The sequence below is a fragment of the Enterobacter cloacae complex sp. IR5441 genome, from assembly GCF_049238215.1.
GTDB lineage: Bacteria > Pseudomonadota > Gammaproteobacteria > Enterobacterales > Enterobacteriaceae > Enterobacter > Enterobacter hormaechei_C.
The window spans coordinates 1-57671 of sequence record NZ_JBMKIA010000014.1 but is presented as its reverse complement, the minus strand read 5'-3'; the positions used below and the strand labels follow the sequence as shown (position 1 = coordinate 57671).

Genomic DNA, 57671 nt, shown 5'->3' with positions numbered 1-57671 from the left:
TTAGTTGTAGGGATTGCAGGTGGTTTTCGCCCCGTCTCAATGAGCGGGGCGCGATGTTGTTATTGGTACAAATCTAACGCCGACTGCATGGGGGTGACGCCAAAGCGTTTGCCCAGGGCGATCAGCTCTTCCCGGGTGATGGTCTGCTTCATGCCGCCCATGGAATAAACCTTCACCAGCACCTCTGCGGATTTCTCGGCGGTGTCGATCAGGCCGAAGGTTTCATCCAGCGTCGGGCCGCTGCCGAAGACGCCGTGGAATGGCCACAGCACCAGTGAATGTTTCTGCATGTCCGTCGCGGTTGCCTGGCCGATTTCGTCGGTGCCCGGCACCATCCACGGCAGAATGCCGACGCCGTCCGGGAACACCACCAGACACTCGGTGCTGCCTTCCCACAGTTTGCGGGTGAAGAAATCAGAATTGTTTTCCAGCACGTAGGTCAGGGCGATCAGGTTGGTGGCGTGGCAGTGCATGATCACGCGGTCCTTGCCATTGGTCGCCTTGATGCGCTCGCAGTGGGAGAGGAAGTGCGCCGGCAGCTCAGAGGTTGGCACTGCTTCATCGGTCAGACCCCACAGAATGTGGTAGCCCGCGCCGTCGCTATCCACTTTCACTACGCCGAGGTTGGCCTGCGGGTCGAGCTGAACGTTGCGGAAGAACTTCCCGGAACCGGTGACGATAAACGGCGTGTTGGCGAGCAGCGGCATCGGCTGGCTCAGGGCGATATAGCGCGGCTTCTGGTGGAAATCGGCTGCGAACGGTTCGATATCCGCATCGTCCAGGCGCAGCGTCAGGTTGCCGCCGTTGCGCTCGTCCCAGCCCTTCAGCCAGGCGTCGGAGGTGGCTTTGATCATGCCCTGGACGAACCAGGAGGTGGTGATGGTCTGCATACTGTGTTTCCTTTGAAAATGCCGGGTGGCGCGTTGCTTACCCGGCCTACTTTTACCTGTAGGCCCGGCAAGCAACGCGCCGCCGGGCAATGTTTTTTACTGACGAGCGGCAAGAACGTCTTTCTCATATGCCCGCACGTTGTCCAGCCACTGGCTGCCCGCAGGCGCATCGTGACGCTGGCAGTACATCTCCCACACTGCCTGCCACGGCAGGGATTTCTGCTCTTCCAGCAGCGCCAGGCGCGCGGTGTAGTCGCCGTTTTCTTCCAGCTGTTTCAGGGCGGCGACAGGCTCCAGCAGCGCGCGCAGCAGGGCTTTCTTCATGTTGCGGGTGCCGATAACCCACGCCGCGATGCGGTTGATGGAAGCGTCGAAGAAGTCGAGGCCAATGTGTACGCGGTCGAACAGATCGTGGCGGATGATTTCGCTGGCAATCGCCTGGGTTTCGTCATCCAGTAGCACCACGTGGTCGCTGTCCCAGCGCACCGGGCGGCTGACGTGCAGCAGCAGGCGCGGCACGTAGAGCATGGCAGCGGAGATTTTGTCGGAGATCACCTCGGTTGGGTGGAAGTGACCGGCATCCAGGCACAGCGCGGTCTGGCGGCTGGTGGCGTACCCCATGTAGAACTCGTTCGAGCCGACGGTGTAGCTCTCGGCGCCAATGCCGAACAGCTTGCTCTCCACGGCGTCGATGTGGTGCGCCGGGTCCAGCTTCTCGCTGATGGCCTCATCCAGCGCGGCCAGCAGGCGCTGGCGCGGGGCCAGACGGTCGACGGTGATGTCCTTCATACCGTCCGGGATCCAGATGTTCATCACCGACGGTGTGCCAAGCTGCTCGCCGAAATACGCAGAAACGCGGCGGCTGGCTTTGACATGGTCGATCCAGAACTGGCGGATTTCGTCGTTGGCGTGCGCAAGGGTAAAGCCGTCCGCGCTCAGCGGGTGCGAGAAGCAGGAGGGGTTAAAGTCCAGGCCCAGCTTGTTGGCTTTCGCCCACGCCACCCAGTTCGTAAAGTGCTCCGGTTTGATTTCATTACGCGCCACCGGCTCGTCGGATTCGAGATAAATGGCGTGCAGATTCAGGCGCTTTGGCCCGGGGATCAGGCTCAGCGCCAGCTCCAGATCCGCACGCAGTTCGGTGGCGTTGCGCGCTTTGCCCGGATAGTTACCCGTGGCCTGAATCCCCCCCGTCAGGGAACCGCCCGGGTTCTCGAAGCCAGCAACGTCATCACCCTGCCAGCAGTGCATGGAGACGGGCAGACGGTCGAGCTGGCGCAGCGCCTCTTCGACATCCACGCCGACGGCGGCGAAACGCTGTTTAGCCAGGTCCCAGGCTTGTTCAAGTTGAGTGGTCATGCGCAAAGCTCCTTAGTCAGTCGTTTTTGCTGAAACTGCGCCCGGTAGCGGGCAATTTCATGGCAGGGATGGGGGGTGAAGGTGGTCAGGCTGTTATTCGCCGTCACCACCGAACGGAAATCGTCGACGTTTGAAAGTTCGTCCAGGGTCATCAGCTGAATGCCGATATTGCCGAGCGTGGAGGCTTCAATCGGACCTGCCACCACGGTAATGCCGCAGGCATCCGCGCAGAGCTGGTTCAGCAGCTGGTTCTGGCAGCCGCCGCCCACGATATGCAGCTGCGTGAACGGTTTGCCGCGAAGGTCAGCCAGCTCGCTCAGGATGTCGGCATAGAGCAGGGCGAGACTGTCAAAAATGCAGCGCGCCAGCTCGGCGGGGCGGGAAGGTACCGGCTGCCCCGCTTCAAAACAGGCGGCCTGGATTTCAGCGCTCATGTGCGCCGGGTTGATAAAGCGGTCGTCGTTCGGGTTAATCAGGAAGGTGCAGGCCTTCAGCGTTTCGGTTTCCGCGATAAGCGCGGGCAGGTCGGTGATGTTCTGCTCTTTCAGCACCCGCTGGAGCAGCCACAGGCCCATGATGTTCTTCAGCACCCGGTAGCGCCCTTCGGCGCCACCTTCGTTAGTGATGTTCGCCGCCAGTGCGGCATCGCTGGTGTAGGGTGTTTTGCTCTCAAAGCCCATCAGCGACCAGGTGCCGGAAGAGAGGTACGCCGCGTCTCTGCCGGCGAGCGGCGAGGCAATGACCGCGCTCGCGGTGTCGTGACTGGCGACGGCGACAACAGGGATTTCATTCCCCTGTGGGCAAAGCCAGTGGCCGATCACATTGCCCGGATGGGTTGGCGCGCCGAACCAGGACGGCGAGGCGCCCGTCCAGGCCAGCAGATGTTCATCCCAGTTATCGGTGTTGATGTTAACCAGCTGCGTGGTGGTGGCGTTGGTGTATTCCCAGTTCATGTTGCCGGTCAGACGGTAGCTTAAGTAGTCCGGGATCAGCAGCGCATGCGCCACCTTTTCGACCAGCTCTGGCTGTTGCTCAACCAGCGCGCGCAGCTGATACAGCGTGTTAAACGGGATAAACTGAATGCCGCTGCGACCATAGATGTTCTCCTTGCCAAGCTGGGCGATGGCGTGCGCCATTAGCCCATCGGTGCGGCTGTCGCGGTAGGAGACGGGCAGGCCGACGCGTTCGCCATGACTGTCCAGCAGTACGTAATCCACACCCCAGGTATCAATGCCGATACTGTCGATGCGAATACCGTCTTCGCAGACGTTGTGAAGTCCGGTGCGGATCTCTGCTTCCAGGGCGTCGATATCCCAGGTAACAAAACCGTCCTGTTTTTGCAGACAATTGGCGAAACGGTGCATTTCGCGAAGCGTAAGGGTGTGCAGGTCGCAGTCCCAGGTGGCGAGCATTACACGGCCGCTGGATGCGCCTAAATCGACAGCCACACAATGGCGAAAAGTCATGGTCGGGTCCTTTCTTAAGTCATTAGCGAGGAGTGTAAGAAAGGGGAGAAATAGCCACCTTCTCGCCACTGACAGCCCAAATCTCGCGCTGGCAAGAAAGCAAAGATGAACGTGAGGGAGTTCACAGTTTCCAGTAATGGCGGGGTTTGCAGGCAGTGTGACGCTGACCGCATTTCCTGATCTTTCCGTCTGTTTCTTGAAAAACCGACAGCTTTTGCGCGGTTTGCTGTCAAAAATTTAAGGTGAGCGTGGAAGGCCTTAATTACTATTTTGAGAACTTTTCTCATTGGTGGGGGCCGTTATGACCGTACTGCACAGCGTCGATTTTTTTCCATCGGGGGCTTCGCCGGTCGCGATTGAGCCACGGCTGCCTCAGGCTGCGTTCCCGGAGCATCATCATGATTTTCATGAAATTGTGATTGTTGAGCACGGAACGGGTATCCACGTGTTTAACGGTCAGCCGTATACCATCAGCGGCGGTACGGTGTGCTTCGTGCGCGATCACGACAGGCACCTGTATGAACATACCGACAACCTTTGCCTGACCAATGTGCTCTATCGTTCTCCGGATGCGTTCCAGTTTCTCTCCGGGCTGAATCAGCTGTTGCCGCAGGAGAAGGACGGTCACTACCCCTCGCACTGGCGGGTGAATCAGTCCACGTTGCAGCAGGTGCGTCAGCTGGTGAGCCAGATGGAGCAGAGCGAGGATGGACAGGAGACGCACGCCATTGCTACCCGCGAGCTGCTGTTTATGCAGCTGCTGGTGCTGCTGCGGCGCAGCAGCCTGGTGGAAGGGCTGGAAAATAACGACGCGCGCCTGAATCAGCTGATGGCCTGGCTGGAAGATCATTTTGCCGAAGATGTCTGCTGGGAAACGCTGGCGGATGACTTTTCGCTCTCGCTGCGCACGCTGCATCGTCAGCTCAAGCAGCATACCGGGCTGACGCCGCAGCGCTACCTCAACCGTCTGCGCCTGATCAAAGCGCGGCACCTTTTACGTCATACCGACGAAAGCGTCACCGATATCGCCTATCGCTGCGGATTCGGCGACAGTAACCACTTTTCGACGCTTTTTCGCCGGGAGTTTAACTGGTCGCCGCGTGATATTCGTCAGGGGAAAGACGCGTTGCTTCAGTAACGCGAGGGCAGTCACCGTTTTTTTGCTGCAAAAAGGCTAATAATGTCCGGTTATTCGCCGTAGAGGTTGTGGTGTGGCTGCTCAGCTCATTCTTCGCAAAGATGATTTTTTTGCCTCCGCGAGTCAGGCCGTCGCGGTGGCCGACCGCTACCCGCAAAACGTCTTTGCCGAGCACACCCACGAGTTTTGCGAGCTGGTGCTGGTATGGCGAGGCAACGGCCTGCACGTCCTCAACGACCGCCCCTACCGCATCACGCGCGGAGACCTGTTCTACATCCGCGCTGAAGACAAACACTCCTACGCCTCGGTTAACGATCTGGTGTTGCAGAACGTCATCTACTGCCCCGACAGACTTAAACTGAATGTCGACTGGGCGGGCAATATCCCCGGTTTTCATGATGCCAGAGGCGAACCGCACTGGCGCTTAAGCAGCAACGGCATGGCTCAGGTGCGCCAGGCGATTTCCCAGCTGGAGCAGGAGAGCCAGAAGAGCGATCCGGTGGCAAACCAGATGTCGGAGCTGCTTTTTGCCCAGCTGGTGATGACCCTGAAGCGGCATCGTTACGCTACGGATAATCCCTCTGCTACCACACAGGAAGCGCTGCTGGATAAGCTCATCACCCGGCTTGCGGGCAGTCTGAACAAGAGTTTCGTGCTGGAAAAATTCTGCGAGCAGGAGCAGTGCAGCGAGCGCGCGCTGCGCCAGCAGTTCCGCACCCAGACGGGGATGACGGTCAACCACTATCTGCGCCAGCTGCGCATCTGCCACGCCCAGTACCTGTTACAGCATACGGAGCTGATGGTGAGTGAAGTGGCGATGCGCTGCGGCTTTGAGGACAGTAACTACTTTTCGGTGGTGTTTAACCGTGAGGTGGGGATGACGCCGGTTCAGTGGCGTCATCGCAGTCGAAAGGCAGCGTAATCAGTTCGCCATGCCGAGGCCGACGATATTGGCCGCAATGATAATCACCACACAGCCCAGGCTCAGCACGCCAACCGGACGACGCCCGGCATTGTTCCACTCTTTCAGCACCAGCCCAACCAGCCCGCCGCACAGCACGTAGAAGCTCATGTGCAGCATCCAGCTCATGTAGTCATACTGCGCCGGAATACTGGCGTGACCCAGGCGTAGAAGAAGAATTGCAGATACCACATCAGACCGCCGAGGGCGGAGAGCAGGACGTTGGTGACGATCAGCGGTTTTGCCAGCGAGAAGTCGGCTTTTACCGACAGGTTCTTCACTTTTGCCAGACGAATGAAGCAGAAGCCGAGGTTTACCAGCGCGCCGCCGCCCATGATCACCACGTAGCTTGGCAGGGCAACGTACAGCGGATCGACGCCCAGCGCCGCAGCGGCGTCGTGCATCGGTTTGGCGGCGTTCATGGCGAACGACATGCCCGCCGAGAATACGCCGCACATCACCGCCAGCAGCAGCCCTTTCTTCAGGTTGAACTCTTCGGCTTTGATGCCCATCTTGCGTTCTTTCAGCTGGCCTGCGCGGGTGACGATGCCCACGCCGATCACCGCCACCAGCACGCCCAGCAGCGTCATTCGCCCGCCCTGAGTGTTGATCAGCACGTCGAAGTGGCCGTTGAGGATTGGCGTCATCAGGGTGCCAACAATCAGCGTAATGCCAATCGCGATGCCAATCCCCATCGACATGCCTAGGTAGCGCATGGTGAGGCCGTAGTTGATATTTCCGATGCCCCACATCGCGCCGAACAGGAATACCGGCAGCAGGGTGGAGGCGTTGAAGGAGGAGAAGTAGCCCCAGAAATCGGGCAGCAGCATGGCGCTGATTGTCCACGGCAAAATCAGCCAGGACACGGTGCCGCCAACGGACCACATGGTTTCCCATGACCAGCCTTTCACCTTTTTAAACGGGGCATAGAAACAGGCTGCACTGGCCGCGCCTATCAAATGCCAGAAAATACCCATCGTAATCGCATGATTCATTTTTACATCCTCATCGTTTTTATAGCCGGAGGCTTCCCGCCGACTTGATGAGTGTAAAAATGAGGCGGTTTGGGAACCTTCAGAAGGTTGCCGCACTTTTGTTCAGGATGGCAATCAGCACGTTAAGCACGTGAGCAGACTCACAATTTTGTCATTTATCAAAAATCTAATAACCTTATAAAAACTACGGCATTGATAATCATTTTCAATATCATTTAATTAACTATAATGAACCAACTGCTTACGCGGCATTAACAGCTGTGCCGCCCGACAATAATGGAGAGGATTATGAGTTATACACTGCCATCCCTGCCGTATGCCTACGACGCACTGGAACCGCATTTCGACAAGCAGACGATGGAAATCCATCACACTAAACACCACCAGACCTATGTGAACAACGCGAATGCTGCGCTGGAAAGCCTGCCAGAGTTCGCTAATCTGCCTGTTGAAGAGCTGATCACCAAACTGGACCAGCTGCCGGCAGACAAGAAAACCGTGCTGCGCAACAACGCGGGCGGTCACGCTAACCACAGCCTGTTCTGGAAAGGCCTGAAAACCGGCACCACCCTTCAGGGCGACCTGAAAGCGGCTATCGAGCGTGACTTCGGTTCCGTTGACAACTTCAAAGCGGAATTCGAAAAAGCCGCTGCAACCCGTTTCGGCTCTGGCTGGGCGTGGCTGGTCCTGAAAGGTGACAAACTGGCGGTCGTTTCTACCGCTAACCAGGACTCCCCGCTGATGGGTGAAGCTATCTCTGGCGCATCCGGCTTCCCAATTCTGGGTCTGGACGTGTGGGAACACGCTTACTACCTGAAGTTCCAGAACCGTCGCCCTGACTACATCAAAGCCTTCTGGGAGGTAGTGAACTGGGACGAAGCAGCAGCGCGTTTCGCCGCTAAAAAATAAGGTTGCATTGACGCCTGTGAGAAGCGAGTCTGATGACTCGCTTTTTTTGTATCTGAAGGAGTGGAGATGCATTACCCGGTGAATGTGTTTACAGGCAAGGTAAGGGAGTACGAAGGCAGCCGCCCGAGCGCCATCGCCAAAGTGCAGGTCGACGGTGAGCTGACGTTGACCGATCTCGGGCTTGCGGGTGACCAGCAGGCTGAAAAGAAAATCCACGGCGGGCCCGATCGCGCGCTGTGCCACTATCCGCGCGAGCACTATCAGCACTGGAAAGCCGAATTTCCTGAACAGGCGGACCTCTTCGTCGCCCCCGCGTTTGGCGAAAATCTCTCAACGGAGGGGCTGACGGAGAAGAACGTCTTTATCGGCGATATTTACCGCTGGGGCGATGCTTTGATTCAGGTTACCCAGCCGCGCTCACCGTGCTTTAAGCTTAATTACCATTTCGGCATTCAGGATATGTCGGCCCAGCTGCAAAACGCGGGTAAAACCGGCTGGCTGTATCGCGTTGTGCAGGCGGGACAGGTTTCGGCGGATGCGCCGCTTGAGCTGGCTTCGCGCTTGAGTGAGGTGTCGGTATACGAGGCCTGCGCAATTGCCTGGCATATGCCGTTTGATGACGAGCAGTATCACCGCCTGCTGTCAGCGGCGGGATTATCCACCAGCTGGACCAGAACGATGCAGAAGCGGCGGTTAAGCGGCAAGATCGAGAGCAGTTCGCGGAGATTGTGGGGGAAAGAGGTTCCGTAGAAAGTAGGCCGGGTAAGGCGAAGCCGCCACCCGGCACATACGGTTACGAACGCTTATACAGCGGCAGCCACAGCGTTAACCTCAGCCCGCCCAGCGGGCTGTCATCGGCTTTCACCCAGCCACGGTGCTGTTGCATGGCGGTTTCAACAATCGCCAGACCTAGCCCCGTACCACCAGATTCACGGTCGCGCGCCTCGTCGGTGCGGTAGAACGGACGGAAAATCTGCTCGCGATCTTCCGGGCTGACGCCGGGACCATCGTCATCGACAATGACCGTAATCCCGTCTTTATCCACCGAAAACGCCACTTCAATCTTCGTGTGCGAATAGCGCAGGGCGTTACGCACGATATTCTCCAGCGCGCTTTCCAGCGTGTTGGGGTTACCGTAGAGCGGCCACGGGCCCGGCGGGAAGTTGACGGTGAACGATTTGCCCATCTGCTCCGCTTCGAACGCCGCGTTGTCCAGCACCTCATGCCAGAGGTGATTGGCTTTCACCGTTTCGCTCACCAGCGCGTTTTTCTGCTGATTGCGAGACATCACCAGCAGATCGTTGATCATGCTGTCCAGGCGATGCGCTTCCGTCTCAATACGCTCCAGCTCTTTACTCTCACCGCTGCGGCGGCGCAGCAGGGCGGTACCCAGCTGTAAGCGCGTGAGCGGCGTCCGCAGCTCGTGGGAGATATCCGACAGCAGGCGTTGCTGCGCGGTCATCATGCGGTCAAGAGCAGAGACCATCTGGTTAAAACTGGTTCCGGCGGCCAGGAACTCCTGCGGCCCGGATTCCAGCTCCGGATGCTGCCTCAGGTTGCCCTGCGCCACTTCGTCCGCCGCATTTTTCAGCTTACGCGCCGGTTTCGCCAGGCTCCACGCCAGCCATAACAGCAGCGGGGAACTGACCAGCATCGTGACAATCAACAGCAAAAGCGGACGGTCAAACAGCAGGTTGATAAAGTCGGACTGGGAACTGCTCGCAGGGCGAATCAGATAGAGCTGGTAATTGTCTTCCCCATCCCGCACCGAGAAAGGACCGACCATCTCTACCCGACCATATTTCTTTTTCTGTGGGTGATCGGCATTATCCGCCTGGCCAATAAAGTTGCGGATAATCTGCATTTCATTGCGATCGGCCCCAATCACGCGGCCTTCACTGGTGACCAGTAAAAGACGTTGTCCGGGGGGCGCCCACTTGTCGATAGCGCGAAACAACCTGCGCCACCACATTAAATCGTTCGGCGGATCGTTTGCCAGCTCCGCTTCCACGTGCTGCTCGATCATCACGCCCTGACGTTGCTCGCTGTCGAGTAGCTCCGTCATCTGGCGTGAGTCGAGTTTTGGCAACATCAAAACGAGCATTAAAACCAATGCCAGCGTCAGCCAGAAGATGGCGAAGATGCGGGCGGTTAAGCTGCCTATCATGAAGCGGAAACCATCAGATAACCGCGACCACGCAGGGTTTTAAACCATGGGTGACCGTCTTTACGCTCCGGCAGCTTACGGCGCAGGTTAGAGATGTGCATGTCGATGGCGCGGTCAAACGGGGTGAGGCGTTTGCCGAGCACTTCCTGGCTTAAGTGTTCACGCGACACCACCTGGCCGAGATGCTGTGCCAGCAGATACAGCAGGGTGAACTCGGTGCCGGTTAGCTCCAGCGTTTCACCGTCGAAGCTCGCTTCCTGGCGGCCCGGGTTCAGGCTCAGGGAGTCCACTTCCAGCGTAGGTGAGCTGTTGTCGGTATTCTGCTGCTGCTCGCTCCAGTGAGAGCGGCGCAGGATCGCGCGAATACGGGCCACCAGTTCACGGTCGTTGAACGGCTTAGGTAAATAGTCATCCGCACCCAGCTCAAGGCCGAGTACGCGGTCAAGCTCGCTGCCGCGTGCGGTCAGCATAATGACGGGGGTCTGGTGTGTCTGGCGAAGCTCTTTCAACGTATCAATACCGTTTTTCTTCGGCATCATGACGTCGAGCAAAAGTAAATCGATGCTGTCGTCAAGGAGACTCAGCGCCTGCTCGCCATCATGGGCAACCAGGACGTTGAAACCTTCCATGTCGAGCAACTCCTTTAAAAGAGATGTGAGCTCTCGGTCATCATCAACTAACAGGATTTTATTCATTGTTTAAATACCTCCGAGGCAGAAATTACGACATCAAGGCTATCTAATCCATGACTTTACGTTGTTTTACACCCCCTGACGCATGTTTGCAGCCTGAATCGTAGACTGTCTCTCGTTGAATCGCGACACGAAAGATTTTGGGAGCAAGTGATGCGCAAAGTTACCGCTGCCGTCATGGCCTCAACGCTGGCCTTCAGTGCGTTTAGCCAGGCTGCTGTAGCTATCATCAGCGATAACGGTTCCTCAGCAGAGGGCGCAACGCAGCACAGCAGCCAAAGCCATATGTTTGACGGCATAAGTTTAACCGAACATCAGCGTCAACAGATGCGAGATCTGATGCAGAGGGCAAGACACGACCAGCCCCCTGTTAATGTTAGCGAAATGGAGACAATGCATCGCCTTGTCACCGCAGAAAATTTTGACGAAAGCGCTGTACGCGCTCAGGCCGAAAAAATGGCGCAGGAACAGGTTGCCCGTCAGGTAGAGATGGCGAAGGTTCGCAACCAGATGTTCCACCTGCTAACGCCCGAGCAGCAAGCGGTTTTGAATACCAAACATCAGCAACGTATGAACCAGTTGCGTGAGGTTGCACGGATGCAGCGAAGCTCAGATATGACGCTTTTCAGTAGCAATAGCAGTACCCGTAGTAACCAGTAAACCCTGTTTTCCTTGCCATAGACACCATCCCTGTCTTCCCCCACATGATGTGGGGGTTTTTTTGCCCATTGTTCAGGTTTGTTAACGCTTTATTCATCCTTTCACTCCACCACCATCCGTTATACTAGCGCCATGGCATGACAGGAGTGTTTATGAATCAATCCTATGGACGGCTGGTAAGCCGGGCCGCAATAGCCGCGACGGTGATGGCGTCGTGTTTGCTGATCATTAAAATTTTCGCGTGGTGGTACACCGGGTCGGTCAGTATTCTGGCGGCACTGGTGGATTCACTGGTGGATATTGCCGCCTCGCTGACCAACCTGCTGGTGGTGCGCTACTCGCTGCAACCGGCGGATGAAGAGCATACGTTTGGCCACGGCAAAGCGGAATCGCTGGCCGCGCTGGCACAAAGCATGTTTATTTCGGGCTCTGCGCTTTTCCTGTTTTTGACCGGTATTCAGCATCTTATTTCGCCTTCTCCGATGAACGATCCGGGCGTTGGCGTGGTCGTAACGGTAGTTGCACTTATAAGCACACTTGTTCTTGTAACGTTCCAGCGCTGGGTTGTACGCAAAACACAAAGCCAGGCTGTACGGGCCGATATGCTTCATTATCAGTCTGATGTTATGATGAATGGGGCTATTCTTATTGCGCTTGGTCTGGCCTGGTATGGCTGGCATCGGGCCGATGCGTTGTTTGCGTTAGGGATAGGGATCTATATTTTATACAGCGCCTTGCGGATGGGGTATGAAGCGGTACAGTCGCTTCTTGACCGTGCGCTTCCGGATGCAGAACGTGATGAAATTTATGCCATCGTGACCAACTGGCCTGGCGTCAGTGGTGCTCACGATCTTCGTACGCGGCAGTCAGGGCCGACCCGCTTTATTCAGATTCATTTGGAAATGGAAGACAACCTGCCACTGGTTCAGGCGCATATGGTCGCTGAACAGGTGGAGCAGGCGATTTTGCAGCGTTTCCCTGGGTCAGACGTCATTATTCATCAGGATCCGTGCTCTGTCGTACCCAGGGCGTTTTGAGCTTTCGTAATTCGTTGTAAAAAAGTGAGCCAGAGCAGCATTTTGTGGATAAATTACCACCATATGGCCTGACCTGAATCAATTCAGCTGGAAGGGATTGATATACTATTTGCAGTATTCGACGGTTGAACAGTTTCTTCCGGCAGCAGATTTCAATTTTGCATTCCTAAGTTCAGAGGTAGTCATGATTAAGAAAATCGGTGTGTTGACAAGCGGCGGTGATGCGCCGGGCATGAACGCGGCAATCCGTGGGGTTGTCCGTGCAGCGCTGACGGAAGGTCTGGAAGTTTTTGGTATCTATGACGGTTACCTGGGTCTGTATGAAGACCGCATGGTTCAGCTCGACCGCTACAGCGTGTCTGACATGATCAACCGTGGCGGTACTTTCCTCGGTTCTGCACGCTTCCCGGAATTCCGTGACGAACACATCCGTGAAGTGGCTATCGAAAACATGAAAAAACGGGGTCTGGATGCGCTGGTGGTTATCGGCGGCGACGGCTCCTACATGGGTGCAAAACGTCTGACTGAAATGGGCTTCCCGTGCATCGGCCTGCCTGGCACCATCGACAATGACATCAAAGGCACCGACTACACCATCGGTTACTTCACCGCGCTGGGTACCGTTGTGGAAGCGATTGACCGCCTGCGTGACACCTCTTCCTCTCACCAGCGTATTTCTATTGTTGAAGTGATGGGCCGTTACTGCGGTGACCTGACTCTGGCGGCGGCAATTGCCGGTGGCTGTGAGTTCGTGGTGGTGCCGGAAGTGGAATTTAGCCGTGAAGATCTGGTCGCTGAAATCAAAGCCGGTATCGCGAAAGGTAAGAAACACGCCATCGTTGCTATCACCGAGCACATCTGTGACGTTGACGAGCTGGCGAAGTACATCGAAACCGAAACCAAACGCGAAACCCGCGCGACCGTTCTGGGTCACATTCAGCGTGGTGGTTCCCCAGGCCCGTACGACCGTATCCTGGCGTCCCGCATGGGCGCGTACGCGATCGAGCTACTGCTTCAGGGACACGGCGGCCGCTGCGTCGGTATCCAGAACGAGAAACTGGTTCACCATGACATCATCGACGCCATTGAAAACATGAAGCGTCCGTTCAAGGGTGACTGGCTGGACTGCGCGAAAAAACTGTACTGATCGGCGTCTGTATTGCGCCGGGTGGCGGCTTCGCCTTACCCGGCCTACAAAAGCACGGTTCGTAGGCCCGGTAAGCGAAGCGCCACCGGGCTTTTTTATGCGCCCACCCTTTCTTTTATTCCTCCACGTTATAGCCAATCTTTTTTTATTCTTTAATCATCGGTTAGCTTTCTGGCACGCTGCATTCATCAAAACACTACACAAGAGAGCTGGGCGATGAATAAATGGGGCGTGGGGTTAACATTATTGCTGGCATCAACCAGCGTTCTGGCAAAGGACATTCAGTTACTGAACGTGTCGTACGATCCGACGCGTGAACTGTACGACCAGTACAACAAAGCTTTCGCGGCGCACTGGAAACAGGAAACCGGCGATAACGTGGTGGTTCGCCAGTCTCACGGCGGTTCCGGTAAGCAGGCGACATCGGTGATCAACGGTATTGAAGCCGACGTGGTGACCCTGGCGCTGGCCTACGATGTTGACGCTATCGCCGAGCGTGGCCGTATCGACAAAAACTGGATCAAACGCCTGCCGGATAACTCCGCGCCATACACCTCGACCATTGTCTTCCTGGTGCGTAAAGGCAACCCGAAACAGATTAAGGACTGGAACGACCTGATTAAGCCAGGCGTGTCTGTCATTACCCCGAACCCAAAAAGCTCCGGCGGCGCACGCTGGAACTATCTGGCAGCCTGGGGCTACGCGCTGCACCAAAACAACGGCGATCAGGCCAAAGCACAGGACTTCGTCAAAGCACTGTTTAAAAACGTCGAAGTGCTGGACTCCGGCGCGCGCGGTGCAACCAACACCTTCGTCGAACGCGGCATTGGCGACGTGCTGATCGCCTGGGAAAACGAAGCCCTGCTGGCGACCAACGAGCTGGGTAAAGACAAGTTCGAGATCGTCACCCCGAGCGAATCGATCCTGGCTGAGCCGACCGTCTCCGTCGTCGATAAGGTTGTTGATAAGAAGGGCACCAAAGCGGTGGCGGAAGCCTACCTGAAGTACCTCTACTCACCTGAAGGGCAGGAAATTGCGGCGAAAAACTTCTACCGCCCACGCGATGAGGCCGTCGCGAAGAAATACGAAAACGCCTTCCCGAAACTGAAGCTGTTCACTATTGATGAGGTTTTTGGCGGCTGGACCAAAGCGCAGAAAGAGCACTTCTCTAACGGCGGCACCTTCGACCAGATCAGCAAGCGCTAAGCGTTTTACAAAGAACGACACGGTAACCCGGTGTGAGAAATCCGCCGGGTTTTTTATTTGGTCATCATTTTGCGTTACTCTTTTGCCTCTATTGAAAACAGGGAACGCGTTGTGAAAAAAATTATCTTACTGATTCTGATCGTTATCGCCCTTGCCGCAGGCGGCGTGTACTGGATGAAAGCGGGTAATCCGAATGCGTTGCGTCATATCGTTCTCGACCAGTGTGTGCCCAACCAGCTGCATAACCGTAACCCGGCACCGTGTGCGCAGGTGAAGCCAGATGCGGGCTACGTGGTGTTCAAGGACCGCAACGGGCCGCTGCAATACCTGCTGATGCCCACGTACCGTATCAACGGCACCGAAAGCCCGCTGCTGACTGAGCCGCAGACACCGAATTTCTTCTGGCTGGCATGGCAGTCTCGCCATTTTATGAGTATGAAACGGGGGGCCGACGTGCCTGACAGCGCCGTTTCGCTGACCATCAACTCCCCGACCGGGCGCACGCAAAACCATTTTCATATCCACATCTCCTGTCTGCGCCCAGACGTGCGCGAGAAGCTGAACGCGTCGCAGGGGCAAATCAGCACCCAGTGGTTACCGCTTCCGGGCGGGCTGGAAGGGCATGAATACCTTGCCCGTCGGGTGACGGAGAACGAACTGGTGCAGCGCAGCCCGTTTATGATGCTGGCGGAAGAGCTGCCGGAAGCCCGCGATCATATGGGACGCTTCGCGCTGGCGATGGCACAGCAGTCGGACGGCTCGTTTGTATTGCTGGCGACAGAGCGTAACCTGCTTACCTTTAACCGCGCGTCGGCTGAGGAATTGCAGGATCATCAATGCGATATCCTGAAGTGACCCCACCATAAATAGCGTTTACTCGCCCTGCCTGTCGCCGTAGACTTGCTGAAAAATTCTACAGGAGACAGGTATGTCGCTCTGGTTAACGCATCCTCTGCTGCTTCCCTCGCTGATCGTCGGCGTCACCATCGTGCTGTGGGCGACGTCGCTGTTGCCGGAATTTATCACCGCGCTGCTGTTTTTCACGGCGGCGATGACCGCCAGAATCGCCCCGCCGGAAGTGATCTTCGGCGGCTTCGCCTCGTCTGCCTTCTGGCTGGTGTTCAGCGGCTTTGTGCTGGGCGTGGCGATTCGGAAAACCGGCCTGGCGGACAGGGCCGCCCGGGCGCTGTCGGCAAAGCTTACCGACTCCTGGGTGCTGATGGTGGCGAGCGTTGTGCTGCTGAGCTATGCCCTGGCATTCGTGATGCCGTCGAACATGGGACGTATTGCGCTGCTGATGCCGATTGTCGCCGCGATGGCGAAGCGGGCCGGCATTCCTGATGGCTCGCGGGCCTGGTTTGGCCTGGCGCTGGCGGTCGGGTTTGGCACCTTCCAGCTCTCGGCCACTATTTTGCCCGCCAACGTGCCCAACCTGGTGATGAGCGGCGCGGCGGAAGGCTCATACGGTATCCACCTCAACTATGTCCCGTATCTGCTGCTGCACACCCCGGTGCTGGGTATTCTCAAAGGCCTGATTCTGATTGGCCTGATCTGCTGGCTGTTCCCCGGCAACCCGAAACCGGCGAAGGATCTCACGCCATCGGAACCGATGGGGCGTGACGAAAAACGACTCGCCTGGCTGCTGGCGGTGGTGTTGACGATGTGGGTGACGGAGAGCTGGCACGGCGTTGGGCCAGCGTGGACGGGGCTGGCGGCCTCGGTCATCGTTATGCTGCCGCGCATCGGTTTTATCACCGGGGAAGAGTTCTCGGCGGGGGTGAATATGCGCACCTGTATTTACGTCGCGGGTATACTCGGGCTGGCCATTACGGTGACGCAGACCGGTATCGGTGCGGCCGTAGGCGAGGCGTTGCTCCATATCATGCCGCTGGATGCAGACCGCCCGTTTACCAGCTTCCTGGCGCTGACGGGGATCACCACGGCGCTCAACTTCATTATGACCGCCAACGGCGTTCCTGCGCTGTACACCACGCTGGCGCAGAGCTTCTCGGACGCGACCGGCTTCCCGCTGCTGTCGGTGATCATGATTCAGGTGCTGGGGTATTCCACGCCGCTGCTGCCATATCAGGCGTCGCCGATTGTGGTGGCGATGGGCTTAGGGAAAGTGCCTGCGAAGGCGGGGATGCTGCTTTGTCTGGCGCTGGCGATTGCGACGTATCTGGTGCTGCTGCCGCTGGATTATTTGTGGTTTAGCGTGTTAGGTCGTTTGTAGGGCGGGTTAGCGAAGCGCCACCCGCCACAAAGGCAATTACGCCTGCTTAGCCGCTTCTGCCGCTTTAACGATCACCGCGAAAGCGTCTGCTTTCAGGGATGCGCCGCCAACCAGTGCGCCATCGATGTCTGGCTGGGTGAACAGCTCAGCTGCGTTTGATGCGTTAACGGAACCGCCGTACTGGATGATGACCTGCTCAGCCACTTTCGCGTCTGCTTTTGCAATGTGGTCACGGATGAACTTGTGCACCGCCTGTGCCTGCGCTGGAGTTGCAGATTTGCCGGTACCGATCGCCCAGACTGGCTCGTAAGCGATAACCGCGCCTTCGAACGCTGCCGCGCCCTGGGTTTTCAGCACAGCGTCGATCTGACGTGCGCACACTTCTTCGGTTTTGCCTGCTTCGTTTTCTGCTTCGGTTTCACCGATGCACAGAACCGGGATCAGACCCTGCTCTTTCAGCACAGCGAATTTCTTCGCGATGAACTCATCGGATTCTTTGTGATAGGTGCGACGCTCGGAGTGGCCGATGATGATGTATTTCGCGCCGATATCTTTCAGCATTTCAGCGGAGGTTTCACCGGTGAACGCGCCAGACAGGTTAACGTCAACGTTCTGCGCGCCCAGAATGATGTGGCTGCCGTCAGCGGCACGTTTAGCCAGATCCAGGTACATATCCGGCGGAGCGATAGCAACCGCGCAGCCGGTCACGCCAGCCAGCTCTTTACGCAGGTTAGCAACCAGTTCGTTTACCATGTGGCGGCTGCCGTTCAGTTTCCAGTTACCCATCACTAAAGGATGTCGCATTTCAATTCTCCACGCTCAATAAGCGAATTAAGGAATATGGCCGCCCTGTCGGGCAGCATGGTCTGTGAATCAGTATAGAGATTTTCCCTCGAAAGGCTTTGCTTTTTGTCATTAATTCGCCCCCTCGAGTGCGTCTGATAGGGCCAGCTTAATCGGTTCAACCGCGAAGGTCAGCCCCTTTTCGCCGTTATCTGCGACGACATAGCGAACGGCACCTTCCGTATCGGCGTAATAGCGTTTGTTTTTCCCGGCGGTAAGCAGTTTTTGCAGCTTTTGCTGGCTTTGTGCTTTCGTGAAGGTGGGGGTAAAGGCGCGCAGAATAGCGCTCATGTACTCCAGCGCTTTCGCTTTCGCCGCTTTCTGCTCTGGCCCCTGAATCGGCAGCCAGGTGATCTGCATACTTTTGATTTTTAACGTTCCGCGCTCAAGGGCGGTAGAGGCATACAGATTCTCGTTAATTTTGCTGGCCGCGCGGGTCAGGGTCGGCGTATCGCGGGCGCTGTCAATCGCACGGAACTCTCCCAGCGGAAGTGAGGGGTTTTCTTTGTTGAAGGCTTCGCGGAACTGGCTGATAGATTGATCGAAAGAGGGGGCGCCCGCCAGAAGATAGGGGGCGGTGACCGGGGAAGCCGTTTCCGCGGCATAGAGGGAAAAACTGGCGCTCAGCATCGCTAAACACAAATAAAGAGAGTGTGCCGAACTTTTCATCAACATTGCCCCTGGCCATCATTGCCCATGATTAAAACGATATCTTGTCGGCTTGTCAAAAGGTCACAACTCCAGGGTAAAATGCGGGCTAAACAATAATAAGGAACCTTACATGACCATACAGCAGTGGCTGTTTTCATTCAAAGGGCGTATTGGACGCCGTGACTTCTGGATCTGGATTGCAACGTGGGTTGTCGCCATGCTGCTACTGTTTTTTGTTGCCTACAACGCATGGCTGAGCACGCAAACGGCGGCATTTGCGCTGGTCTGTTTACTGTGGCCAACCGCCGCCGTAGTGGTGAAACGTCTGCACGATCGTGGCCGCTCCGGCGCATGGGCTTTCCTGATTATTCTGGCGTGGATGCTGGTGGCGGGGAACTGGTCAATGCTGCCCTCAATCCTCCCATGGGTGGTGGGCAGACTGCTGCCGACGGTTATCTTTGTAATGATGGTTGTCGAACTGGGCGCGTTTATCGGCACCCAGAGCGAGAACAAATATGGAAAAGATACCCTTGAGGTGAAGTACCGCTGATCACCAGTAGTGTTCGGCGGTCATGTGGCCCGGCCGGCGGCGAAGGTGCTTCGTCATCTGCCGGGTATCCTTCAGCAACTGCTGCGTATCGCGTACCATCTGCGGGTTACCGCACAGCATCACATGGCTGGTTTCGGTATTCATCGGTAAACCCACCGCTTCTTCCAGCGCGCCGCTTTCAATCAACGCCGGAACGCGACCGGTTAACGAGCCGGCTGCGGTTTCGCGGCTGACCACCGTCTGAATTTTTAACTTCCCGCCATAACGCTGTTCCAGCGCCTGCATCTGCGGCAAATAGCTCAGGTCTGCGGCGTAGCGCGCGGCGTGAACCAGCACGATATTTTTAAAGCGCTCCAGATCTTTGCCGTATTGCAGAATGGAAAGATACGGGCCAATGGCCGTGCCGGTCGCCAGCATCCAGAGCGTGTCACAGTCGGGGATTTCATCCAGCACGAAGAACCCCGCCGCGTCGGAGACAATCTGCACTTCATCGCCCGGTTTCAGCGCGGCGAGGCGTGGGCTGAGCTTACCGTCCGGGACGGTGACCAGATAGAACTCAAGGTCCGGGTTATCAGGCGCATTAACGTAAGAGTAGGCGCGCTGTACGCGTTCACCGTCAATATCCAACCCGAGCTTGGCAAACTGCCCGGCAGTAAACGGATGAACGGGAGCGTGCAGCGTGAGGCTAAATAGCGCATCGGTCCAGAACTGTACCTTTGTGACTTTACCTGTTACCCAGTCCGCCATGATCTTCTCCTGTGCTGTTTCTCTCTTCTATCTTCCGTACTTGCGGGAAACATTTCCAGCCCATTCGGGCCGGAAAGCTCTATCGATCAAACGGTTTTACAGAATGTGCGTCTGTACGTCCGGATCTTTACGATCGAGATAATGAATGGACTTAATGCGGCGAATAGTGCGGGATTTACCGCGGATCAGCAGGGTTTCAGTGGTGGCCATGTTGCCCTTGCGGGTGATGCCGTCCAGCAGATCGCCTTTGGTGATGCCGGTTGCGGAGAAGACCACGTTATCGCTGCGGGCCATCTCGTTCAGCGCGAGCACTTTATTGGCCTCGATGCCCATCGCCGCGCAGCGCGCCAGTTCGTCTGCACCAATGCGAAGGTTCTCGTCGCTGTCGCCTTTGACCTCATGGCGTGGCAGCAGACGCGCCTGCATATCGCCGTCCAGCGCGCGGATCACTGCCGCAGAGACCACACCCTCCGGCGCGCCGCCGATGCCGTAAAGCACGTCGACTTCGCTGTCCGGCATGCAGGTCAGAATAGAGGCGGCAACGTCGCCATCCGGAATAGCAAACACGCGTACGCCGAGCGCTTGCAGGTACGCGATGGTGGCGTCGTGGCGCGGTTTCGCCAGAATGGTCACGGTGAGTTCGCTGAGCGCTTTACCCAGCGCCGCGGCGATATTGCGCAGGTTGGCGTCCAGCGGCAGGCTAAGGTCGATAGCGCCTTTAGCGCCAGGACCGACGATCAGTTTTTCCATGTACATATCGGGCGCGTTGAGGAAGCAGCCCTTATCGCCCACCGCCAGTACCGCCAGCGCGTTGGCCTGGCCCATCGCCGTCATGCGCGTGCCTTCAATCGGGTCGACCGCGATATCCACCGCATCGCCTTTGCCCGTCCCGACTTTTTCACCTATATAGAGCATCGGCGCTTCGTCGATTTCGCCTTCGCCAATGACGATAGTGCCATCGATATTGACCTGATTAAGCACAATGCGCATGGCGTGGACGGCAGCGCCGTCTGCGGTATTTTTGTCGCCACGGCCCAGCCACTTGTAGCCTGCGAGGGCGGCAGCTTCGGTGACGCGGGAAAACTCGATAGCAAGTTCACGTTTCATGAGGTACTCGTACAATCAAAAGGAATTGCACGAAGTTTATCACAGAGTGGGGAGGGGCGAGGGGACCGGTGCGGTCGGAGCCCCTCACCCTAACCCTCTCCCAGGGGAGAGGGAATATAGGTTTACTCGTCGTGCTCTTCCCACGCCAGGGCACGTTTCACCGCTTTCTTCCAGCCGCTATAGCGGTAGTTGCGCTCGGTGGTTTCGATGCCAGGACGGAATTCGCGTTCGATAACCGCTTTTTCCTGAAGCTCGTCGAGGTTTTGCCAGAAGCCAACCGCCAGACCTGCCAGATACGCCGCGCCCAGCGCCGTCACTTCTCGCACCTCAGGACGTTCAACGCGGGTGCCCAGAATGTCGGACTGGAACTGCATCAGGAAGTTGTTGGCTACCGCACCGCCGTCCACGCGCAGGGCGTGCAGACGAATGCCGGAGTCAGCCTGCATCGCTTCCAGCACGTCGCGCGTCTGGTAGGCGATGGATTCCAGCGTCGCGCGAATGATGTGGTTTGAGTTCACGCCGCGCGTCAGGCCGAAAATCGCGCCGCGGGCATACGGATCCCAGTACGGTGCGCCCAGACCGGTGAACGCTGGCACCACGTACACGCCGTTGGTGTCTTTCACTTTGGTCGCGAAGTATTCGGAGTCAAACGCGTCGCTGATCAGCTTCATCTCGTCGCGCAGCCACTGAATGGAAGCACCCGCCATGAATACCGCGCCTTCCAGGGCATAGTTCACTTCGCCGCGCGGGCCGCAGGCGATGGTGGTCAGCAGACCGTTTTCTGATTTCACCGCTTTCTCGCCGGTGTTCATCAGCATAAAACAACCGGTGCCGTAAGTGTTCTTCGCCATCCCTTCCTTGACGCACAGCTGGCCGAACAGGGCCGCCTGCTGGTCACCGGCGATGCCGGCGATAGGAATACGCGTACCGCCTTTACCCCCAATGTTGGTCTGGCCGTATACTTCAGAAGACTTACGGACTTCTGGCAGCATCGCGCGCGGAATGTCCAGCGCGTCCAGCATCTTGTCATCCCACTCAAGGGTGTTGATGTTGAACAGCATGGTGCGCGAGGCGTTGGTGTAGTCGGTGACGTGAACGCGTCCCTGAGTCATCTTCCAGATAAGCCAGGTATCGACGGTGCCGAACAGTAGCTCGCCACGTCGTGCGCGCTCGCGTGAACCTTCCACGTGGTCGAGGATCCACTTCACTTTGGTGCCGGAGAAATAGGGGTCAACCACCAGGCCGGTGGCGCTGCGCACGTACTCTTCCATTCCTTCGCGCTTCAGCTGTTCGCAGATCTCTGACGTACGACGGCACTGCCAGACAATGGCGTTGTAGATGGGCTTACCGGTTTCGCGCTCCCAGACCACAGTCGTTTCACGCTGGTTGGTGATACCGATAGCGGCAATCTGGTCAGAACTGATGTCGGCTTTCGCCAGCACTTCCACCAGCGTGGAGCTTTGCGACGCCCAGATCTCCATCGGGTCGTGTTCTACCCAGCCTGGACGCGGATAAATTTGCTCAAATTCGCGTTGAGACACGCTGACAATGTTCGCGTCATGATCCATTACGACAGCGCGGGAGCTGGTGGTGCCCTGGTCGAGCGCAACGATATATTTTTTTTCGGTCATGGTATGTGTCCCGTAGTCAGATTACAGCGAAGCTTTTTGTTGTGTGGTGGAAGCCGTCTCTTTCTCCTCTTCCACACAGGTGTCGCACGGTAAGTGGCGACCAATTAATTTGCGATAGCCGAATGCGCCCAGCGCCGCCCCTACGATTGGCCCGAACAGCGGAACCAGGAAGTAAGGAATGTCTTTGCCGCCCGTGAAGGCGACATCGCCCCATCCCGCAAAGAAGGCGAAGGTTTTTGGACCCAGGTCACGCGCCGGATTCATCGCAAAGCCGGTCAGCGGACCCATGGATGCGCCAATTACCGCAATCAGAAGGCCAATCAAAAGTGGCGCCAGCGGGCCGCGCGGAATGCCGTTTCCATCGTCGCCCAGCGCCATGATGACGCCCATCAGAATAGCGGTAATCACCATCTCAACCGCGAACGCCTGCACAAAATTGATATGCGGATTCGGATACGTTGAGAAAATGCCTGCCAGATCCAGACTTTCGACACTGCCACGCACCATATGATGCGTCTGTTCGAAGTCGATGAAAAGATTGTAATAAAGCCCGTAAACTAACGCCGCTGCGCAAAAGGCGCCGGCAAATTGCGAAATGATAAAAGGAACAACTTTGCGTCCGTCAAAACACGCGAATAGCCACAACGCGATGGTCACCGCCGGGTTAAGATGTGCACCGGAAACCCCTGCGGTCAGGTAGATGGCCATCGCCACGCCCAGACCCCAGATAATACTGATTTCCCACTGACCAAAACTGGCACCCGCCACTTTCAGTGCTGCGACACAGCCTACTCCGAAGAATATCAACAACCCGGTACCCAGGAACTCGGCAATACACTGGCCTTTTAAGGTTGATGTCTGACTCATAATCGGAATCCTGCAAAAGAGTAATGTTTATTGTTTGCGTGACCGCCCGTGACAGTCACGATGCCCTGTAGACATAGTGTTAATTTATCGTTAACGAGCACAAACGAGAAATATCGAAATCTAAATGTGTGGTCTGCGTCAATAAAATGAGCGTTTTCGCGCCATAAAGCGCGTTTTTGCATCAGATAATGATTATGGGCTGAATCATTTCTTTAACTTATGGGTTAACAACTTAGGGGTATATGCGGCGAACGCACCAGGACGAGGCCGAAAAGTGTTGCAAACCGCGATCTGCGTGGCATGCCGCTGGACAGGGGCGACGGCGCTCCATACAATCGGAACATATGTTGTGCGCGTTTACGTTAAAGCGTCGCCTTGCAATTCAGGAGAGGTAGGATCATGTCTTTAGAAGTGTTTGAGAAACTGGAATCGAAAGTACAGCAGGCGATTGACACCATCACGCTGCTGCAAATGGAAATTGAAGAGCTGAAAGAAAAGAACAACTCCCTGTCACAGGAAGTTCAGAATGCTCAGCACAGCCGTGAAGAACTGGAGCGCGAAAACAACCAGCTTCGCGAACAGCAGAACGGCTGGCAGGAACGCTTGCAGGCGCTGCTGGGACGTATGGAAGAAGTTTGATTTCCTTAGGGAATGCATTGAACAGGCCGGGTAAGGCGAAGCCGCCACCCGGCTTTTTTATGGTTTTCGCTAACCGACATCAAACCATAAAAAAGGCCGCCCTGGGCGGCCTTAACGCTACTTGTCCTGCGCTGTCGTAGCAAAAGCAACAAACCCAACAGGTTCATCGCTCTTTACAACGAGTACGCTGGCGACAATGAACGCGATACATAAATAGCGTTTCATTATGCGGTCCCTGCTGCTTACCGCTCCACCGTTCACCACCGGTGATAAGTCGGTGGACACAAGCCCGGTTAAAGGTTGCTTTACGGTTATGAATACACCTTTCCCTGGACCGATGCCCATTTGCGAGATGGCGGAAAGGGACACAGCATCATAATGAGCAACAGCTGCGGAGTTAAGGTTTCCACACATAATTAGGAATTTATAAAGTGTCGACAGGGGTTACCTGAGGAATGAACCAGGGTAAGATAAAAATCCTGGTTAAAGGTTGCAATATCACCCAACGGACCGCGAATCCCGAGGGACAAAAAAAACCGCCACATTGCTGTTGGCGGTTTTTTTATGCATCTCGCTTACCGATTAACTACTCAATATCCAGCGCATCCTCAGAAAGGATAATGCCGGTATTGTCAGCATAAAGGTGGTCGCCCGAGAAGAAGGTCACGCCGCCGAAATTGACGCGCACGTCGCTTTCGCCGATGCCGTCGCCCGCTGCGCCTACCGGTATGGCCGCGATGGCCTGAATCCCGATATCCAGGTCTTCGAGATCGTCCACCTGACGCACGGAACCGTACACCACAATGCCTTCCCACTCGTTCTGGACGGCAATTCCCGCCAGTTCAGCATCAATCAATGCACGGCGCACGGAACCGCCACCATCCACCAGCAGGACGCGACCACGACCGTTCTCTTCGAGCAGATCGTACAGCAACCCGTTGTCCTCGAAACATTTCACCGTGATGATTTGTCCGCCAAACGACGACCGTCCACCAAAGTTGGAGAACAGGGGTTCAACGACGTTGACATCTTCCTGGTAGATGTCACAAAGCTCGGAGGTATCGTATTTCATAGGTTTAACGCTCTGTTGCTGCGAATGTGTTCAGTATATCGTGCGAAATGCGTTGTTGGCAAAATCATCAATTGTTAATTGATATTTGTCAGCTAACTCAGCGTCTGGCTTAAGACAATCCCGATGACGAACAGCAGGTTAGTCAACAGCGCGCCTTTTACCGTACGTTCCAGCATCGGTGGCATGGCGGCCGGGCTGAGTTCACGCATAACGTAGCGGGCCTGCTTAATCAGCAGCGGTGCGGCGAGCACAAACAGCCAGCCCCAGAGGCTGTGCAGCGAAATCAGATTGAACAGCGCCAGGCAGACCAGCGCGCCGATGAGCAGGCAGGCGTGATAGCGGCGTGCATTCACCGGACCCAGACGCACGGCCAGCGTGTTTTTACCGTTCTCGCGGTCGCTATCGATGTCGCGCAGATTATTGATATTCAGCACCGCCGTCGCCAGCAGACCACAGGCGGTCGCCGGCAGGAACAGGGCAGGGATCACCGTGTGCGCCTGTAAGTACCAGCTTCCCATCACGCTCAGCCAGCCGAAGAACACCAGCACGGAGATGTCGCCCAGACCAATATACCCGTAAGGACGCGTCCCGACGGTATAGGTAATGGCTGCAATAATGGCGAGCAAGCCCAGCACCAGGAAGCCAATGAAATCACTGGTGGTTTTCGAGGCGACCGTCACCAGCGCCAGCCCGGACAGGCAAATCAACACCACGGTGATAATCAGCGCCCGTTTCATCTGTGCCTGGGTAATCACCCCTTTTTGCATCCCGCGCAGCGGCCCGATGCGGTCAGGCTTGTCGCTGCCTTTTACCGCATCGCCGTAATCATTGGCGAGATTAGAGAGGATTTGCAGCAGCCCGGCGGTGACAAGCGCCAGACCTGCTACCAGCGGATCGAAATGACCCTGCCACCAGGCAAGCGTGGTACCGACGATAATGGCGGCAAAAGCCAGAGGAAGCGTTTTAGGGCGCAGACTTTCGAGCCACGCCTGTGTACGGCTGATATCAGTCATAGTTATTTAGCCAATAAAAATGGGGGCCATAGCCCCCATCAACAGTGATGAAAATGCATTGAACGCGATTATAGAATAAAACGGCTCAGATCTTCATCTGCCACTAACGCATCCAGGTGTTTGCCCACATAGTCTGCGTCAATGGTAATGCTTTGACCGTTAAGGTCGCTCGCATCATAAGAGATGTCTTCCATCAGGCGTTCCAGCACGGTGTGCAGACGACGCGCACCGATGTTCTCGGTGGTTTCGTTGACCTGCCACGCGGCCTGGGCGATGCGCTTGATACCGTCATCGGTAAATTCAATGTTCACGCCTTCGGTCGCCATCAGCGCTTTATACTGTACGGTCACAGAAGCGTTTGGCTCAGTCAGGATACGTTCGAAATCTTCGGTGGTCAGCGCCTGCAACTCGACGCGGATTGGCAGACGTCCCTGAAGTTCCGGGATCAGGTCAGACGGGCTGGCAATCTGGAACGCACCGGAGGCGATAAACAGAATGTGGTCAGTTTTAACCATGCCGTGCTTGGTGGAGACGGTGCAACCTTCCACCAGCGGCAGCAGGTCGCGCTGAACGCCTTCGCGTGAGACATCCGGGCCGGACGCGTTGCCGCGCTTACAGATCTTGTCGATTTCGTCGATAAACACGATACCGTGCTGCTCAACCGCGTCGATAGCATCCTGTTTCAGCTCTTCCGGGTTAACCAGCTTCGCGGCTTCTTCTTCAATCAGCAGCTTCATCGCGTCTTTGATTTTCAGCTTACGCGCTTTCTGCTTCTGCCCGCCCAGGTTCTGGAACATGGACTGCAACTGGCTGGTCATCTCTTCCATGCCCGGAGGCGCCATAATTTCCACGCCCATTGGCGCGGCAGCGAGATCGATCTCAATCTCTTTGTCGTCCAGCTCGCCTTCGCGCAGTTTTTTGCGGAATGCCTGACGCGCAGCAGAAGGTTCAGGCTGCTGTTCAGCCTGTCCCCAGTTGTTTTTTGCCGGTGGGATCAGCACGTCGAGAATACGCTCTTCGGCCATCTCTTCGGCGCGATAGCGGTTTTTCTCAATTGCCTGGACGCGCACCATCTTAATCGCCGAGTCGGTCAGGTCACGGATGATGGAGTCCACTTCTTTACCCACATAGCCCACTTCGGTGAACTTGGTGGCTTCAACTTTGATGAACGGCGCGTTAGCCAGTTTGGCCAGACGACGGGCGATTTCGGTTTTACCCACACCGGTCGGGCCGATCATCAGAATATTTTTTGGCGTCACTTCGTGGCGAAGCTCTTCGTCGAGCTGCATGCGACGCCAGCGGTTACGCAGTGCGATAGCCACGGAGCGCTTGGCGTCGTCCTGGCCGATAATGTGTTTGTTCAGTTCGCTGACAATTTCGCGTGGGGTCATTTCAGACATGGGCGATCCTTACGCTTTAGACGGTAATTCTTCGATGGTGTGATTGTGGTTGGTATAGATGCAGATATCACCTGCAATATCCAACGCTTTCACCGCGATATCGCGCGCGTTCATGTCGGTATTTTCCAACAGCGCACGGGCTGCGGCCTGGGCGTACGGGCCGCCAGAGCCGATGGCAATCAGGTCGTTTTCAGGCTGAACCACGTCGCCGTTACCGGTGATGATCAGCGAGGCGTTTTCGTCAGCCACGGCCAGCAGCGCTTCGAGCTTGCGCAGCATGCGGTCGGTACGCCAGTCTTTTGCCAGCTCAACGGCGGCTTTCACCAGATGACCCTGATGCATTTCCAGTTTGCGTTCAAACAGTTCAAACAGCGTGAAGGCATCAGCCGTGCCGCCTGCGAAACCGGCGATCACTTTGTCGTTATAAAGACGACGTACTTTCTTCACGTTGCCTTTCATGACGGTATTACCCAGCGTGGCCTGGCCATCACCGGCAATTACCACCTGGCCGTTACGGCGTACACTTACTATTGTTGTCACGAGCAGACCCCCTGGTTACAGATTCGGGAAACAGAAGCCCTGAGCCTGTGCTCAGGGCTGAATTAAATGATAGATGGGGGGGATTTTGGGGGTTTCAACCCCCGGAGGCGAGTCGAATGCAGTTTGTGTGGCCAGCCACTTTCAAACGGGAAATGGTGCCGTCTGCGTTTTCTTTGCCTTTGACCGGTCCAATCACTACGCGATTCCAGCCGTTGTTGGTGGTAATGCGAGAGTCAAATCCTTCAAATGCCAGCTGAGCACGCACCGTTTCTGCCTGTTCGGCGCCTTTAAACGAACCGCACTGAACCATCCAGCGGCGTTCATCTTTTTTCTCAGCCGTCTGCTTCGGTGCCTCGGTCTCTTTGGTGACCGGCGCAGCCTGCTGCGTTTTTGGCTGTTGCGCAGTGGTATGCGCAGGCGTCTGCAACAGATCCTGATACGGCTGTGCCGTTTGCTTCTGCGGCTGCGCCTTCGGTTGCTGCTGGACAGGCTGAGTTTGTACGGTACGCGTCTGCTGCTGCGGTTGTGTACGCGGCTGCTGTACCGGCTGCGTCTGCGTCCACTGCTGCTGTTGCGTTTGCTGCTGAGCCTGACGCTGGCGCTGCAACGTTTGCTGACGCTGCGCCGGGGTTTGTTCGTTCCACGGTACTTCGTTCAGCTGCGTAGGCTGCTGGCGCATGTCCGCCTGCATCTGAGCGAGCAATTGACGCTGTTCGTCCGTCAGCTGATCGGCATTCTTTACTTCACCCCCGGCAGAAGGCTCGGTAGGCGCACGTACGCCAGGCTGGCGGCTTTCCAGCTCTTTAATGTAGCGCCAGCGCTCTTCAGGCTTCGGCGGCAGGCCGTTGCCGACGACCTTGTTACCCTGAAGGGCTTCAGACTCTTCTTTTTTATGATGCGTAATGAAGTAGAGGCCGCCAATAAAGGCCACCAGCACAGCCGCAGCAATGGCGACCATAGCTGGGGAGACAGCAGACAGGCTGCGTTGCTTGCTTTTTGAACTACTCTTTTTGCGTCGCGAAGGTGCCGGCTGGCCGCGACGTACATAATCTCGTTGTGCCACTATCGTTTCGCTGTATTTATTCGTTCGTCAGCCCGCCATGTTACTTAAGCGACGGGGCTTTGACCAGATAAGGGTGTCGAAAGGTATTTACTTTAAGTTAATGCCTGGGTAGAGCCGCGCACAATCAGCTCACAATCCAGTAGTCGTGACCCACTGCTAACTGATTGACCGTGCAGCTGATCCAGCAAAAGCAGCATCGCTTCCCGGCCGATGTCATACCGCGGCTGTGCAACGGTCGAAAGCGGCGGATCGCAAAACTCCGAAAGTGAAATATTATCAAAACCGATTATCGACAGGTCCTGCGGCACGCGCAGGCCGTGACGTTTGGCGTAGGATAACGCCCCCAGCGCCATCACGTCGCTGTGGCAGAAGACCGCGGTGGGCGGTTCTGGCAAGGCCAGCAATTTTTCCAGCGCCTGCCCGCCCGCTTCAAAGGTGAAATCACCGCGCGCAATGTAGTGCGGATCGACGATAGCCCCGGTACGGCGCAGCGCCTGAACGTAGCCCTGCAAGCGGTAATGACACAGCGGCATCTCTTCTGGTCCGGCGATACAGCCGATACGCTTATGCCCCAGTTCCTGAAGATAGTTCACGGCGTTGAATGCGGCGGTGAGGTTATCGATATGAACGGTTGGCAGCTCCAGCTCCGGCGCGAATTCGTTCGCCATGACCATAGGCGGTAAATTGCGCTGTTCTTCAATGCTGGCATCAAACGGCAGGCGTGAGCCAAGCAGCAGCATGCCATCAATCTGCTTGGTGATGATCAGGTCGATGAACGTTTTTTCCTGCTGGTTCTGGTGAGCACAATCGCCAATCAGCACCAGATAGCCCTGGGCGGCGGCCGTGACCTCAATGCCGCGGATGATTTCGCTGAAGAAGGGATCGCAGATATCCGGCACGATCACCAGGATGGTACGGGATTCGTTGCGTTTAACGTTGCGCCCCATGGCTTGCGGGAAATAACCGACCTCAAGCGCCGCCTTTTCAACCCGGTTTCGGGTCGCCTGGGAGACTTTGTCAGGGTTCATCAATGCGCGGGACACGGTTGCTGTTGAGACTTGTGCTTTCTCGGCAACGTCTTTCATGGTCGCCGAGGCAACCTCTTTCCTGGACTTCAACGTCTTCTCCTCGCCTGAACACCGAACTGCGGACAGCACCATTTTTACAGATAGTTAATGGAATCGGTTACAGAATTTTCATAAAAAGTGTGAGGCGCATTAAATTTTTCGATCCGTCTTCAGCCTTCAATCGGATCGACGTCAAGAACCCACTTCACTTTTCGCGCTTCCGGTAGGGTATTGATCAGCGCCAGCGTGCCGCTGACGATCTGCTGTAAACGGATACGCGAGGGGTGCTGAAGTAACAGTTGCCAGCGGAAACGGCCGCCGCGTTTCGGGGCGAGCGCGGGTACCGGGCCTAAAATCCACAGCTGATTATCCACCAGCGGGCTGGCTTGCAGGAGGTTTCTCAGCTGTTGCAGGAACAGCGGAGCCTGCTGGTTATTATGATCTTCCGCACGGATGATAACGTGGCTGGTCCACGGGGGAAGCTGCATCGTCTGACGTTCGGCCAGCGCCTGGTCCGCGAAGGCGTCATAGCCTTTGTGCAGCAGAGTTTGCAGCAGCGGATGTTCAGGGTGGTGCGTTTGCAGCACCACCTCGCCCTGCTTACCCGCTCGACCAGCGCGACCGGCAACCTGGGTATAAAGCTGGGCGAAACGCTCGGCGGAGCGAAAATCCGCGGAGAACAGCGCGCCGTCGACGTCCAGCAGGGCGACCAGCGTCACGTCCGGGAAGTGGTGCCCTTTCGCCAGCATCTGAGTACCAATCAGGATGCGCGCGCCGCCGCGATGTACTTCCGCAAGCTGCTGTTCCAGCGCCCCTTTACGGCTGGTGGTATCCCTGTCGATACGAGAGATGGGCACGTCCGGGAAGAAGGGCGCGAGCGCCTGTTCAAGCTGTTCCGTTCCCAGACCGACCGGCACGATGTGCGTTGAGCCGCAGGACGGGCATTGACGGGGGACCGGACGCTGGCTGTCGCAGTGGTGGCAGCGTAAATGGCGCTGAGCCTGGTGGAAGGTGTAGTAGTGATCGCAGCGCGGGCACTCCGCGATCCAGCCGCAGTCGTGGCACAGCAGCGCAGGCGCGAAGCCGCGGCGGTTCAGGAACAGGATCACCTGGTTGCCCGCCTGCAAATGCTGGCGCATGCGGCTAATCAGCGCAGGCGCTAACCCGGCCTGCACCTGCTGGCCTTTCAAATCCAGCACATGCTGAATGGCCGGGCGGGCATTCCCCGCACGGCGCGTCAGGCGCAGCATGTGGTATTTACGCTGGCGAACGTTTTGCAGCGTTTCAAGCGCGGGGGTGGCGGACCCGAGAATAATGGGGATTTGCTCGCTGTGGGCGCGGTACACGGCTAAGTCGCGGGCGTGATAGCGCCAGCCTTCCTGCTGTTTATAGGAGCTGTCATGCTCTTCATCGATTACGATAACGCCGAGATTTTTAAAGGGCGTAAACAGCGATGAACGGGTGCCGATCACAATTGCTGCTTCGCCGTTTTTCGCTTTCAGCCAGGCGCTGAGGCGCTCGCTGTCGTTCAGGCCGGAGTGCAGGACCTCAACGGGCGCATTAAAGCGTTCACGAAAACGCGCGATGGTTTGCGGCGTCAGGCCGATTTCCGGCACCATCACCAGCGCCTGTTTGCCCTGCGCGAGCACGTTTTCCAGCACGCTCAGATACACTTCGGTTTTACCGGAGCCGGTGACGCCCGCCAGCAGCCAGGCGGAAAAATGGTCGGCGGCGCTGTGAATCGCGCCTACGGCGGTGGCCTGCTCGGTATTCAGACGCAGGCGATCGCCCGAGACGGAAAAGCCGTCGCGCCAGTCGTGAAGGGCAGGTGCTTCACTGGCCAGCTCGCTCAACCCTTTCTTCCTTAATGCCTGCAACGCGGTTTCGCTTACCTCAAGCTCGTCGACCTGATGGCGCCTGATTTTTCCCTGGCGCAGCGCGGCCAGCGCCTGCTGCTGTTTCTGCGAGCGCTTCAGGCTGTTAATGTCCACAGCCTGGCCCTGCTCGGTGGCAAACCAGTACCACATTGGCGCGTGGCTGGCGCTCTTGCCCTGGCGCAGCATAATGGGCAGGGCATGGAACAGCACGTCGCCAATCGGATGATGATAATAATCTGCCGCCCACAGCAGCAGCCGCCAGGTGCTGGTGGAGTAAACCGGCTCGCTGTCCAGCACCTCAACAACCGATTTCAGCTCGTTAAGCGGCAGTTCGCTGTGTTCGCTGACGGACACCACGATCCCCACGCGCTGCTGTTTGCCAAACGGCACGGTCACGCGACAGCCCGCTTTGGCGCTCATGCTGTCGGGCAGCAGGTAGTCAAAGGTGCGGGGAAGCGGAACGGGCAGGGCAACGTGAGCGACGGGCATCGAATCTTCCTGACTTGAAAAGTGGCGCGTTAGTATACACATTAGTGAAAGCGGCGTGCGGATCAGTTTGCATACGTTGGTCAAATTCTGTATGATTCGCCGCCTTTGGTGTATTTTACGCCAAAGAACTTACATTCAACATCGCGTGGTGTCTGGCGTTAGGGCTGGAAGAGCGACGCGGCCTTAACTGAGGTTCTCCCATGAAAAAAGATATTCACCCGAAATACGAAATGATTACTGCAAACTGCTCTTGCGGTAACTCTATCCAGATCCGCTCTACCGTGGGTCACGATCTGAACCTGGACGTGTGCGGCAAATGCCACCCGTTCTACACTGGTAAGCAGCGTGATGTTGCAACCGGTGGCCGTGTTGACCGCTTCAACAAGCGTTTCAGCATCCCGGGCGCTAAATAAGTTTCCCGAAAAAAAGGCACCGCAAGGTGCCTTTTTTGTATCCGCTTATCAGTATTCCCACGTATCCGGGTCGATACCCAGTTCACGCATGATCACCTTCGCCTCTTCTGGAATTTCGTCACTGCGCTCTTTGCGCAGATCGTCATCGTTCGGCAACGGTTGGCCGGTAAACGCATGCAGGAACGCTTCGCACAGCAGTTCGCTGTTGGTGGCGTGACGCAGGTTGTTCACCTGACGACGCGTACGTTCATCGGTGAGGATCTTCAACACCTTCAGAGGAATGGACACCGTGATTTTCTTGACTTGCTCACTCTTCTTACCGTGCTCAGCGTATGGGCTGATATATTCGCCGCTCCATTCAGCCATGAGATACCTTTAATCCTCTCAGTCATTAATCTAAAGGTGCAAAACCGGTAACCATCAGTTTTGAACCGTAATCTTGCGTAGTTTACCGTAGAGACGATACCGAGGCACGGATATTGCCGCTGTAGCGTGTCCTAAAGCATATAATTTTAACGGCTATTTGCACATTGCTCAATCTATACGCAAAGAAGTTTAGATGTCCAGATGTATTGACGTCCATACTTTCAATGTTTACTCTGGTGCCTGACTTTTCACCTCATTCGCCAGGAAGCCTCACCATGACGCGTAAACAGGCCACCATCGCAGTGCGTAGCGGATTGAATGATGACGAGCAGTACGGCTGCGTTGTCCCGCCAATTCATCTCTCCAGCACCTATAATTTCACCGGATTTAATGAACCCCGCGCGCATGACTACTCGCGTCGCGGCAATCCTACGCGTGACGTCACGCAGCGCGCGCTGGCGGAACTGGAAGGCGGCGCGGGTGCGGTATTAACCAATACCGGCATGTCTGCCATTCACCTGGTGACTACGGTGTTCCTGAAACCTGGCGATCTGCTGGTGGCGCCGCACGACTGTTATGGCGGCAGCTATCGTCTGTTTGATAGCCTGGCGAAACGTGGCTGCTACCGTGTGCTGTTTGTCGATCAAAACGACGAACAGGCGCTGAAACAGGCGCTTGCCGAGCAGCCGAAGCTGGTGCTGGTGGAAAGTCCAAGCAATCCATTGTTGCGCGTAGTCGATATTGCGAAAATTTGTCAGCTCGCAAGGGATGCGGGAGCGATAAGTGTAGTGGATAATACGTTCCTCAGTCCGGCCCTTCAGAACCCACTGGCACTGGGTGCCGATCTGGTGTTGCATTCATGCACTAAATATCTGAACGGCCATTCTGACGTGGTGGCGGGCGTGGTGATTGCCAAAGATCCTGACGTTGTCACCGAACTGGCATGGTGGGCCAATAACATTGGCGTCACCGCGGGCGCGTTCGACAGCTATTTGCTGCTGCGCGGTATCCGCACGCTGTCTCCGCGTATGGACGTGGCGCAGCGTAATGCCCAGGCGATCGTGGATTTCCTGAAAACCCAGCCGCTGGTGAAGAAGCTTTATCACCCGTCGCTGCCGGAAAACCAGGGGCACGAGATTGCCGCGCGCCAACAGAAAGGATTTGGCGCGATGTTAAGTTTTGAACTGGACGGTGACGAGCAAACGCTGCGTCGCTTCCTGAGCGGGTTGTCATTGTTTACGCTGGCGGAATCCTTAGGGGGAGTAGAAAGCTTGATCTCCCACGCCGCAACCATGACGCACGCAGGTATGGCACCCGAAGCACGTGCCGCCGCCGGGATTTCCGAGACGCTGCTGCGTATCTCGACCGGTATTGAAGATTCTGAAGATTTAATTGCCGATCTGGAAAATGGCTTCCGGGTCGCAGCCAAGGGGTAATCATGAGTGTGATAGCGCAGGCAGGGACGAAGGGTCGTCAGCTGCACAAGTTTGGTGGTAGTAGTCTTGCTGATGTGAAATGTTATCTGCGTGTCGCAGGGATCATGACCGAGTATTCACAGCCGGGGGACATGATGGTTGTCTCTGCGGCGGGCAGCACCACCAATCAGTTGATTAGCTGGCTGAAACTGAGCCAGACCGATCGCCTCTCTGCGCATCAGGTGCAACAGTCCTTACGTCGTTACCAGAGCGAACTGATTGCCGGTTTGCTGCCTGCGGACGTGGCGGACGGGCTGATTAGCGCTTTTACGCACGACCTTGAGCGTCTGGCCGCTCTGCTGGACAGTGGCATTACCGATGCAGTGTATGCGGAAGTGGTTGGCCATGGTGAAGTATGGTCTGCGCGCCTGATGGCCGCCGTGCTGCAACATCTTGGTGTGGAAGCCGCCTGGCTTGACGCGCGTGATTTCCTGCGTGCCGAACGTGCCGCACAGCCGCAGGTGGACGAAGGATTGTCTTACCCGCTGCTGCAACAGCTGCTGGTGCAACATCCTGGTAAACGTATTGTCGTCACCGGTTTTATCAGCCGCAGCAATGCCGGCGAAACCGTTCTGCTGGGCCGTAACGGCTCTGACTACTCGGCAACGCAGATTGGCGCCCTGGCGGGCGTGTCCCGCGTCACCATCTGGAGCGACGTGGCCGGTGTCTACAGCGCGGACCCGCGCAAAGTAAAAGATGCCTGCCTGCTGCCGCTGCTGCGTCTCGACGAAGCGAGCGAACTGGCGCGTCTGGCGGCCCCGGTGCTGCACGCGCGCACGCTACAGCCGGTTTCCGGCAGCGACATCGACCTGCAACTACGCTGTAGCTACACGCCGGATCAGGGTTCCACCCGCATTGAACGCGTGCTGGCATCCGGTACGGGCGCGCGCATTGTCACCAGCCATGATGACATCTGCCTGATTGAGTTCCAGGTGCCTGCGGGCCAGGATTTCAAACTGGCACACAAAGATATCGACACCATCCTGAAACGTGCCCAGGTGCGTCCGCTGGCCGTTGGCGTACATAACGATCGTCAGCTGTTGCAGTTCTGCTATACCGCTGAAGTGGTGGACAGCGCCCTGAAAATTCTGGATGAAGCGGGCCTGCCGGGCGAGCTTCGCCTGCGTCAGGGGCTGGCGCTGGTGGCGATGGTGGGCGCGGGCGTCACCCGTAACCCGCTCCACTGCCACCGCTTCTGGCAGCAACTGAAAGGTCAGCCGGTGGAGTTCACCTGGCAGTCGGAAGAGGGCATCAGTCTGGTTGCCGTGCTGCGTAAAGGGCCAACCGAAAGCCTGATTCAGGGTCTGCACACCTCCCTGTTCCGCGCGGAAAAACGCATCGGCCTGGTACTGTTCGGGAAAGGGAACATCGGTTCCCGCTGGCTGGAGCTGTTCGCCCGCGAGCAGGTAACGCTTTCGGCGCGTACCGGGTTTGAATTTATTCTGGCAGGGGTGGTGGACAGCCGCCGCAGCCTGCTGAACTACGAAGGGCTGGACGCCAGCCGGGCGCTGGCCTTCTTTAACGATGAAGCGGTTGAGCAGGATGAAGAGTCGCTGTTCCTGTGGATGCGCGCGCACCCGTACGACGATCTGGTGGTGCTGGATGTGACCGCCAGCGAACAGCTGGCCGATCAGTATCTGGATTTCGCCAGCCACGGTTTCCACGTCATCAGCGCCAACAAACTGGCGGGCGCGAGCAGCACTGATAAATACCGTCAGATCCATGACGCATTCGAAAAAACGGGCCGTCACTGGCTGTATAACGCCACCGTTGGCGCGGGCCTGCCAGTGAACCATACCGTGCGCGACCTGATTGAAAGCGGCGACAGCATTCTGGCGCTGAGCGGGATCTTCTCCGGCACGCTCTCCTGGCTGTTTTTGCAGTTTGACGGCACCGTTCCGTTCACCGACCTGGTGGATCAGGCGTGGCAGCAGGGCTTAACCGAGCCGGATCCGCGCGTTGACCTTGCCGGTAAAGATGTGATGCGTAAGCTGGTGATCCTGGCGCGTGAAGCCGGCTACGACATTGAGCCGGGTCAGGTACGCGTCGAGTCTCTGGTGCCTGCGGGCTGCGAGGAAGGGTCCGTCGATCACTTCTTCGAGAACGGTGACGAGCTGAACGAGCAGATGGTGCAACGTCTGGAAGCGGCTAACGAGATGGGCCTGGTGCTGCGTTACGTGGCGCGTTTCGAGGCGAACGGTAAAGCGCGCGTGGGCGTGGAGGCGGTGCGTCCTGAACATCCGCTGGCGGCGCTCCTGCCGTGCGACAACGTCTTCGCCATCGAAAGCCGCTGGTATCGCGATAACCCGCTGGTGATCCGTGGCCCGGGCGCGGGACGTGATGTCACCGCCGGAGCCATTCAGTCTGATATTAATCGTCTGGCTAAGCTGCTGTAACCCCTCACCCTAACCCTCTCCCCAATGGGGAGAGGGCGTGCTTCTCACCCCCATCATGAACGCCCTTCATCTTTCCTGAACAAACCTCACCGTTAATGTTGATTATTTCTGTTGACGTCATCCCGCTTTTCCGTCATTTTTACATCTGGACGTCTAAACGTATAGAAGTTCACAACACAACAAACAACGACACGCGAAAGATAGAGGTAAGGTATGAGCTTTTTTCACGCCAACCAGCGGGAAGCCCTGAATCAGAGCCTGGCCGAAGTAAACGGCCAGATTAACGTCTCTTTTGAATTTTTCCCGCCGCGCACCAGTGAAATGGAGCAAACCCTGTGGAGCTCTATCGATCGTCTGAGCAGCCTCAAGCCGAAGTTCGTCTCCGTGACCTACGGCGCCAACTCCGGTGAGCGTGACCGCACGCACAGCATCATTAAGGGCATTAAAGATCGAACCGGTCTGGAAGCGGCACCGCACCTGACCTGTATCGACGCCACCCGTGATGAATTGCGCGCCATTGCCCAGGACTACTGGAATAACGGCATTCGCCACATTGTGGCCCTGCGCGGCGACCTCCCGCCAGGCAGCGGCAAGCCGGAGATGTATGCCACCGATCTGGTCGGGCTGCTGAAAGACGTTGCCGACTTTGATATCTCCGTGGCCGCCTACCCTGAAGTTCACCCGGAAGCCAAAAGCGCCCAGGCGGATCTGCTCAACCTGAAGCGTAAAGTGGAGGCCGGTGCTAACCGCGCGATTACTCAGTTCTTCTTTGACGTGGGAAGCTACCTGCGCTTTCGCGACCGCTGCGTCTCGGCGGGTATTGATGTCGAAATCATTCCTGGCATTCTGCCGGTCTCGAACTTCAAACAGGCGAAGAAATTCGCAGATATGACCAACGTGCGCATTCCGCTGTGGATGTCCAAAATGTACGAAGGGCTGGACGACGATCCGGAAACCCGTAAGCTGGTGGGGGCCAATATCGCGATGGACATGGTGAAGATTTTAAGTCGCGAAGGGGTGAAAGATTTCCATTTCTATACCCTGAACCGCGCGGAAATGAGCTACGCCATTTGCCATACGCTCGGTGTTCGCCCGGCGCTGTAAAGTAAAAAACCCTCATAAAATGAGGGTTTTTTAATCGAACGGAGAGTTAAAAGGTATTAGCTATCGAATCTGTGGATTAATTCAACTATCTCTTATCGCTAGTGGTGTATATCGTAACGGTAACACTGTAAAGGGAGCATAGCGATGAGCATGTCAGACGAGACCAATAACGCGGCATCCGCCGGCAAATGTCCGTTCCACCAGGGCGGCGTCGATCATAGCGCGGGTGCAGGTACCGGCAGCAAAGAATGGTGGCCTAAACAACTTCGCATCGATCTACTTAATCAACACTCCAGCCGTTCTAACCCTCTGGGTGAAGACTTCGACTACCGCAAAGAATTCAGCAAGCTCGACTATTCCGCCCTTAAGGGCGATCTCAAAGCACTGTTAACCGACTCACAACCGTGGTGGCCTGCCGACTGGGGCAGCTATGCGGGCCTGTTTATCCGTATGGCCTGGCACGGTGCGGGTACCTATCGCTCCGTTGACGGTCGCGGCGGCGCCGGACGCGGTCAGCAACGCTTTGCACCGCTGAACTCCTGGCCGGATAACGTCAGCCTGGATAAGGCTCGCCGCCTGCTGTGGCCAATTAAGCAAAAATACGGACAAAAAATCTCCTGGGCTGACCTCTTTATCCTCGCGGGTAACGTGGCGCTGGAGAACTCCGGCTTCCGCACCTTTGGTTTCGGTGCCGGGCGTGAAGACGTCTGGGAACCGGATCTGGACGTGAACTGGGGCGATGAAAAAGCCTGGCTGACCCACCGTGACCCGGAAGCGCTGGCGAAGCGCCCGCTGGCGGCCACCGAAATGGGTCTGATTTATGTGAACCCGGAAGGGCCAAACGCCAGCGGTGAACCGCTGTCTGCGGCGGCGGCGATCCGCGCTACCTTTGGCAACATGGGCATGAATGACGAAGAGACCGTCGCGCTGATTGCGGGCGGCCATACGCTCGGTAAAACGCACGGCGCAGGTGAAGCCACGCACGTGGGCACTGACCCGGAAGCGTCGCCGATTGAAGCGCAGGGCCTGGGCTGGGCCAGCACGCACGGCACCGGTATTGGCGCTGACGCCATCACCTCCGGGCTGGAAGTTATCTGGTCTCAAACCCCGACCCAGTGGAGCAATTACTTCTTCGAGAACCTGTTCAAATACGAATGGGTGCAGACGCGTAGCCCGGCGGGCGCCATTCAGTTCGAAGCCGTGGATGCGCCGGAAATTATGCCTGACCCGTTCGACCCGTCGAAAAAACGCAAGCCAACCATGCTGGTCACCGATCTGACGCTGCGTTTTGATCCGGAATTCGAGAAAATTTCCCGTCGCTTCCTGAACGATCCGCAGGCCTTCAACGAAGCCTTTGCGCGCGCGTGGTTCAAGCTGACCCACCGCGATATGGGGCCAAAAGCGCGGTACATCGGCCCGGAAGTACCGAAAGAAGATCTGATTTGGCAGGATCCGCTGCCTCAACCGGTGTTCCATCCGACGCAGGAAGATATTGAAAGCCTGAAAGCGGAAATCGCGGCCTCTGGTCTCTCCGTGAGCGAGCTGGTTTCCGTGGCCTGGGCGTCGGCATCGACCTTCCGCGGCGGCGACAAGCGTGGCGGCGCTAACGGCGCGCGTCTGGCGCTGGCGCCTCAGCGCGACTGGGATGTGAACGCCGCGGCGGTGCGGGCGTTACCGGCTCTGGAAGCAATCCAGCGCACCACTAATAAAGCCTCACTGGCCGATATCATCGTGCTGGCGGGTGTTGTGGGCGTTGAGCAGGCGGCGAAAGCGGCTGGCGTTTACGTTAACGTACCGTTTACCCCAGGCCGCGTGGATGCGCGTCAGGACCAGACGGATATCGAGATGTTCAACCTGCTCGAACCGGTTGCCGACGGTTTCCGTAACTATCGCGCACAGGTGGATGTGTCCACCACGGAGTCGCTGCTGATCGACAAAGCCCAGCAGCTGACCCTGACCGCGCCGGAACTGACGGTGCTGATCGGCGGTTTGCGCGTACTGGGTGCAAACTTCGATGGCAGCAAGAATGGCGTGTTTACCAACCGCGAGGGCGTGCTGAGCAACGACTTCTTCGTTAATCTGCTGGATATGAACACCCAGTGGAAAGCGACCGACGACTCAAACGAGCTGTTTGCCGGTAGCGATCACGCCAGCGGGGAAGTGAAATACACCGCGACCCGCGCCGATCTGGTCTTCGGTTCAAACGCCGTCCTGCGTGCGCTGGCCGAAGTTTACGCCAGCAGTGATGCACACGAGAAGTTCGTCCGTGATTTTGTTGCCGCGTGGGCGCGAGTGATGGATTTGGACCGGTTTGATGTGAAGTAACCCATGTGCCGGGTGGCGGCTACGCCTTACCCGGCCTACAAATTAAAGTGCCATGTAGGCCGGGTAAGCGCAGCGCCACCCGGCTTTTTTCGTTACTCCCACTCCTGCAAGAATCGCTGTCCGTACTGGTCCGCCACCAGCAGCGCCGCATAGACCTGATCCGGCGTTACGCCGCCAGGCATGTTGTGAATGGTTTCCCCTTCGGCACAGGACGCCTCCGCGATCAGCCGCATTTTGGCCGGAATATCCTCTTTGATATTCAGCTGCGCCAGCGTGATCGGCAGCCCAACACTGTGGCAAAGCGCGGCGACGGTCTCAATTTCTTCAACCGGCGCGTTCTCCAGTACCAGTTGCGTCAGCGTGCCGAACGCGACCTTTTCACCATGGTAGAAATGATGCGCATCCGGCACCGCCGTCATGCCGTTGTGAATGGCATGCGCCGCCGCCAGCCCGCCGCTTTCAAAGCCCACGCCGCTGAGATAGGTGTTGGCTTCGATAATGCGTTCCAGAGCCGGTGTGACCACGTGCTGTTCCGCCGCCAGCATCGCTTTCTCGCCCTCTTCAACCAGCGTGTTGTAGCACAACTCTGCCAGCGCTAACGCTGCCTGCGTGCACTTGCCGCCCGCCATGGTCGTCGCGCCGCTACGTGAGCAGGCACGCGCTTCAAACCAGGTTGCCAGGGCATCGCCAATCCCGGCGGCCAGCAGGCGTGCAGGTGCGCCCGCCACCACTTTGGTATCGACAATCACCATGTTCGGGTTGTGCGGCAGCATCAGGTAGCGATCGAACTCGCCGCTGTCGGTATAAATCACGGAGAGGGCGCTGCACGGCGCATCGGTGGAGGCAATGGTCGGGGCAATGGCCACCGGCACGTCCATAAAGTGGGCCAGCGCTTTAGCGGTATCCAGCGTTTTTCCGCCGCCGATACCCAGCACCGCCAGGCAGTCGGCGCTGTCGGCCAGCTTTTTCAGGCGATCGATTTCATTTTGCGAACATTCGCCGCCAAACGGTGCAATTTCGGCATGGAGTCCGGCTTTTTTAAAACTCTGGCGCAGGGTTTCTTCAGCAAAACCCAGCACAAATTTATCGCCCACCACCAGCCAGCGATTTGCCAGCGGCTTCAGGTAGTCGCCGAGGCGAGTGAGAACATCTGCGCCCTGGATGTATTTTCCCGGGGATTGAATGACACGGTCCATAACATTACTCCCTTAGTGTTTGAGGTAAATTCTGTCCTGTTCGAACTGCACTAAGAGTGACTCTACTCCCGGCGTGCCGGTCATTTGTTGCGCTACGTCTAAGGGAAACGTGATTGCCTTACCGGTGGCAAAGATTGAGGAGGAGATCAGGGAAGGGGGAAGATCGAGAAGTGCCCGGCAAGCGTAGCGCTGCCGGGCACTGAGCATTAACCGGTGTTGCGCATACCTGCCGCAACGCCTGCTATCGTTACCATCAGCGCCTGTTCAACGCGCGGATCCGGCTCTTTACCTTCCTCCTCCGCCAGACGCGAACGGTGCAGCAGTTCAGCCTGTAAAACGTTCAGCGGGTCGGTGTAGATGTTACGCAGCTGGATAGACTCGGCGATCCACGGCAGGTCTTCCATCAGGTGGGAGTCATTAGCGATATCCAGCACCACTTTAATATCGCCTTCAAGCAGCTCGCGCAGCTCTTTACCCAGCGCCCACAGCTCTGGTTTCACCAGACGCTGATCGTAGTATTCCGCCAGCCACAGATCGGCTTTCGAGAAGACCATCTCCAGCATGCCCAGACGGGTAGAGAAGAATGGCCAGTCGCGGCACATGGTTTCCAGTTCGCTCTGCTTTCCGTCTTCCACCACTTTTTGCAGCGCCGCACCGGCACCCAGCCAGGCCGGCAGCATCAGACGGTTTTGCGTCCAGGCGAAGATCCACGGAATGGCGCGCAGCGATTCAACGCCGCCGGTCGGGCGACGCTTGGCCGGGCGCGAACCCAGAGGCAGTTTACCCAGCTCCTGCTCAGGCGTTGCTGAGCGGAAGTAAGGCACAAAGTCTTTGTTTTCACGCACGTAGCCGCGATAGAGGTCGCAGGAGATGTCAGACAGCTCGTCCATGATCCGGCACCAGGACTCTTTTGGCTCCGGCGGCGGCAGCAGGTTGGCTTCCAGGATCGCACTGGTATAGAGCGACAGGCTGCTGATGGTCACTTCCGGCAGGCCGTACTTGAAGCGGATCATCTCACCCTGCTCGGTCACGCGCAGGCCGCCTTTCAGGCTTCCTGGTGGTTGAGAGAGCAGCGCTGCGTGTGCAGGCGCACCGCCACGACCAATGGAGCCGCCGCGTCCGTGGAACAGGGTCAGTTCAATACCGGCTTTTTCGCAGGTTTTGATTAGCGCATCCTGCGCCTGATACTGCGCCCAGGAGGCTGCCATCACGCCCGCATCTTTCGCGGAGTCGGAATAGCCAATCATCACCATCTGTTTGCCCTGAATAAAGCCGCGATACCAGTCGATGTTCAGCAACTGGGTCATCACGTCGTTAGCGTTGTTCAGGTCGTCGAGGGTCTCAAACAGCGGGGCCACTGGCAGAGCATAGTCAATGCCCGCTTCTTTCAGCAGAAGGTGAACGCCCAGCACGTCGGACGGGGTCTTCGCCATGGAGATCACATAGGCGGCCACCGATCCTTTCGGCGCATCCACGATCGCTTTACAGGTGTTGAGCACTTCGCGGGTGTCGTTGCTTGGCTCCCAGTTGCGCGGCAGCAGCGGGCGCTTGGAGTTCAGCTCGCGGATCAGGAACGCCTGTTTGTCGGCTTCTGACCAGCTTTCATAGTCGCCGATGCCGAGGTAGCGGGTCAGCTCGCCCAGTGCTTCGGTATGACGGGTACTTTCCTGACGAACGTCGATACGCACCAGCGGCACGCCGAAACACTTCACGCGGCGCAGGGTGTCGAGCAGTTCGCCGTTGGCAATGATGCCCATCCCACAGGCCTGGAGCGATTTATAGCAGGCGTACAGCGGCTCCCAGAGCTGTTCGTTCTGGCTCAGCAGACCTTCCGGCTTCGGCAGGCGCTGGCCTTTAAGGCGCGCTTCCAGCCAGGCCTGAGTGGCCATCAGCTGACCGCGCAGTTTTTTCATCAGGAAACGGTACGGTTCGCTGGCGCCTTCTTCACCGGCCAGCGCGCGCAGTTCCGGCGTCGCTTCCACCATCGACAGCTCGGAGATCAGCACCTGAATATCTTTCAGGAACAGGTCGGTCGCTTTCCAGCGGCTCAGCAGCAGGACGTGGCGGGTGATTTCCGCCGTCACGTTCGGGTTGCCGTCGCGGTCGCCGCCCATCCAGGAGGTGAAGCGCACCGGAACAAAATCAACCGGCAGGCGGTAGCCCAGGTTCTCTTCCAGCTGTTCGTTCAGCTCGCGCAGGTAGTTGGGGACCCCTTCCCACAGGCTGTTTTCCACCACCGCAAAGCCCCATTTGGCTTCGTCGATCGGGCTTGGGCGATGCTTACGAATTTCATCCGTGTGCCAGGACTGGGCAATCAGCTGGCGCAGACGGCGCATAAGCTGGTTACGTTCGTAGTCGGCAATGTCTTTGTTATCCAGTTGCTTCAGACAGTTGTTCACTTCCACCATTTTGTGGATCAGCGTACGACGGGTGATTTCGGTTGGGTGTGCGGTCAGCACCAGCTCCAGCGAAAGGGATTCTACCGCTTTTTTGATGGTCGCTTCGTTGAGGTCGGGCTGGTTTTTGAGTTTACGAAGGGTGCGGGCAATGACTTCCGGGTTGCTGGCCGCTTCGCCTTTTGGCGAAATGCTGTGGTATTGCTCAGCGGTGTTTGCCAGGTTCAGGAACTGGCTGAAGGCGCGGGCAACGGGCAGCAGCTCATCGTTGGAGAGGTTCTGCAAGGTGGTGAGCAGCTCCTGACGATTGGCCTCGTTACCGGCGCGGGAAGATTTGGACAGCTTGCGGATGGTTTCAACGCGGTCGAGGATGTTCTCCCCCAGTGCGTCTTTGATGGTATCTCCAAGCACTTTGCCGAGCATACTGACATTACTACGCAACGCGGAATATTGTTCGTTCATAAAAACCCAGTCACCCCATCATTTTTGTTTATGCCCATGCGAAAATCTTCTGGACATTATTTTGTCATCTCCCTTTATAAAGCCACGTAAAACCCCCGTCGTCAATTGCTGCGAAAACGGTTCAGCAAACGAATAAATGTGGGCAATTTACGAAATTTAATTCGTATTGCGTCAGATAAGAGATGCTTATGGGAATGTGACGAAGATCATGCGATTTGTTGCCCTCACCCTAACCCTCTCCCACAGGGAGAGGGGACTGTTCGGTGCGTTTTTAATGCCAGCAGAAGTGATGCACAACCTGGGTAATGAGTTCGCGAGTGGGCTTGATGAAGCGGGTTTCGAGATATTCGTCCGGCTGGTGGGCCTGGTTGATGGAGCCAGGGCCCAGAACCAGCGTCGGACACAGCGTCTGAATAAACGGCGCTTCGGTGCAGTAGTTCACCACGTCGGTTTTCTCGCCGAGCAGTTTTTCCACCACCTGAACCAGCTGATGGTCAGGCGGACATTCGTAGCCTGGAATCGGCGGATGCAGTTCGGAGACCGTCAGACGGCCCGGCCAGCGCTCGCTGACCGGCGCCAGCGCTTCGTTCAGTAAGCCATCCAGATCGCTCAGCGTCATGCCCGGCAGAGGACGGATATCCATATGCAGTTCGCAGCAGGCGCAGATACGGTTGGACGCATCACCGCCGTGCAGGCTGCCGAGGTTTAGCGTCGGATACGGCACGGTGAACGCCTCGTAGTGATAGCGCTCTTTCAGATCGTCGCGCAGGGTCATGATGCGGCCAATCGCGTCATGCATCAGCTCGATGGCGTTCACGCCGCGCGCCGGATCGCTGGAGTGGCCGGACTGTCCGAGCACGCGCACCGCGGTAGAAATATGGCCTTTGTGCGCCCGAATCGGTTGCAGAGAGGTCGGTTCGCCGATGATCGCGCAGTCAGGACGAATCGATGTGTTTTCAGAGAAATAACGTGCGCCCGCCATGCTGGTCTCTTCATCGGCGGTCGCCAGAATGTAGAGCGGCTTTTTCAGGGTTGTCACGTCCACGTCACGCAGCGCGTCGAGGATAAAGGCGAAAAAGCCTTTCATGTCGGCGGTGCCCAAACCGTAGAGTTTGTTGTCATGTTCGGTCAGCGTGAACGGATCGCGCGTCCAGCGGCCATCATCAAACGGCACGGTGTCAGTGTGGCCAGCCAGCAGCAGGCCGCCCGCGCCATGTCCGGTACTGGCGAGCAGGTTAAATTTGTGGCGTGTTCCGGGGACGGGCTGAACCTCAACGTTAAACCCAAGATCGCTAAACCAACCCGCCAGCAGATTGATTAAAGACTCATTGCTCTGATCCAGGGCTTCTTCCGTCGCGCTGATGGAGGGTGTGGCAATCAGGGCGCGGTAAATCTCGATAAATGGCGGTAAGTTCATTTTCATTGTTGACACACCTTAGGTCGTGATAGTATCAATATTCATGCAATAAATGTGAATAAAAATACATTATCGTTGAGCATAAAGGAACCCGATGTTGAATACGCTGATTGTAGGCGCTAGCGGTTATGCGGGCGCAGAGCTTGTAAGCTACGTAAATCGCCACCCTCATATGACCATAACCGCTTTGACCGTGTCAGCGCAAAGCAATGATGCCGGAAAGTTAATTTCCGATTTGCATCCACAGCTTAAGGGCGTGGTTGATTTGCCTTTGCAGCCCATGTCTGACATCAGCGAGTTCATCGACGGCGTTGACGTTGTGTTTTTAGCCACGGCGCATGAAGTTAGCCACGACCTGGCACCGCAATTTTTAGCGGCCGGCTGCGTGGTCTTTGATCTCTCCGGCGCGTTTCGCGTTAACGACAGCGCGTTCTACGAAAAATATTATGGTTTCACCCATCAGCACCCGGATCTGCTCGAAAAAGCGGTGTACGGCCTGGCGGAGTGGAGCGCTGACAAACTGAAAGAAGCGGATCTGATTGCCGTGCCGGGCTGCTACCCGACGGCGGCGCAGCTTTCCCTGAAGCCGCTGATCGACGCCGGTCTGCTGGATCTGCATCAGTGGCCAGTCATCAACGCCACCAGTGGCGTGAGCGGCGCCGGGCGCAAAGCGGCGATCTCCAACAGCTTCTGCGAAGTGAGCCTTCAGCCGTATGGCGTGTTTAATCACCGTCATCACCCTGAAATCACCACCCATCTGGGCGCGGACGTGATTTTCACCCCGCACCTCGGCAGCTTCCCGCGTGGGATCCTCGAAACCATTACCTGCCGCCTGAAGCCGGGTGTGACCAAAGAACAGGTGAGCGAGGTCTTCACGCAGGCGTATGCGGATAAACCGCTGGTGCGCCTGTATGACAAAGGCGTGCCGGCGTTGAAAAACGTGGTTGGCCTGCCGTTCTGCGACATCGGCTTTGCCGTGCAGGGCGAGCATCTGATTGTGGTCGCCGCAGAAGATAACTTACTCAAAGGCGCTGCCGCACAGGCAATGCAGTGTGCAAATATTCGTTTCGGCTTCCCTGAAACGCAGGCTCTTATTTAAGGTGTGATGATGAATCCATTAATTATCAAACTCGGTGGTGTACTGCTGGACAGCGAAGAAGCGCTGGAGCGCCTGTTCACCGCACTGGTGAACTATCGCGAATCACACCAACGTCCGCTGGTGATTGTGCATGGCGGCGGTTGCGTGGTGGATGAGCTGATGAAAGGGCTCAACCTGCCGGTGAAAAAGAAAAATGGCCTGCGCGTGACGCCTGCGGACCAGATTGACATCATTACCGGCGCGCTGGCGGGAACGGCGAACAAAACGCTGCTGGCGTGGGCGAAGAAACACCATATCGCCTCCGTTGGCCTCTGTCTGGGCGATGGAGATAGCGTAAAAGTGACCCAGCTCGACGAAGAGCTTGGCCATGTTGGACTGGCGCAGCCAGGTTCGCCTGAGCTGATTAACACCCTGCTGGAAGGCGGTTTCCTGCCGGTGGTGAGCTCAATCGGCGTGACCGAAGAGGGCGAACTGATGAACGTCAATGCGGACCAGGCGGCGACGGCGCTGGCGGCAACGCTGGGCGCAGACCTGATCCTGCTCTCCGACGTGAGCGGCATTCTGGACGGCAAAGGCCAGCGCATTGCGGAAATGACCGCCGCAAAAGCCGAGCAGCTGATCGATCAGGGCATTATCACCGACGGCATGATCGTTAAAGTGAACGCCGCGCTGGATGCGGCCCGCACGCTGGGCCGCCCGGTGGATATCGCCTCCTGGCGTCACGCGGAGCAACTCCCGGCGTTGTTTAACGGTACGCCGATTGGTACGCGTATTCTGGCTTAAGATTCTGTGCCGGATGGCGCTTCGCTTATCCGGCCTACGTGAATTTTGTAGGCCCGGTAAGCGCAGCGCCACCGGGCAAAAATATCATCATTAAGGAAATTCGTTATGGCACTTTGGGGTGGGCGTTTTACACAGGCAGCGGATCAGCGGTTCAAACAGTTCAACGACTCTTTGCGCTTCGACTACCGCCTGGCCGAACAGGATATTGTCGGCTCTGTGGCCTGGTCCAAAGCGCTGGTGACCGTTGGCGTGCTGACCGCAGACGAACAGCAGCAGCTGGAAGAGGCGCTGAACAACCTGCTGGAAGAGGTGCGTCTGGATCCGGAGCAAATCCTCCAGAGCGATGCCGAAGATATTCACAGCTGGGTGGAAGGCAAACTGATCGACAAAGTCGGCCAGTTGGGTAAAAAGCTCCATACCGGGCGTAGCCGTAATGACCAGGTGGCGACCGACCTGAAGCTGTGGTGCAAAGAGACCGTCGGCGAACTGCTGGCGGCGAATCGTCAGTTGCAGAGCGCGCTGGTGGACACCGCGCAGAGCAATCAGGATGCGGTGATGCCGGGTTATACCCACCTGCAACGCGCGCAGCCGGTGACGTTCGCGCACTGGTGTCTGGCCTACGTTGAGATGCTGGCGCGTGATGAGAGCCGTTTACAGGATACCTTAAAGCGTCTGGACGTCAGCCCGCTGGGCAGCGGCGCGCTGGCCGGTACGGCGTATGAAATCGACCGTGAGCAGCTGGCAGGCTGGCTGGGCTTTGCCTCCGCCACCCGCAACAGCCTGGACAGCGTCTCTGACCGTGACCACGTGCTGGAGCTGCTCTCGAATGCCTCTATCGGGATGGTGCACCTGTCGCGCTTTGCCGAAGACCTGATCTTCTTTAACTCTGGCGAAGCCGGGTTTGTAGAGCTGTCCGACCGCGTGACGTCCGGCTCCTCCCTGATGCCGCAGAAGAAAAACCCGGATGCGCTGGAGCTGATCCGCGGTAAGTGTGGCCGTGTGCAGGGCGCGCTGACCGGTATGATGATGACCCTGAAAGGGCTGCCGCTGGCATACAACAAAGACATGCAGGAAGACAAAGAGGGGCTGTTCGACGCGCTCGACACCTGGCTGGACTGTCTGCATATGGGCGCGCTGGTGCTGGACGGCATTCAGGTGAAACGTCCGCGCTGTCAGGAAGCGGCGCAGCAGGGGTATGCTAACTCTACCGAGCTGGCGGACTACCTGGTGGCGAAAGGCGTACCGTTCCGCGAGGCGCACCATATTGTGGGTGAAGCGGTGGTGGAAGCGATTCGTCAGGGTAAAGCCCTTGAAGAGCTGGCGCTTGCCGACCTGCAAAAATTCAGCGCGGTTATCGGGGATGATGTCTACCCGATTCTGGCCCTGCAATCCTGCCTGGATAAGCGTGCAGCGAAAGGTGGCGTGTCGCCGAAGCAGGTAGCGCAGGCGATTGCGGATGCGAAAAACCGGTTGGTTTGAATAGTGCGGGCTGGTGCCCTCACCCCGGCCCTCTCCCACAGGGAGAGGGAGAAAAACGGAGCCTGGCTTAGTGCTGGGCTTTTTTTTACGCAAAAAAAAGCGGACCACGGGGTCCGCAAAAGTTCACGTTGGCTTTAGTTTTTCGAGTTTTGAGAGAAACTCGCTGACGGTGCGGGGACGTCAAGGGTCAAACACGTGCCGCCTCGTCTATGTGATGTATTATTCAACAGAATGCTTGATAGGGATAATCGTTCGTTGCTATGCTATCTATCGCCATGAACTATCGTGGCGACGGAGGATGAATAATGAATATTCGTGATCTTGAATACCTGGTAGCGTTAGCTGAGCATCGCCATTTTCGCCGCGCGGCAGACTCCTGCCACGTCAGCCAGCCAACGCTGAGCGGTCAGATCCGCAAGCTGGAAGATGAGCTGGGCGTGATGCTGCTGGAGCGCACCAGTCGTAAGGTACTGTTCACGCAGGCAGGTCTGCTGCTGGTGGATCAGGCGCGCACCGTACTGCGCGAGGTCAAAGTGCTCAAGGAAATGGCAAGCCAGCAGGGGGAAGCGATGTCCGGCCCGCTGCATATTGGCCTGATCCCAACCGTTGGCCCGTACCTGTTGCCGCAAATCATTCCGATGCTGCACCAGACGTTCCCGAAACTCGAAATGTACCTGCATGAAGCGCAAACCCATCAGCTGCTGGCGCAGCTGGACAGCGGCAAGCTCGACTGCGCGATCCTGGCGCTGGTCAAAGAGAGTGAAGCGTTTATTGAAGTACCGCTGTTCGATGAGCCGATGATGCTGGCGATCTATGAAGATCACCCGTGGGCGAACCGCGATCGCGTGCCGATGGCCGATCTGGCCGGTGAAAAACTGCTGATGCTGGAAGATGGCCACTGTCTACGCGATCAGGCGATGGGCTTCTGCTTCGAAGCGGGTGCCGATGAAGATACCCATTTCCGCGCAACCAGCCTGGAAACGCTGCGTAATATGGTGGCGGCGGGAAGCGGTATTACGCTGCTGCCGGCGCTGGCGGTGCCGCACGAGCGTAAACGTGATGGCGTGGTCTATCTGCCCTGTATTAAGCCGGAGCCGCGTCGCACCATTGGTCTGGTTTATCGTCCGGGGTCACCGCTGCGCAGCCGCTATGAGCAGCTGGCAGAGGCCATCCGGGGTGCGATGGATGGCCATTTCGACAGCGCGTTAAAACAGGCGGTTTAAGCCGTTCAGCGCAGCTACCCGATAGGCTTCCGCCATGGTCGGGTAGTTAAAGGTGGTGTTAACGAAGTACTCAATGGTGTTGCCACCACCTTTTTGCTCCATGATCGCCTGGCCGATATGAATGATTTCCGCCGCGCGTTCACCGAAGCAGTGAATACCGAGGATCTCTTTCGTCTCGCGATGGAACAGGATCTTCAGCGTACCCACGCTCATTCCCACGATTTGCGCCCGCGCCAGATGTTTAAACTGGGCACGACCCACCTCGTAAGGCACCTTCATGGCCGTCAGCTGCTGCTCGGTTTTGCCGACAGAGCTGATTTCCGGAATGGTGTAGATGCCCGTCGGGATATCTTCAATCAGATGCGCCGTCGCTTCACCTTTCACCAGCGCCTGTGCGGCGATGCGGCCCTGATCGTACGCGGCGGAGGCCAGGCTTGGGTAACCAATCACGTCGCCCACCGCGTAAACGTGCGGCAGCGCAGTCTGGTACATGCTGTTGACCTTGAGCTGACCGCGGCTGTCGGTTTCAAGCCCGATATTCTCCAGCTGCAATGAATCCGTGTTGCCGGTACGGCCGTTGGCGTACAGCAGGCAGTCCGCCTTCAGCTTCTTACCGGATTTCAGGTGCATGATCACACCGTCGTCGCAGCCTTCGATTTTCTCGTACTCTTCGTTGTGGCGAATCACCACGCCGCTGTTCCAGAAGTGGTAGGAGAGGGAATCTGACATCTCCTGATCGAGGAACGCCAGCAGCCGGTCGCGGGTGTTGATCAGATCAACTTTGACCTCCATTCCCCGGAAAATCGACGCATATTCGCAGCCAATCACGCCCGCGCCGTAGATGATCACATGGCGTGGCTCGTGGTGCAGGCTGAGGATGGAGTCGCTGTCGTAAATGCGCGGGTGCGAGAAATCCACGTCTGCCGGATGGTAAGGACGGGAGCCGCAGGCGATCACAAATTTTTCAGCGGTGAGCGTCTCAACCGAACCGTCGTGGCACTCCAGCGCCAGGGTGTGTTCATCCACAAAATGCGCGTTCCCTTGCAGAATTTCACAGTGGTTGCGCTCATAGAAACCCTGACGCATGCGCGTCTGCTGGTTAATGACCGTGTCTGCGTGATTCAGGATATCGGCAAAGGAGGAGCGAAGAAGTCGGGAGTGGTCGCTGTAAAGAGGGTTCTGGTTAAATTCGATAATGCGGCTAACGGCGTGGCGGAGGGCTTTCGAAGGGATGGTGCCCCAGTGGGTGCAACCGCCGCCGACGTTATGGTAGCGCTCAATAACCGCTACTCTGGCTCCCTGTTTTACCAGACCCATAGCAGCACCTTCGCCGCCGGGGCCGGAACCAATAACTATTGCGTCGTAATCGTAGGAATGTGGCATGGCAAGGCTTACCTGTTCTTATACATAAAAGCAACAGAATCATAACATCATTGCCAGGGTAACCCAATTATCGTTGTGCTTTTTTCGGGCAGTGGAGCACAAACCGCCCGTAAACAATCATTCACAAAGCCAGGTAAACAGATTAATTTTATTCTCTGGTATAGTGCCAACGGGCCTTTGGAAGGATTCAACTATCGTGATGGGCGTAAGAGCACAACAAAAAGAGAAAACCCGGCGTTCGCTGGTGGAAGCCGCATTCAGTCAACTGAGTGCTGAGCGGAGTTTTGCCAGTTTGAGCCTGCGTGAAGTGGCGCGCGAGGCCGGGATTGCGCCAACGTCCTTCTATCGTCATTTCCGTGATGTGGATGAACTGGGCCTGACCATGGTCGACGAGAGCGGTTTGATGCTGCGCCAGCTTATGCGTCAGGCGCGTCAGCGTATCGCCAAAGGCGGCAGCGTGATCCGCACCTCCGTGTCGACATTTATGGAATTTATCGGCAATAACCCTAACGCGTTTCGCCTGCTGTTGCGTGAGCGTTCCGGAACGTCAGCCGCGTTTCGTGCCGCCGTCGCGCGTGAAATTCAGCATTTCATCGCGGAACTTGCCGACTATCTTGAACTCGAAAACCATATGCCGCGTGCGTTTACTGAAGCACAGGCCGAGGCGATGGTGACGATTGTTTTCAGCGCGGGTGCCGAAGCGCTGGATGTCAGCATTGAACAACGTAAGCATCTCGAAGAGCGACTGGTATTGCAGCTGCGGATGATTTCTAAAGGTGCGTACTACTGGTATCGCCGTGAACAAGAGAAGTTGGCACATCAAAACGATGAGTGAAGGTGAGTAATGAAACAGTCAGGTCAGGATAAAGGAACGCTGTTGCTGGCATTGATCGCTGGCTTATCCATTAATGGTACGTTTGCGGCGGTTTTTAGCTCAATTGTACCGTTCTCGATTTTCCCGATTATCGCGCTGGTGCTGACGGTGTACTGCCTGCATCAACGTTATCTGAACCGCACCATGCCGGTTGGGTTACCGGGACTGGCCGCAGCCTGTTTTATTCTGGGTGTACTGTTGTACAGCACCGTGGTGCGCGCAGAGTATCCGGATATTGGCTCTAACTTCCTGCCTGCGGTACTGTCTGTGGCGCTGGTGTTCTGGATTGGCTCTCGCATGCGTAGCCGCAAGAGCCAGTTGCCAGAGTAAAGGGTTTTGTCATTGTAGGCCGGATAAGCGAAGCGCCATCCGGCTTTTTTGGCAGGTGGCGCTTCGCTTACCTGCCCTACAATGCCCACATTACTTCGCCGTGAGCAGTACGCCGCACTCCATATGGTGCGTATACGGGAACTGATCGAACAGCGCCAGACGTTCAACCTTGTGCGTCTGGCTTAATGTTTCCAGATTCTTGCACAGCGTCTCCGGGTTACAGGAGATGTACAAAATACGCGGGTACGCCTGCACCATCTTCTCGGTTTCGCTGTCCAGGCCACTGCGCGGCGGATCGACAAAAATTGTCTCACACTGGTAGCTCTTCAAATCAATCCCTTGCAGGCGGTTAAACTCGCGTACGCCGTTCATCGCCTGGGTAAATTCTTCTGCCGCCATACGAATAATTTGTACGTTATCAATATGGTTAGCGGCGATGTTGTACTGCGCGGCGGCCACCGACGGTTTGGCGATTTCCGTCGCCAGCACGCGCTCGAAATTACGCGCCAGCGCCAGCGAGAAGTTGCCGTTACCGCAGTAGAGCTCCAGCAGATCGCCCTTAGACCCTTCTGTCGCCTTCAGCGCCCACTCAAGCATCTGCACGTTCATGGCGGCGTTCGGCTGGGTGAAGCTGTTCTCTACCTGACGGTAAACCATCTCTTTACCTGCTACCGGCAGACGCTCGTCGATGTAATCCTGGTCCAGCATGATTTTGGTTTTGGTCGCGCGGCCAATCAGGTGCACGTTGATGTTCTGCGCGCGCAGCGCATCGCGCAGGGCTTCTGCCTGCTCGCGCCACTCGTCGGTCAGCGCTTTGTGATAGAGCAGAGAAACAATGGCCTGATTGCTTTGGGTGGTCAGGTAGTCAATCTGGAACAGCTTGTTGCGCAGCACCGGATTGTTGCGTACACCGTCGATCATTAGCGTCATCAGCTGGTTGATGAGCTCACTCGCCGCCGGAAAACTGTCTACGCGAATGCGGGATTTCGTCTGCTGATCGAAAATGATGTGGTACAGGTCATCGCCATCGTGCCAGATGCGGAACTCAGCGCGCATACGGTAGTGGCTGACCGGAGAACGAAACACCTCGGGAACGGGCGCGTTGAAAGGCGTCATCATACTTTGCAGGCGGACAACTTTTTCTGCCAGCTGTGCGTCGTACTGTTCTGTCGGGAGGTGTTCGGGGGTCATGATGCGTCCTGAGTGATAAAGAATTACGCGGGGATTGTAGGGATTGTGCAGTGGATGTCCAGATTTAATGGCTAATAGCTATCTGGACATCTATACGTGTCTAATTGTAGCATTCTGTTTCCGGTCTCCTGAGAGTGAAAAGGGAATCCAGTGCAAATCTGGAGCTGACGCGCAGCGGTAAAGACTGGCGGGATGAGAGTTGTAGACACTGTGAAAATGGGAAGTCTTCATCCGTATAACGCCACCCAGCCCGAAGACCTGCCGGGATCACGTCGCATTTGGTTTCATCATCGCGTGCTATCGATGAGGCCTGCGGCATCCTTCTTATATTGTGGATGCTTTAACAATGATTAAAAAAGTATCGCTGTTGACGGCGTTTTCCGTCACGGCATTTTCGGGCTGGGCGCAGGAAAGCGCCGACTCGTTGGTGGTGACAGCAAACCGTTTCGAACAACCAGCAAAAACCGTTCTGGCTCCGACCTCCGTCGTGACCCGTGAGGATATTGAACGCTGGCAGGCAACGAGTGTTGTGGAAATCATGTCACGCCTGCCGGGTGTGGACATCGCACAAAGCGGCGGGATGGGGTCAACCTCTTCAACGTTTATTCGCGGTACGGAATCCCGCCATGTTCTGGTACTGATTGATGGTATCCCCCTGAATAATGCCGGGATCAGCAATGTTCCCGATTTAAGCCAAATTCCGACGTCGCTGATTCAGCGTATTGAGTACATTCGCGGCCCACGTTCGGCGCTGTATGGCTCCGACGCGATTGGCGGTGTGATTAACATCATTACCGGGCGCGACAAGCCGGGTGCGGAAATTTCTGCGGGTGTCGGTTCAAAGGGGTATCAAAACTATAACGGTGCCTTCCAGCAGGTGTTCGATAAAACCAAAATCACCATGGCCGGTGATTATACCTATACCCGTGGTTTTGATATTGCCGCAAAAGATGCCCCGCGCCAGCCAGACCGCGATGGTTTTATGAGTAAATCGCTATTTGGCTCGGTGGAGCAGCAGTTTACCGACAGCGTCAGTGGGTTCTTCCGTGGCTTTGGCTACGATAACCGCTCCGCGTATGACGGTTACGATCACTATGGTGCGACCGGCATTGATGGGCGGCCGGACACGCGTCAGGTTTACAGCCAGAACTGGGACACCGGGTTTCGCTATAACCAGGGTATTTTCCAGTCACAGCTGGTGGCAGGGTATGGCCGTAGCAAAGATCAGAACTATGATCCGAAAAAAGGCCGCTACGCTGACTCCGCAACCATGGATGACGTGAAGCAGTACACCACCCAGTGGCTGAATACGGTTGAAGTGGGTCACGGCAATATCGGCGCGGGTCTGGACTGGCAGAAGCAGAAAACCCAGGCGGGTACGGGCTATCTGGAAAAAGGTTACGAACAACGTAATACCGGCGTGTTCCTTTCGGCGATGCAGCAGTTCAACAGCGTGACGCTGGAAGCGGCGGCGCGTAATGACGATAACTCTAATTTTGGCAATCACGCCACCTGGCAGACCAGCGCCGCATGGGAGTTCATCGAGGGGTATCGCATCATCGGTTCTTACGGTACAGCGTATAAAGCACCGACCATGAGCCAGATCCACAGTAAAGATTACGGTAATCCGGATCTGAAGCCAGAAGAGAGTAAGCAGTGGGAAGGTGGCTTTGAAGGTCTGACGGGGCCGGTAAACTGGCGTGTGACGGGCTATCGTAATGATATCGATAACCTCATTAATAGCGACCCGCGGACTTACCGTTATTACAACGTCGATGAAGCCCGTATTAAAGGAATCGAGGCGACGGCCCAGTTCGACACTGGCCCGGTAGGGCATCAGATTTCTTACGACTACGTCGACCCGCGTAATGCGAAAACTAACGAAGTCCTGGCTCGTCGCTCAAAGCAACAGGTTAAGTATCAGCTTGACTGGCAGGTGTGGGATCTCGACTGGAATCTGGCGTACCGTTATCTGGGCACTCGCTATGACGTTGCCGTTGATCCGAATACCTACGCCACAGAACGCCTGAAAATGGGCGGCGTCAGCCTGTGGGACGTCGCGGTTTCATATCCTGTCACCTCTCATCTCACAGTTCGTGGTAAAATAGCCAACCTGTTCGATAAAGATTACGAGACAGTTTATGGCTACCAAACTGCAGGACGGGAATACACCTTGTCTGGCAGCTACACCTTCTGATCCGCGTCCCACCGTGCTGGTGTTTGATTCCGGCGTCGGTGGGCTGTCGGTCTATGATGAGATTCGGCAGCTCCTGCCGGATCTCCATTACATCTACGCCTTCGATAACGTCGCGTTCCCGTATGGGGAAAAGAGTGAAGACTTTATTGTTGAACGTGTGGTTGAAATCGTCACCGCGGTACAAAAGCGTTATCCCCTGGCGCTGGCGGTCATTGCCTGTAATACGGCAAGCACGGTCTCTCTTCCTGCCCTGCGCGAAAAATTCCCGTTCCCGGTTGTGGGCGTTGTTCCGGCAATCAAACCTGCGGCGCGTCTGACGGCGAACGGCATTGTGGGGTTGCTGGCTACGCGCGGTACGGTAAAACGTCCTTATACGCGTGAGCTTATAGAGCGCTTTGCCAATGAATGCCAGATCGCCATGCTCGGCTCCGCGGAGCTGGTGGAAATGGCGGAAGCAAAACTGCACGGCGAGACGGTATCGCTTGAAGAGCTGCGCCGTATTCTGCGTCCATGGCTGCGGATGCAGGAACCACCGGATACGGTTGTTCTCGGCTGCACCCATTTCCCGCTATTACAGGAAGAGCTGTTAAAGGTTCTGCCTGAAGGGACCCGGCTGGTGGATTCCGGTGCTGCAATTGCGCGTCGGACGGCCTGGCTGCTGGAACACGAGGCGCCGGATGCGAAATCAGCGGATGCGAACATCGCTTTCTGTATGGCGATAACAAAAGAAACCGAACAACTTTTGCCCGTTTTACGTCGTTATGGCTTCGAAACGCTCGAAAAACTGGCGCTGTAGCACGGTTTTGAGCAAAAAAGAGACGGTTGAACGTTTTTTTTCAAAGAGGGGTTGTCAACGTCGGAGAACTCCCTATAATGCGCCTCCACTGACACGGAACAACGGCTTACAAGCCGCCGGGACAGCGGGGTTCAGAGATGAACACCAACAGAGAAAAGTGAAAATAATTGCTTGACTCTGAATGAGGAAAACGTAATATACGGGACCTCGCAACGATGAGCTGAAAACCGCGTTGCAACTGCTCTTTAACAATTTATCAGACAATCTGTGTGGGCACTCAAAGTGACATGGATTCTTAATGTCCTCGGACACTAAATGAATACCAAGTCTCAACGAGTGAACACGTAATTCAT

49 protein-coding genes, 1 pseudogene and 1 riboswitch are annotated in these 57671 nt (G+C 56.7%); of the genes and pseudogenes, 25 read left to right on the top strand and 25 right to left on the bottom strand.

Features of this window, described 5'->3' with window-relative positions:
• Window positions 1-59: 59 nt before the first annotated feature.
• The 3 genes from rhaD to rhaB form a co-directional block, all read right to left on the bottom strand.
• Window positions 60-890: a rhamnulose-1-phosphate aldolase gene (gene rhaD, locus ACOTX5_RS15980; RefSeq protein ID WP_015569930.1), complete on the bottom strand. Its 831-nt coding sequence runs from the start codon at window positions 888-890 to the stop codon at window positions 60-62.
• Window positions 891-986: 96 nt separating this feature from the next.
• Window positions 987-2246, bottom strand: a complete 1260-nt coding sequence (gene rhaA / locus ACOTX5_RS15975; RefSeq protein WP_045142625.1) for an L-rhamnose isomerase — start codon at window positions 2244-2246, stop codon at window positions 987-989.
• On the bottom strand, window positions 2243-3712 hold the full coding sequence (rhaB, locus tag ACOTX5_RS15970; RefSeq protein WP_045911396.1) for a rhamnulokinase: 1470 nt from the start codon (window positions 3710-3712) through the stop codon (window positions 2243-2245). The genes rhaA and rhaB overlap by 4 nt, the downstream gene beginning before the upstream one ends.
• A 301-nt stretch (window positions 3713-4013) precedes the next feature.
• Here rhaB and rhaS point away from each other — a divergent pair, with 301 nt between their 5' ends.
• Together rhaS and rhaR are read left to right on the top strand one after the other, a co-directional pair.
• Window positions 4014-4850 carry an HTH-type transcriptional activator RhaS gene (gene rhaS, locus ACOTX5_RS15965; protein WP_015569934.1) on the top strand — a complete coding sequence of 279 codons (837 nt, stop codon included), beginning with the start codon at window positions 4014-4016 and terminating at the stop codon, window positions 4848-4850.
• Between the two features lie 73 nt (window positions 4851-4923).
• Window positions 4924-5772 (top strand): HTH-type transcriptional activator RhaR, encoded by an 849-nt coding sequence (gene rhaR, locus ACOTX5_RS15960; protein ID WP_045911397.1) that lies wholly within the window; start codon window positions 4924-4926, stop codon window positions 5770-5772.
• On the opposite strand, the pseudogene rhaT reads toward rhaR, so the two are convergent.
• Window positions 5773-6806: pseudogene (gene rhaT / locus ACOTX5_RS15955) on the bottom strand (L-rhamnose/proton symporter RhaT). It abuts the gene before it with no gap.
• 288 nt (window positions 6807-7094) lie between these two features.
• On the opposite strand from rhaT, the gene sodA reads away from it, so the two are divergent.
• Both sodA and yiiM read left to right on the top strand, forming a co-directional pair.
• Window positions 7095-7715: a superoxide dismutase [Mn] gene (sodA, locus tag ACOTX5_RS15950; RefSeq protein WP_045911398.1), complete on the top strand. Its 621-nt coding sequence runs from the start codon at window positions 7095-7097 to the stop codon at window positions 7713-7715.
• Between the two features lie 66 nt (window positions 7716-7781).
• Window positions 7782-8465: a 6-hydroxyaminopurine reductase gene (gene yiiM / locus ACOTX5_RS15945; RefSeq protein WP_017382697.1), complete on the top strand. Its 684-nt coding sequence runs from the start codon at window positions 7782-7784 to the stop codon at window positions 8463-8465.
• Between the two features lie 43 nt (window positions 8466-8508).
• Here yiiM and cpxA read toward each other — a convergent pair whose 3' ends face one another.
• Together cpxA and cpxR are read right to left on the bottom strand one after the other, a co-directional pair.
• Window positions 8509-9882 (bottom strand): envelope stress sensor histidine kinase CpxA, encoded by a 1374-nt coding sequence (gene cpxA, locus ACOTX5_RS15940; RefSeq protein WP_015569937.1) that lies wholly within the window; start codon window positions 9880-9882, stop codon window positions 8509-8511.
• On the bottom strand, window positions 9879-10577 hold the full coding sequence (gene cpxR, locus ACOTX5_RS15935; protein ID WP_003862004.1) for an envelope stress response regulator transcription factor CpxR: 699 nt from the start codon (window positions 10575-10577) through the stop codon (window positions 9879-9881). The genes cpxA and cpxR overlap by 4 nt, the downstream gene beginning before the upstream one ends.
• Before the next feature lie 150 nt (window positions 10578-10727).
• Between cpxR and cpxP the strand changes: the two genes are divergently transcribed.
• From cpxP to ACOTX5_RS15905, 6 genes are all read left to right on the top strand, one after another.
• Window positions 10728-11234 carry a cell-envelope stress modulator CpxP gene (gene cpxP, locus ACOTX5_RS15930; RefSeq protein ID WP_003862006.1) on the top strand — a complete coding sequence of 169 codons (507 nt, stop codon included), beginning with the start codon at window positions 10728-10730 and terminating at the stop codon, window positions 11232-11234.
• Between the two features lie 152 nt (window positions 11235-11386).
• Window positions 11387-12271, top strand: a complete 885-nt coding sequence (gene fieF / locus ACOTX5_RS15925; RefSeq protein WP_017382698.1) for a CDF family cation-efflux transporter FieF — start codon at window positions 11387-11389, stop codon at window positions 12269-12271.
• A gap of 184 nt (window positions 12272-12455) precedes the next feature.
• Entirely contained in the window at window positions 12456-13418 is a 963-nt protein-coding gene (pfkA, locus tag ACOTX5_RS15920; protein WP_003862009.1) for a 6-phosphofructokinase, read from the top strand.
• A gap of 216 nt (window positions 13419-13634) precedes the next feature.
• Entirely contained in the window at window positions 13635-14624 is a 990-nt protein-coding gene (locus tag ACOTX5_RS15915) for a sulfate ABC transporter substrate-binding protein (RefSeq protein ID WP_045911399.1), read from the top strand.
• 111 nt (window positions 14625-14735) lie between these two features.
• Window positions 14736-15479 (top strand): CDP-diacylglycerol diphosphatase, encoded by a 744-nt coding sequence (locus tag ACOTX5_RS15910; RefSeq protein ID WP_003862014.1) that lies wholly within the window; start codon window positions 14736-14738, stop codon window positions 15477-15479.
• 73 nt (window positions 15480-15552) lie between these two features.
• Window positions 15553-16857 carry an SLC13 family permease gene (locus ACOTX5_RS15905; RefSeq protein WP_023304636.1) on the top strand — a complete coding sequence of 435 codons (1305 nt, stop codon included), beginning with the start codon at window positions 15553-15555 and terminating at the stop codon, window positions 16855-16857.
• A gap of 36 nt (window positions 16858-16893) precedes the next feature.
• Here the strand turns inward: ACOTX5_RS15905 and tpiA are convergent, their stop codons facing one another.
• On the bottom strand, window positions 16894-17661 hold the full coding sequence (gene tpiA / locus ACOTX5_RS15900; protein ID WP_003862019.1) for a triose-phosphate isomerase: 768 nt from the start codon (window positions 17659-17661) through the stop codon (window positions 16894-16896).
• Window positions 17662-17772: 111 nt separating this feature from the next.
• On the bottom strand, window positions 17773-18369 hold the full coding sequence (locus ACOTX5_RS15895) for a DUF1454 family protein (RefSeq protein ID WP_017383094.1): 597 nt from the start codon (window positions 18367-18369) through the stop codon (window positions 17773-17775).
• Window positions 18370-18481: 112 nt separating this feature from the next.
• Here ACOTX5_RS15895 and ACOTX5_RS15890 point away from each other — a divergent pair, with 112 nt between their 5' ends.
• Window positions 18482-18901, top strand: coding sequence for a DUF805 domain-containing protein (locus ACOTX5_RS15890; RefSeq protein ID WP_006808672.1), 420 nt, complete (start codon window positions 18482-18484; stop codon window positions 18899-18901).
• Here the strand turns inward: ACOTX5_RS15890 and fpr are convergent, their stop codons facing one another.
• The 4 genes from fpr to ACOTX5_RS15870 form a co-directional block, all read right to left on the bottom strand.
• A complete protein-coding gene (gene fpr / locus ACOTX5_RS15885) occupies window positions 18902-19648 on the bottom strand; it encodes a ferredoxin--NADP(+) reductase (protein ID WP_003862024.1) in 747 nt (248 codons plus the stop codon).
• Between the two features lie 96 nt (window positions 19649-19744).
• Entirely contained in the window at window positions 19745-20755 is a 1011-nt protein-coding gene (gene glpX / locus ACOTX5_RS15880) for a class II fructose-bisphosphatase (protein ID WP_015569942.1), read from the bottom strand.
• Window positions 20756-20877: 122 nt separating this feature from the next.
• On the bottom strand, window positions 20878-22386 hold the full coding sequence (gene glpK / locus ACOTX5_RS15875) for a glycerol kinase GlpK (RefSeq protein ID WP_006808669.1): 1509 nt from the start codon (window positions 22384-22386) through the stop codon (window positions 20878-20880).
• A 21-nt stretch (window positions 22387-22407) separates the two neighbouring features.
• Window positions 22408-23253 carry an MIP/aquaporin family protein gene (locus ACOTX5_RS15870; RefSeq protein WP_015569943.1) on the bottom strand — a complete coding sequence of 282 codons (846 nt, stop codon included), beginning with the start codon at window positions 23251-23253 and terminating at the stop codon, window positions 22408-22410.
• A 399-nt stretch (window positions 23254-23652) separates the two neighbouring features.
• Here ACOTX5_RS15870 and zapB point away from each other — a divergent pair, with 399 nt between their 5' ends.
• Window positions 23653-23892: a septal ring assembly protein ZapB gene (zapB, locus tag ACOTX5_RS15865; protein ID WP_003862031.1), complete on the top strand. Its 240-nt coding sequence runs from the start codon at window positions 23653-23655 to the stop codon at window positions 23890-23892.
• A 586-nt stretch (window positions 23893-24478) separates the two neighbouring features.
• Here the strand turns inward: zapB and rraA are convergent.
• The 7 genes from rraA to priA form a co-directional block, all read right to left on the bottom strand.
• Entirely contained in the window at window positions 24479-24964 is a 486-nt protein-coding gene (gene rraA, locus ACOTX5_RS15860; protein ID WP_033487969.1) for a ribonuclease E activity regulator RraA, read from the bottom strand.
• 92 nt (window positions 24965-25056) lie between these two features.
• Window positions 25057-25983: a 1,4-dihydroxy-2-naphthoate polyprenyltransferase gene (gene menA, locus ACOTX5_RS15855; RefSeq protein ID WP_087924327.1), complete on the bottom strand. Its 927-nt coding sequence runs from the start codon at window positions 25981-25983 to the stop codon at window positions 25057-25059.
• A 62-nt stretch (window positions 25984-26045) separates the two neighbouring features.
• Complete coding sequence (gene hslU, locus ACOTX5_RS15850; RefSeq protein ID WP_015569947.1) at window positions 26046-27377, bottom strand: HslU--HslV peptidase ATPase subunit; 1332 nt, start codon at window positions 27375-27377, stop codon at window positions 26046-26048.
• A 9-nt stretch (window positions 27378-27386) separates the two neighbouring features.
• Entirely contained in the window at window positions 27387-27917 is a 531-nt protein-coding gene (gene hslV, locus ACOTX5_RS15845) for an ATP-dependent protease subunit HslV (RefSeq protein WP_003862036.1), read from the bottom strand.
• A 94-nt stretch (window positions 27918-28011) separates the two neighbouring features.
• The gene (ftsN, locus tag ACOTX5_RS15840; RefSeq protein WP_017383099.1) at window positions 28012-28980 is read right to left on the bottom strand and encodes a cell division protein FtsN; all 969 of its coding nucleotides are present in this window, start codon (window positions 28978-28980) and stop codon (window positions 28012-28014) included.
• Between the two features lie 92 nt (window positions 28981-29072).
• The gene (gene cytR / locus ACOTX5_RS15835; protein WP_017383100.1) at window positions 29073-30098 is read right to left on the bottom strand and encodes a DNA-binding transcriptional regulator CytR; all 1026 of its coding nucleotides are present in this window, start codon (window positions 30096-30098) and stop codon (window positions 29073-29075) included.
• Window positions 30099-30217: 119 nt separating this feature from the next.
• Window positions 30218-32413, bottom strand: a complete 2196-nt coding sequence (priA, locus tag ACOTX5_RS15830) for a primosomal protein N' (protein ID WP_045911401.1) — start codon at window positions 32411-32413, stop codon at window positions 30218-30220.
• 200 nt (window positions 32414-32613) lie between these two features.
• On the opposite strand from priA, the gene rpmE reads away from it, so the two are divergent.
• A complete protein-coding gene (gene rpmE, locus ACOTX5_RS15825) occupies window positions 32614-32826 on the top strand; it encodes a 50S ribosomal protein L31 (protein ID WP_003862040.1) in 213 nt (70 codons plus the stop codon).
• 48 nt (window positions 32827-32874) lie between these two features.
• On the opposite strand, the gene metJ is transcribed toward rpmE, so the two are convergent.
• A complete protein-coding gene (gene metJ / locus ACOTX5_RS15820; RefSeq protein WP_006179183.1) occupies window positions 32875-33192 on the bottom strand; it encodes a met regulon transcriptional regulator MetJ in 318 nt (105 codons plus the stop codon).
• A 275-nt stretch (window positions 33193-33467) separates the two neighbouring features.
• On the opposite strand from metJ, the gene metB reads away from it, so the two are divergent.
• The 4 genes from metB (at window position 33468) to katG (ending at window position 40492) form a co-directional block, all read left to right on the top strand.
• Window positions 33468-34628 carry a cystathionine gamma-synthase gene (gene metB / locus ACOTX5_RS15815; RefSeq protein WP_017383102.1) on the top strand — a complete coding sequence of 387 codons (1161 nt, stop codon included), beginning with the start codon at window positions 33468-33470 and terminating at the stop codon, window positions 34626-34628.
• A 2-nt stretch (window positions 34629-34630) separates the two neighbouring features.
• Window positions 34631-37063, top strand: a complete 2433-nt coding sequence (locus ACOTX5_RS15810) for a bifunctional aspartate kinase/homoserine dehydrogenase II (protein WP_017383103.1) — start codon at window positions 34631-34633, stop codon at window positions 37061-37063.
• 213 nt (window positions 37064-37276) lie between these two features.
• A complete protein-coding gene (metF, locus tag ACOTX5_RS15805; RefSeq protein WP_059452890.1) occupies window positions 37277-38167 on the top strand; it encodes a methylenetetrahydrofolate reductase in 891 nt (296 codons plus the stop codon).
• A 144-nt stretch (window positions 38168-38311) separates the two neighbouring features.
• On the top strand, window positions 38312-40492 hold the full coding sequence (katG, locus tag ACOTX5_RS15800) for a catalase/peroxidase HPI (RefSeq protein ID WP_045911402.1): 2181 nt from the start codon (window positions 38312-38314) through the stop codon (window positions 40490-40492).
• A 92-nt stretch (window positions 40493-40584) separates the two neighbouring features.
• Here katG and gldA read toward each other — a convergent pair whose 3' ends face one another.
• The 3 genes from gldA to argE form a co-directional block, all read right to left on the bottom strand.
• Window positions 40585-41688 carry a bifunctional L-1,2-propanediol dehydrogenase/glycerol dehydrogenase gene (gene gldA, locus ACOTX5_RS15795; protein WP_003862047.1) on the bottom strand — a complete coding sequence of 368 codons (1104 nt, stop codon included), beginning with the start codon at window positions 41686-41688 and terminating at the stop codon, window positions 40585-40587.
• Window positions 41689-41894: 206 nt separating this feature from the next.
• Window positions 41895-44546, bottom strand: a complete 2652-nt coding sequence (ppc, locus tag ACOTX5_RS15790; RefSeq protein ID WP_047726772.1) for a phosphoenolpyruvate carboxylase — start codon at window positions 44544-44546, stop codon at window positions 41895-41897.
• Window positions 44547-44817: 271 nt separating this feature from the next.
• On the bottom strand, window positions 44818-45969 hold the full coding sequence (gene argE / locus ACOTX5_RS15785) for an acetylornithine deacetylase (protein ID WP_015569956.1): 1152 nt from the start codon (window positions 45967-45969) through the stop codon (window positions 44818-44820).
• An 88-nt stretch (window positions 45970-46057) separates the two neighbouring features.
• On the opposite strand from argE, the gene argC reads away from it, so the two are divergent.
• The 4 genes from argC (at window position 46058) to oxyR (ending at window position 50547) form a co-directional block, all read left to right on the top strand.
• Window positions 46058-47062: an N-acetyl-gamma-glutamyl-phosphate reductase gene (gene argC, locus ACOTX5_RS15780; protein WP_045911404.1), complete on the top strand. Its 1005-nt coding sequence runs from the start codon at window positions 46058-46060 to the stop codon at window positions 47060-47062.
• 6 nt (window positions 47063-47068) lie between these two features.
• A complete protein-coding gene (gene argB, locus ACOTX5_RS15775) occupies window positions 47069-47845 on the top strand; it encodes an acetylglutamate kinase (protein ID WP_015569958.1) in 777 nt (258 codons plus the stop codon).
• A 105-nt stretch (window positions 47846-47950) separates the two neighbouring features.
• Window positions 47951-49324, top strand: coding sequence for an argininosuccinate lyase (argH, locus tag ACOTX5_RS15770; protein WP_032104309.1), 1374 nt, complete (start codon window positions 47951-47953; stop codon window positions 49322-49324).
• 305 nt (window positions 49325-49629) lie between these two features.
• Window positions 49630-50547, top strand: coding sequence for a DNA-binding transcriptional regulator OxyR (gene oxyR, locus ACOTX5_RS15765; protein ID WP_003862055.1), 918 nt, complete (start codon window positions 49630-49632; stop codon window positions 50545-50547).
• On the opposite strand, the gene sthA is transcribed toward oxyR, so the two are convergent.
• Complete coding sequence (sthA, locus tag ACOTX5_RS15760; RefSeq protein WP_003862057.1) at window positions 50530-51930, bottom strand: Si-specific NAD(P)(+) transhydrogenase; 1401 nt, start codon at window positions 51928-51930, stop codon at window positions 50530-50532. The genes oxyR and sthA overlap by 18 nt on opposite strands.
• A 196-nt stretch (window positions 51931-52126) precedes the next feature.
• Here sthA and fabR point away from each other — a divergent pair, with 196 nt between their 5' ends.
• Window positions 52127-52765, top strand: a complete 639-nt coding sequence (gene fabR / locus ACOTX5_RS15755; RefSeq protein WP_059290495.1) for an HTH-type transcriptional repressor FabR — start codon at window positions 52127-52129, stop codon at window positions 52763-52765.
• A gap of 9 nt (window positions 52766-52774) precedes the next feature.
• Entirely contained in the window at window positions 52775-53134 is a 360-nt protein-coding gene (locus ACOTX5_RS15750) for a YijD family membrane protein (RefSeq protein WP_017383113.1), read from the top strand.
• Window positions 53135-53224: 90 nt separating this feature from the next.
• On the opposite strand, the gene trmA is transcribed toward ACOTX5_RS15750, so the two are convergent.
• Window positions 53225-54325 carry a tRNA (uridine(54)-C5)-methyltransferase TrmA gene (trmA, locus tag ACOTX5_RS15745; RefSeq protein WP_045343489.1) on the bottom strand — a complete coding sequence of 367 codons (1101 nt, stop codon included), beginning with the start codon at window positions 54323-54325 and terminating at the stop codon, window positions 53225-53227.
• A 104-nt stretch (window positions 54326-54429) separates the two neighbouring features.
• Window positions 54430-54605, top strand: a riboswitch (cobalamin riboswitch).
• A gap of 66 nt (window positions 54606-54671) precedes the next feature.
• Between trmA and btuB the strand changes: the two genes are divergently transcribed.
• Window positions 54672-56522, top strand: coding sequence for a TonB-dependent vitamin B12 receptor BtuB (btuB, locus tag ACOTX5_RS15740; RefSeq protein ID WP_045911406.1), 1851 nt, complete (start codon window positions 54672-54674; stop codon window positions 56520-56522).
• Window positions 56467-57318: a glutamate racemase gene (murI, locus tag ACOTX5_RS15735; protein ID WP_003862067.1), complete on the top strand. Its 852-nt coding sequence runs from the start codon at window positions 56467-56469 to the stop codon at window positions 57316-57318. Before btuB ends, murI begins: the two co-directional genes overlap by 56 nt.
• Window positions 57319-57671 lie beyond the last annotated feature (353 nt).

Bases quoted from the DNA above. Each gene is read 5' to 3' on its own strand.
- rhaD (WP_015569930.1), bottom strand. From the start codon at position 890: ATGCAGACCATCACCACCTCCTGGTTCGTCCAGGGCATGATCAAAGCC.
- rhaA (WP_045142625.1), bottom strand. From the start codon at position 2,246: ATGACCACTCAACTTGAACAAGCCTGGGACCTGGCTAAACAGCGTTTC.
- rhaB (WP_045911396.1), bottom strand. From the start codon at position 3,712: ATGACTTTTCGCCATTGTGTGGCTGTCGATTTAGGCGCATCCAGCGGC.
- rhaS (WP_015569934.1), top strand. From the start codon at position 4,014: ATGACCGTACTGCACAGCGTCGATTTTTTTCCATCGGGGGCTTCGCCG.
- sodA (WP_045911398.1), top strand. From the start codon at position 7,095: ATGAGTTATACACTGCCATCCCTGCCGTATGCCTACGACGCACTGGAA.
- yiiM (WP_017382697.1), top strand. From the start codon at position 7,782: ATGCATTACCCGGTGAATGTGTTTACAGGCAAGGTAAGGGAGTACGAA.
- cpxA (WP_015569937.1), bottom strand. From the start codon at position 9,882: ATGATAGGCAGCTTAACCGCCCGCATCTTCGCCATCTTCTGGCTGACG.
- cpxR (WP_003862004.1), bottom strand. From the start codon at position 10,577: ATGAATAAAATCCTGTTAGTTGATGATGACCGAGAGCTCACATCTCTT.
- cpxP (WP_003862006.1), top strand. From the start codon at position 10,728: ATGCGCAAAGTTACCGCTGCCGTCATGGCCTCAACGCTGGCCTTCAGT.
- fieF (WP_017382698.1), top strand. From the start codon at position 11,387: ATGAATCAATCCTATGGACGGCTGGTAAGCCGGGCCGCAATAGCCGCG.
- pfkA (WP_003862009.1), top strand. From the start codon at position 12,456: ATGATTAAGAAAATCGGTGTGTTGACAAGCGGCGGTGATGCGCCGGGC.
- ACOTX5_RS15915 (WP_045911399.1), top strand. From the start codon at position 13,635: ATGAATAAATGGGGCGTGGGGTTAACATTATTGCTGGCATCAACCAGC.
- ACOTX5_RS15905 (WP_023304636.1), top strand. From the start codon at position 15,553: ATGTCGCTCTGGTTAACGCATCCTCTGCTGCTTCCCTCGCTGATCGTC.
- tpiA (WP_003862019.1), bottom strand. From the start codon at position 17,661: ATGCGACATCCTTTAGTGATGGGTAACTGGAAACTGAACGGCAGCCGC.
- ACOTX5_RS15895 (WP_017383094.1), bottom strand. From the start codon at position 18,369: ATGAAAAGTTCGGCACACTCTCTTTATTTGTGTTTAGCGATGCTGAGC.
- ACOTX5_RS15890 (WP_006808672.1), top strand. From the start codon at position 18,482: ATGACCATACAGCAGTGGCTGTTTTCATTCAAAGGGCGTATTGGACGC.
- fpr (WP_003862024.1), bottom strand. From the start codon at position 19,648: ATGGCGGACTGGGTAACAGGTAAAGTCACAAAGGTACAGTTCTGGACC.
- glpX (WP_015569942.1), bottom strand. From the start codon at position 20,755: ATGAAACGTGAACTTGCTATCGAGTTTTCCCGCGTCACCGAAGCTGCC.
- glpK (WP_006808669.1), bottom strand. From the start codon at position 22,386: ATGACCGAAAAAAAATATATCGTTGCGCTCGACCAGGGCACCACCAGC.
- ACOTX5_RS15870 (WP_015569943.1), bottom strand. From the start codon at position 23,253: ATGAGTCAGACATCAACCTTAAAAGGCCAGTGTATTGCCGAGTTCCTG.
- zapB (WP_003862031.1), top strand. From the start codon at position 23,653: ATGTCTTTAGAAGTGTTTGAGAAACTGGAATCGAAAGTACAGCAGGCG.
- rraA (WP_033487969.1), bottom strand. From the start codon at position 24,964: ATGAAATACGATACCTCCGAGCTTTGTGACATCTACCAGGAAGATGTC.
- hslU (WP_015569947.1), bottom strand. From the start codon at position 27,377: ATGTCTGAAATGACCCCACGCGAAATTGTCAGCGAACTGAACAAACAC.
- priA (WP_045911401.1), bottom strand. From the start codon at position 32,413: ATGCCCGTCGCTCACGTTGCCCTGCCCGTTCCGCTTCCCCGCACCTTT.
- rpmE (WP_003862040.1), top strand. From the start codon at position 32,614: ATGAAAAAAGATATTCACCCGAAATACGAAATGATTACTGCAAACTGC.
- metJ (WP_006179183.1), bottom strand. From the start codon at position 33,192: ATGGCTGAATGGAGCGGCGAATATATCAGCCCATACGCTGAGCACGGT.
- metB (WP_017383102.1), top strand. From the start codon at position 33,468: ATGACGCGTAAACAGGCCACCATCGCAGTGCGTAGCGGATTGAATGAT.
- ACOTX5_RS15810 (WP_017383103.1), top strand. From the start codon at position 34,631: ATGAGTGTGATAGCGCAGGCAGGGACGAAGGGTCGTCAGCTGCACAAG.
- metF (WP_059452890.1), top strand. From the start codon at position 37,277: ATGAGCTTTTTTCACGCCAACCAGCGGGAAGCCCTGAATCAGAGCCTG.
- katG (WP_045911402.1), top strand. From the start codon at position 38,312: ATGAGCATGTCAGACGAGACCAATAACGCGGCATCCGCCGGCAAATGT.
- gldA (WP_003862047.1), bottom strand. From the start codon at position 41,688: ATGGACCGTGTCATTCAATCCCCGGGAAAATACATCCAGGGCGCAGAT.
- ppc (WP_047726772.1), bottom strand. From the start codon at position 44,546: ATGAACGAACAATATTCCGCGTTGCGTAGTAATGTCAGTATGCTCGGC.
- argE (WP_015569956.1), bottom strand. From the start codon at position 45,969: ATGAAAATGAACTTACCGCCATTTATCGAGATTTACCGCGCCCTGATT.
- argC (WP_045911404.1), top strand. From the start codon at position 46,058: ATGTTGAATACGCTGATTGTAGGCGCTAGCGGTTATGCGGGCGCAGAG.
- argB (WP_015569958.1), top strand. From the start codon at position 47,069: ATGATGAATCCATTAATTATCAAACTCGGTGGTGTACTGCTGGACAGC.
- argH (WP_032104309.1), top strand. From the start codon at position 47,951: ATGGCACTTTGGGGTGGGCGTTTTACACAGGCAGCGGATCAGCGGTTC.
- oxyR (WP_003862055.1), top strand. From the start codon at position 49,630: ATGAATATTCGTGATCTTGAATACCTGGTAGCGTTAGCTGAGCATCGC.
- sthA (WP_003862057.1), bottom strand. From the start codon at position 51,930: ATGCCACATTCCTACGATTACGACGCAATAGTTATTGGTTCCGGCCCC.
- ACOTX5_RS15750 (WP_017383113.1), top strand. From the start codon at position 52,775: ATGAAACAGTCAGGTCAGGATAAAGGAACGCTGTTGCTGGCATTGATC.
- trmA (WP_045343489.1), bottom strand. From the start codon at position 54,325: ATGACCCCCGAACACCTCCCGACAGAACAGTACGACGCACAGCTGGCA.
- btuB (WP_045911406.1), top strand. From the start codon at position 54,672: ATGATTAAAAAAGTATCGCTGTTGACGGCGTTTTCCGTCACGGCATTT.
- murI (WP_003862067.1), top strand. From the start codon at position 56,467: ATGGCTACCAAACTGCAGGACGGGAATACACCTTGTCTGGCAGCTACA.